General features: G+C 67.1%; 48 protein-coding genes and 1 pseudogene (1 of these 49 cut by a window edge). 36 read left to right on the forward strand and 13 right to left on the reverse strand.

Going from position 1 to position 54,977, the window contains the following annotated elements:
• The 7 genes from B2W22_RS06575 to B2W22_RS06605 all read left to right on the forward strand — a co-directional run.
• Positions 1-121 carry the end of a cytochrome b/b6 domain-containing protein gene (locus tag B2W22_RS06575; protein WP_286936704.1) on the forward strand. 599 nt of this gene lie to the left of the window's left edge, so only the last 121 of its 720 coding nucleotides appear in the window; its start codon lies beyond the left edge, outside the window; the stop codon is at positions 119-121.
• A 10-nt stretch (positions 122-131) separates the two neighbouring features.
• Positions 132-920: a molybdopterin-dependent oxidoreductase gene (locus B2W22_RS06580; protein ID WP_175185439.1), complete on the forward strand. Its 789-nt coding sequence runs from the start codon at positions 132-134 to the stop codon at positions 918-920.
• Between the two features lie 40 nt (positions 921-960).
• A complete protein-coding gene (locus B2W22_RS06585; protein ID WP_286936706.1) occupies positions 961-1,272 on the forward strand; it encodes a pentapeptide MXKDX repeat protein in 312 nt (103 codons plus the stop codon).
• 60 nt (positions 1,273-1,332) lie between these two features.
• Positions 1,333-1,842, forward strand: coding sequence for a peptide-methionine (R)-S-oxide reductase MsrB (msrB, locus tag B2W22_RS06590; RefSeq protein ID WP_175121840.1), 510 nt, complete (start codon positions 1,333-1,335; stop codon positions 1,840-1,842).
• A gap of 33 nt (positions 1,843-1,875) precedes the next feature.
• Positions 1,876-2,595 (forward strand): peptide-methionine (S)-S-oxide reductase MsrA, encoded by a 720-nt coding sequence (gene msrA, locus B2W22_RS06595; protein ID WP_175121841.1) that lies wholly within the window; start codon positions 1,876-1,878, stop codon positions 2,593-2,595.
• A 185-nt stretch (positions 2,596-2,780) separates the two neighbouring features.
• On the forward strand, positions 2,781-3,896 hold the full coding sequence (locus B2W22_RS06600) for a GGDEF domain-containing protein (RefSeq protein ID WP_286936707.1): 1,116 nt from the start codon (positions 2,781-2,783) through the stop codon (positions 3,894-3,896).
• A 12-nt stretch (positions 3,897-3,908) separates the two neighbouring features.
• Positions 3,909-4,964, forward strand: a complete 1,056-nt coding sequence (locus B2W22_RS06605) for an RNA methyltransferase (protein ID WP_286936708.1) — start codon at positions 3,909-3,911, stop codon at positions 4,962-4,964.
• Positions 4,965-5,018: 54 nt separating this feature from the next.
• On the opposite strand, the gene B2W22_RS06610 is transcribed toward B2W22_RS06605, so the two are convergent.
• Positions 5,019-5,897, reverse strand: coding sequence for a LysR substrate-binding domain-containing protein (locus B2W22_RS06610; protein ID WP_286936710.1), 879 nt, complete (start codon positions 5,895-5,897; stop codon positions 5,019-5,021).
• Positions 5,898-6,042: 145 nt separating this feature from the next.
• On the opposite strand from B2W22_RS06610, the gene B2W22_RS06615 reads away from it, so the two are divergent.
• Together B2W22_RS06615 and B2W22_RS06620 are read left to right on the forward strand one after the other, a co-directional pair.
• Positions 6,043-6,438 carry a RidA family protein gene (locus B2W22_RS06615; protein WP_175136739.1) on the forward strand — a complete coding sequence of 132 codons (396 nt, stop codon included), beginning with the start codon at positions 6,043-6,045 and terminating at the stop codon, positions 6,436-6,438.
• 1 nt (position 6,439) lies between these two features.
• Positions 6,440-7,591: an NADH:flavin oxidoreductase gene (locus B2W22_RS06620; RefSeq protein ID WP_286936712.1), complete on the forward strand. Its 1,152-nt coding sequence runs from the start codon at positions 6,440-6,442 to the stop codon at positions 7,589-7,591.
• A gap of 113 nt (positions 7,592-7,704) precedes the next feature.
• On the opposite strand, the gene B2W22_RS06625 is transcribed toward B2W22_RS06620, so the two are convergent.
• Both B2W22_RS06625 and B2W22_RS06630 read right to left on the reverse strand, forming a co-directional pair.
• Positions 7,705-9,078 carry an amidase gene (locus tag B2W22_RS06625; protein WP_175121847.1) on the reverse strand — a complete coding sequence of 458 codons (1,374 nt, stop codon included), beginning with the start codon at positions 9,076-9,078 and terminating at the stop codon, positions 7,705-7,707.
• 44 nt (positions 9,079-9,122) lie between these two features.
• A complete protein-coding gene (locus B2W22_RS06630; protein ID WP_286936713.1) occupies positions 9,123-10,076 on the reverse strand; it encodes a tripartite tricarboxylate transporter substrate binding protein in 954 nt (317 codons plus the stop codon).
• Positions 10,077-10,232: 156 nt separating this feature from the next.
• Between B2W22_RS06630 and gcvA the strand changes: the two genes are divergently transcribed.
• From gcvA to B2W22_RS06680, 10 genes are all read left to right on the forward strand, one after another.
• Entirely contained in the window at positions 10,233-11,114 is an 882-nt protein-coding gene (gene gcvA, locus B2W22_RS06635) for a transcriptional regulator GcvA (protein ID WP_286936715.1), read from the forward strand.
• Between the two features lie 153 nt (positions 11,115-11,267).
• Positions 11,268-11,768 (forward strand): hypothetical protein, encoded by a 501-nt coding sequence (locus B2W22_RS06640; RefSeq protein ID WP_175121850.1) that lies wholly within the window; start codon positions 11,268-11,270, stop codon positions 11,766-11,768.
• Positions 11,769-11,942: 174 nt separating this feature from the next.
• A complete protein-coding gene (locus B2W22_RS06645) occupies positions 11,943-12,449 on the forward strand; it encodes a sigma-70 family RNA polymerase sigma factor (RefSeq protein ID WP_286936716.1) in 507 nt (168 codons plus the stop codon).
• A gap of 47 nt (positions 12,450-12,496) precedes the next feature.
• Positions 12,497-13,531: a FecR domain-containing protein gene (locus tag B2W22_RS06650; RefSeq protein WP_286936717.1), complete on the forward strand. Its 1,035-nt coding sequence runs from the start codon at positions 12,497-12,499 to the stop codon at positions 13,529-13,531.
• Between the two features lie 135 nt (positions 13,532-13,666).
• Entirely contained in the window at positions 13,667-16,072 is a 2,406-nt protein-coding gene (locus B2W22_RS06655; protein ID WP_286936718.1) for a TonB-dependent siderophore receptor, read from the forward strand.
• A gap of 195 nt (positions 16,073-16,267) precedes the next feature.
• Positions 16,268-17,713 carry an amidase gene (locus tag B2W22_RS06660; RefSeq protein WP_286936719.1) on the forward strand — a complete coding sequence of 482 codons (1,446 nt, stop codon included), beginning with the start codon at positions 16,268-16,270 and terminating at the stop codon, positions 17,711-17,713.
• Positions 17,714-17,780: 67 nt separating this feature from the next.
• The gene (locus B2W22_RS06665; RefSeq protein WP_286936721.1) at positions 17,781-19,373 is read left to right on the forward strand and encodes an ABC transporter substrate-binding protein; all 1,593 of its coding nucleotides are present in this window, start codon (positions 17,781-17,783) and stop codon (positions 19,371-19,373) included.
• Positions 19,374-19,438: 65 nt separating this feature from the next.
• Entirely contained in the window at positions 19,439-20,380 is a 942-nt protein-coding gene (locus B2W22_RS06670) for an ABC transporter permease (RefSeq protein ID WP_175185455.1), read from the forward strand.
• A 25-nt stretch (positions 20,381-20,405) separates the two neighbouring features.
• Positions 20,406-21,296, forward strand: coding sequence for an ABC transporter permease (locus tag B2W22_RS06675; protein ID WP_286936723.1), 891 nt, complete (start codon positions 20,406-20,408; stop codon positions 21,294-21,296).
• 4 nt (positions 21,297-21,300) lie between these two features.
• A complete protein-coding gene (locus B2W22_RS06680) occupies positions 21,301-23,040 on the forward strand; it encodes an ABC transporter ATP-binding protein (protein ID WP_286936724.1) in 1,740 nt (579 codons plus the stop codon).
• Here B2W22_RS06680 and B2W22_RS06685 read toward each other — a convergent pair.
• On the reverse strand, positions 23,011-23,808 hold the full coding sequence (locus tag B2W22_RS06685) for an AraC family transcriptional regulator (RefSeq protein WP_279974099.1): 798 nt from the start codon (positions 23,806-23,808) through the stop codon (positions 23,011-23,013). The genes B2W22_RS06680 and B2W22_RS06685 overlap by 30 nt on opposite strands.
• Before the next feature lie 217 nt (positions 23,809-24,025).
• Between B2W22_RS06685 and B2W22_RS06690 the strand changes: the two genes are divergently transcribed.
• The 4 genes and pseudogenes from B2W22_RS06690 (at position 24,026) to B2W22_RS06705 (ending at position 27,120) form a co-directional block, all read left to right on the forward strand.
• Positions 24,026-24,994 carry a Bug family tripartite tricarboxylate transporter substrate binding protein gene (locus B2W22_RS06690; RefSeq protein WP_286936726.1) on the forward strand — a complete coding sequence of 323 codons (969 nt, stop codon included), beginning with the start codon at positions 24,026-24,028 and terminating at the stop codon, positions 24,992-24,994.
• Positions 24,995-25,130: 136 nt separating this feature from the next.
• A pseudogene (locus B2W22_RS06695) lies at positions 25,131-25,748 on the forward strand (aminotransferase class I/II-fold pyridoxal phosphate-dependent enzyme); the annotation flags it as partial.
• A gap of 13 nt (positions 25,749-25,761) precedes the next feature.
• Positions 25,762-26,568, forward strand: coding sequence for an amidohydrolase (locus tag B2W22_RS06700; protein ID WP_286936728.1), 807 nt, complete (start codon positions 25,762-25,764; stop codon positions 26,566-26,568).
• Positions 26,569-26,685: 117 nt separating this feature from the next.
• Entirely contained in the window at positions 26,686-27,120 is a 435-nt protein-coding gene (locus B2W22_RS06705; RefSeq protein WP_079222487.1) for a hypothetical protein, read from the forward strand.
• Positions 27,121-27,225: 105 nt separating this feature from the next.
• Here B2W22_RS06705 and B2W22_RS06710 read toward each other — a convergent pair whose 3' ends face one another.
• From B2W22_RS06710 to B2W22_RS06720, 3 genes are read right to left on the reverse strand one after another with little or no spacing between them, the layout of a single operon-like run.
• Positions 27,226-28,893: a pseudouridine synthase gene (locus B2W22_RS06710; RefSeq protein ID WP_079222486.1), complete on the reverse strand. Its 1,668-nt coding sequence runs from the start codon at positions 28,891-28,893 to the stop codon at positions 27,226-27,228.
• Entirely contained in the window at positions 28,886-29,764 is an 879-nt protein-coding gene (scpB, locus tag B2W22_RS06715) for an SMC-Scp complex subunit ScpB (RefSeq protein WP_286936732.1), read from the reverse strand. Before scpB ends, B2W22_RS06710 begins: the two co-directional genes overlap by 8 nt.
• Positions 29,765-29,777: 13 nt before the next feature.
• Positions 29,778-30,683 (reverse strand): segregation and condensation protein A, encoded by a 906-nt coding sequence (locus tag B2W22_RS06720; protein ID WP_079222484.1) that lies wholly within the window; start codon positions 30,681-30,683, stop codon positions 29,778-29,780.
• Between the two features lie 365 nt (positions 30,684-31,048).
• On the opposite strand from B2W22_RS06720, the gene B2W22_RS06725 reads away from it, so the two are divergent.
• The 10 genes from B2W22_RS06725 (at position 31,049) to B2W22_RS06770 (ending at position 44,914) form a co-directional block, all read left to right on the forward strand.
• Positions 31,049-31,354 carry a YciI family protein gene (locus tag B2W22_RS06725; protein WP_234458282.1) on the forward strand — a complete coding sequence of 102 codons (306 nt, stop codon included), beginning with the start codon at positions 31,049-31,051 and terminating at the stop codon, positions 31,352-31,354.
• A complete protein-coding gene (locus B2W22_RS06730; protein ID WP_079222483.1) occupies positions 31,351-31,626 on the forward strand; it encodes a BolA family protein in 276 nt (91 codons plus the stop codon). Before B2W22_RS06725 ends, B2W22_RS06730 begins: the two co-directional genes overlap by 4 nt.
• A gap of 163 nt (positions 31,627-31,789) precedes the next feature.
• Positions 31,790-32,812, forward strand: coding sequence for a LacI family DNA-binding transcriptional regulator (locus B2W22_RS06735; protein ID WP_286936737.1), 1,023 nt, complete (start codon positions 31,790-31,792; stop codon positions 32,810-32,812).
• Between the two features lie 76 nt (positions 32,813-32,888).
• Positions 32,889-35,948: a TonB-dependent receptor gene (locus tag B2W22_RS06740; RefSeq protein WP_079222481.1), complete on the forward strand. Its 3,060-nt coding sequence runs from the start codon at positions 32,889-32,891 to the stop codon at positions 35,946-35,948.
• A 248-nt stretch (positions 35,949-36,196) separates the two neighbouring features.
• Positions 36,197-37,801 (forward strand): glucoamylase family protein, encoded by a 1,605-nt coding sequence (locus tag B2W22_RS06745; protein ID WP_283221544.1) that lies wholly within the window; start codon positions 36,197-36,199, stop codon positions 37,799-37,801.
• 4 nt (positions 37,802-37,805) lie between these two features.
• Complete coding sequence (locus B2W22_RS06750) at positions 37,806-39,146, forward strand: sugar ABC transporter substrate-binding protein (RefSeq protein ID WP_286936740.1); 1,341 nt, start codon at positions 37,806-37,808, stop codon at positions 39,144-39,146.
• Positions 39,143-40,024, forward strand: a complete 882-nt coding sequence (locus B2W22_RS06755) for a carbohydrate ABC transporter permease (protein ID WP_108747025.1) — start codon at positions 39,143-39,145, stop codon at positions 40,022-40,024. The genes B2W22_RS06750 and B2W22_RS06755 overlap by 4 nt, the downstream gene beginning before the upstream one ends.
• Positions 40,021-40,857 (forward strand): carbohydrate ABC transporter permease, encoded by an 837-nt coding sequence (locus B2W22_RS06760; RefSeq protein WP_079222477.1) that lies wholly within the window; start codon positions 40,021-40,023, stop codon positions 40,855-40,857. The genes B2W22_RS06755 and B2W22_RS06760 overlap by 4 nt, the downstream gene beginning before the upstream one ends.
• Entirely contained in the window at positions 40,854-44,021 is a 3,168-nt protein-coding gene (locus tag B2W22_RS06765) for a discoidin domain-containing protein (RefSeq protein ID WP_286936743.1), read from the forward strand. The genes B2W22_RS06760 and B2W22_RS06765 overlap by 4 nt, the downstream gene beginning before the upstream one ends.
• A 2-nt stretch (positions 44,022-44,023) precedes the next feature.
• The gene (locus B2W22_RS06770) at positions 44,024-44,914 is read left to right on the forward strand and encodes an endonuclease/exonuclease/phosphatase family protein (protein WP_286936744.1); all 891 of its coding nucleotides are present in this window, start codon (positions 44,024-44,026) and stop codon (positions 44,912-44,914) included.
• A 238-nt stretch (positions 44,915-45,152) separates the two neighbouring features.
• Here the strand turns inward: B2W22_RS06770 and B2W22_RS06775 are convergent, their stop codons facing one another.
• Positions 45,153-48,395 (reverse strand): Rne/Rng family ribonuclease, encoded by a 3,243-nt coding sequence (locus tag B2W22_RS06775; protein WP_286936746.1) that lies wholly within the window; start codon positions 48,393-48,395, stop codon positions 45,153-45,155.
• 416 nt (positions 48,396-48,811) lie between these two features.
• On the opposite strand from B2W22_RS06775, the gene B2W22_RS06780 reads away from it, so the two are divergent.
• Positions 48,812-49,786, forward strand: a complete 975-nt coding sequence (locus B2W22_RS06780) for an RluA family pseudouridine synthase (protein WP_108758233.1) — start codon at positions 48,812-48,814, stop codon at positions 49,784-49,786.
• Between the two features lie 154 nt (positions 49,787-49,940).
• Here B2W22_RS06780 and zupT read toward each other — a convergent pair whose 3' ends face one another.
• The 3 genes from zupT to B2W22_RS06795 form a co-directional block, all read right to left on the reverse strand.
• Entirely contained in the window at positions 49,941-50,750 is an 810-nt protein-coding gene (gene zupT, locus B2W22_RS06785) for a zinc transporter ZupT (protein ID WP_079222472.1), read from the reverse strand.
• Positions 50,751-50,847: 97 nt separating this feature from the next.
• Positions 50,848-51,264, reverse strand: coding sequence for an energy transducer TonB (locus B2W22_RS06790; RefSeq protein WP_286936749.1), 417 nt, complete (start codon positions 51,262-51,264; stop codon positions 50,848-50,850).
• Positions 51,261-51,611 carry a 4a-hydroxytetrahydrobiopterin dehydratase gene (locus B2W22_RS06795; protein ID WP_079222470.1) on the reverse strand — a complete coding sequence of 117 codons (351 nt, stop codon included), beginning with the start codon at positions 51,609-51,611 and terminating at the stop codon, positions 51,261-51,263. The genes B2W22_RS06790 and B2W22_RS06795 overlap by 4 nt, the downstream gene beginning before the upstream one ends.
• 90 nt (positions 51,612-51,701) lie before the next feature.
• On the opposite strand from B2W22_RS06795, the gene B2W22_RS06800 reads away from it, so the two are divergent.
• Both B2W22_RS06800 and B2W22_RS06805 read left to right on the forward strand, forming a co-directional pair.
• Positions 51,702-52,301 (forward strand): NfuA family Fe-S biogenesis protein, encoded by a 600-nt coding sequence (locus B2W22_RS06800; protein ID WP_116864319.1) that lies wholly within the window; start codon positions 51,702-51,704, stop codon positions 52,299-52,301.
• A 10-nt stretch (positions 52,302-52,311) separates the two neighbouring features.
• Positions 52,312-54,075, forward strand: coding sequence for a hypothetical protein (locus tag B2W22_RS06805; protein WP_286936751.1), 1,764 nt, complete (start codon positions 52,312-52,314; stop codon positions 54,073-54,075).
• Between the two features lie 61 nt (positions 54,076-54,136).
• Here the strand turns inward: B2W22_RS06805 and B2W22_RS06810 are convergent, their stop codons facing one another.
• Together B2W22_RS06810 and B2W22_RS06815 are read right to left on the reverse strand one after the other, a co-directional pair.
• The gene (locus B2W22_RS06810; protein WP_079222467.1) at positions 54,137-54,550 is read right to left on the reverse strand and encodes a barstar family protein; all 414 of its coding nucleotides are present in this window, start codon (positions 54,548-54,550) and stop codon (positions 54,137-54,139) included.
• Complete coding sequence (locus B2W22_RS06815; protein WP_286936770.1) at positions 54,547-54,972, reverse strand: ribonuclease domain-containing protein; 426 nt, start codon at positions 54,970-54,972, stop codon at positions 54,547-54,549. Before B2W22_RS06815 ends, B2W22_RS06810 begins: the two co-directional genes overlap by 4 nt.
• Positions 54,973-54,977: the final 5 nt, after the last annotated feature.

Here is a 54,977-nt window from a genome sequence, read left to right on the forward strand (position 1 = left end):
TGAAGCCGCACGGCGCGTGCATTTCTTCGCGATGGCCCTGCTGGCCGGCTTCGTCGCCGTGCACCTGGCGATGGTCGCCCTGGTGCCCCGCAGCCTGCTCACCATGATCCGTGGCAAATAAGGAACCCGCCATGACCGAAAAACGCCGCCCCCTGCCGGGCCTGGACGCCCCCGCCATCCTGCGCGAAGCCGGAAAACTGCTGGACAAGCGCGTCGAGCAGCCCTCGCGCCGCGCCTTCCTGCGCCGCGGCCTGACGCTGGGCGGCCTGGCCATGCTGTCCGGGTGCTCGCTGTCCGACGACGAAAGCGTCGAACAGGCGCTCTCGGCCGTCTCCCGCTTCAACGACCGTGTGCAGGGCTGGATCTTCGACCCGGCCAAGCTCGCGCCGACCTATCCCGAATCCATGATCACCCGGCCGTTTCCCTTCAATGCCTTCTACGGCATCGACGATGTGCCGCAGGTGGACGAGGCATCGTTCCGGCTGGAGGTCACCGGCATGGTGGCCGACAAGCGCCGCTGGCGGCTGGACGAACTGCGCGCCATGGCGCAGGTGGATCAGGTCACGCGGCACATCTGCGTCGAAGGCTGGAGCGCCATCGGCAAATGGGGCGGCGTGCCGTTCTCGGCATTCTTGAATCGCGTGGGCGCCGACTTGTCGGCCAAGTACGTCGGCTTCAAGTGCGCCGACGACTACTACACCAGCATCGACATGCCCACCGCGCTGCACCCGCAGACCATCCTGGCCCTCACGTACGACGGCCGGACGCTGCCCCCCGAATACGGCTTTCCCATGAAGCTGCGCATGCCCACCAAGCTTGGCTACAAGAACCCCAAGCACATCCAGGCGATTTTCGTCACCAACACCTACCCGGGCGGTTACTGGGAGGACCAGGGCTACAACTGGTTCGGCGGCAGCTAGGTGATTTCCCGCTGTTTTTCACTGTCAAAAGGAACGCATCATGAACAAACTCACCACCGCCGCATTGTCCGTGTGCCTGGCCCTCGGCGCCACGGCCTCTTACGCTGCCGACACCATGGGCAAGGAAGGCACGAGCAAAAGCGGCATGTCCAAGGAAGCGCCGGCGCAGGACGGCATGAAGAAGGACGGCATGTCGCACGATGGGATGAAAAAGGATTCGCTGTCGCGCGATGGCATGTCCAAGGGGTCGATGTCAAAGGATTCCATGTCCCGCGATTCGATGTCCAAGGACGGCATGTCGAAAGGCGGCATGTCGAAGGACGGGATGAGCAAGGACGGCATGCAGAAGTAACGCTCGCGCCGGGGCCGCGCCCGCCGGCCCCCGGCTCGAACCATTCGCACGGAACTCGCCATGAACCTCACACGCAGACACTTCCTTGGCCTGGGCGGCGCCGCGGCAGCCGCCGTGGGCATCGCCCCGCTGCTGGTCACGCGCAGCGGCCCGGCGCAAGCCGCCGCGCCCGCAGCCAGCTTTCCCTACACCCTCACCGACGCCCAATGGCAAGAGCGCCTGACGCGCGAGCAATACCAGGTGCTGCGCCGCGACGGCACGGAACGGCCCTACTCCAGCCCGCTCAACGACGAACACCGCAACGGCACCTTCGCCTGCGCGGGCTGCGAACACCCCTTGTTCTCGTCGTCCACCAAGTTCGATAGCGGCACCGGCTGGCCCAGCTTTTGGCAGCCCCTGCCCGGCGCCGTCGGCGAGACCCGCGACCGCAGCTTCGGGATGACCCGCACCGCCGTGCATTGCGCCAACTGCGGCGGCCACCTGGGGCACGTGTTCGACGACGGCCCTCGACCCACCGGCCTGCGCTACTGCATGAACGGCGTGGCCATGACCTTCACCCCGCAAGCCTGATCCGCCACCGCATCGCTACAAGGACCCGACATCATGTCCAAGCCCCCCATCCTCCGCCGTCTCTGCGCCGCACTTGCCACAGCGGGCGGCCTGATCGTCTCGACTGCTGCGCCCGCCGCCGAACGCGCCTTCATCATTCCCCCGCCCGCTGCGGAGCAGCCCGCAAACGCTGCCACGGCACCCGCCACGCAGGAAAAAGCCGTCATCGCCGGCGGCTGCTTCTGGGGCGTGCAAGCCGTCTTCCAACACGTCAAGGGCGTCAGCAACGCCGTCTCGGGCTACGCCGGCGGCCAGGCCAACACCGCCAACTACAACGCGGTCAGCAGCGGCCGGACCGGCCATGCGGAAGCGGTGGAGATCACCTACGACCCCAAACAGGTCAGCTACGGACAGCTGCTGCAGATCTATTTCTCGGTCGCGCATGATCCCACCCAGCTCAACCGCCAGGGGCCGGATCACGGCACGCAATACCGATCCGCCGTGTTTCCCGCCAACGACAGCCAGCGAAAGGTGGCCGAGGCCTATATTGCGCAGTTGAACAAAACAGGGGTGTATCCGAAGCCGCTGGCAACCACCATCGAACCGCTGCAGGCGTTTTATCCGGCTGAGGACTATCACCAGGACTATCTGGTGCGCAATCCGAACAGCATGTACATCGTGATCAACGATGTGCCAAAGGTGGAGAACCTGGCGAAGACGTTTCCGGATGCATGGCGGGACAAGCCGGTGCTGGTGAGCGCGAAGGACAGATAGCGCTGGGGGGAAGCGCAGGCGCCCCGGGCCGGCCCTATCGTAAACTTCAGCCACTTTGGAATACGGGGGCCGGCCTGCGGTGATCGGCCCCCGGACACCGTTAACTCTCGAAATTTGGCCCGCGCGCAAGACGCGCCGCCGCTTCGCCCGAGGCCCCGATGGTAGGTTCGCAAGTCCGAGTGACGTTGTCATTGATCGCGCCAGCACTGCTGCTGATCTTCGGACTTACCTTCCTTGCCATCTGGTTCTTCTTCCAGCGCAAACGCTTCCTGCTGCACCTTGCCGCAGGCTGTATGACATTTGCCTGTGGGGCGATTTCACAAGTCCTGTACGTGCCCCGCGACACGGGTCTCAATGCGCTCGTCTCGGGTTTTCTGTACACGGCTGCAGGATGTCTGGTGGTGCAGGGCGTTCTCGAACGCGCACGCATTCGCGTGCCCTGGGCCGCATTTGGCCTGTATGCGGCGGCCATCATGGGCGCGCTCTGGTACTTCTTCTACATCGATCGCCACCTGCTTGTCCGCGTCTATGTGCTGAATGCGGGCTTCGGATTGCTGTTCTGCTTTGCCGCGTGGCGCATGCGGCGATCTTCGCGTCAGCGTCCGATCGACAAGGCGCTTTTCTTTGTGGTGTTGCTTTTCGGCCTGCATTTTCTGCCGCGCACACTGCTGAGTATGGGGACGCTGGCGCCACAAGGCGCCCTTGCCTTTGCCGACTCGCCGTTTTGGCAGATGTTGCAGCTTTCGCTTGCGGTATTCAGCGTCGCGCTGGCGCTCACGCTGCTGGTTGCGATCGCCGCCGACGCCATTGACGAGGTCCGCAAGGAAGGCGACAACGATTGGCTGACCGGCGTCTATAACCGGCGGGGCTTCGAAGCGCGCGTCCGATCGCTCATATCGAATGGCAACGCTGCGGTGGCGCTCATCGTCTGCGATGTCGACAACTTCAAACGCATCAACGACCTGCATGGCCACCAAAGCGGAGACAACGTGCTCAAGCAAGTGGCCAAGGCCCTTAACGACGCGGTGCGCAAGCACGACGTGCTCGGGCGCATTGGCGGCGAGGAATTCGGCATCTTCCTGCCAGCCACCGAGCCGCCCGAGGCCCTGCGCTGCGCGGAACGCCTGCGCGCAGCCGTTGAACAGAGCGTGCGGGATCCGAGCGAAGAAGCGCCAGTCACGATCAGCGCGGGCGTGGCGCACACGGATTGCGCCGAGTCCTGGGAAGTCATGTATCGGCGGGCTGACGCCAAACTGTATCAAGCCAAGCGGGCGGGCCGGAACCGGGTCGAGGCAGAGTAAAATCCGCCCCCCATGCGCTTTTCCGACTTCACCCATCGCCTCACCGCTCTTGGCGCCCTGCCCGTTCACCGTGGGCGGGTCGTGCGCGTCTGGCTGAACGGGCAAGCGCTCGACACCGGGACCCGGCGGCGTAGCGCCGAACACTTCCTGCCTCTGGCTCTACGTGACGCCATCCCCGAGGTGACGGCGGAACTGGACGGTCTTGCCCGGATCCGCTCCGAACACGCGGGCAGCGACGGCTCGCGATTGCTTGTCGAACTGGCCGATGGGCAGATGGTGGAAAGCGTGCTGTTGCCGCGCGATGGCCTGTGCGTTTCCACGCAGGTTGGCTGTGCGGTCGGCTGCCGCTTCTGCATGACCGGCAAGAGCGGGCTGATCCGTCAGGTCACGAGCATGGAAATTCTTGCCCAGGTCGTGCTGGCGCGGCGTCAGCGTGCGGTGAAGAAGGTTGTCTTCATGGGCATGGGCGAACCCGCGCACAACCTGGACAACGTGCTCGAAGCCATCGACCTGCTCGGCACGGAAGGCAATATCGGCCACAAGAACCTCGTGTTCTCGACCGTGGGCGATCAGCGGGTGTTCGACGCCCTGCCGAAACAACGCGTCAAACCGGCGCTGGCGCTGTCGCTGCACACGACCAAGGCCGACCTGCGTGCACACCTGCTGCCGCGCGCGCCGAAGATCGCGCCTGAAGCCCTGATTGAACTGGGCGAGCAATACGCTCGCGACACGGATTACCCGATCCAGTATCAATGGACCCTGCTCAAGGGCATCAACGACGGCGACGACGAACTCGATGCCGTCGTACGTCTGCTCAAGGGCAAGTACGGTGTGCTGAACGTCATCCCCTTCAATAGCCTCGAGGGCGATGACTACCAGCGCCCTGATGCCGAGCGCATCCGCGAGATCGTCCGCCATCTGCACGGCCGTGGCGTACTGGCCAAGGTCAGGAACAGCGCCGGGCAGGACGTAGACGGCGGCTGTGGCCAGTTGCGCGCGCGTGCAGTCGGCGCGGCGCAGGTGGTTGAACTGCGCCGCACGCCGACGTCAGTTGCCCGCGCAACATAAATCCTTGCGCGCGCCTGCGACACGCTCCACGCAAGTCAGGCCGGAAAGGGGCCTTCACACCTGCGCCCGCAACCAATCCGCCACCGCCTGCACGGCCACCGACGCGTCCCGCTCCCCAAACATCGCCAGGTGATACGTATGCCCCTCGATCTCGGGCCCGAACGGCTGCACCAGATGCCCTGCCCGCAGCTCATCGCCCACCAGCGCCAGGCTGACCAACGCAATCCCGTGCCCCGCCACCGCCGCCTGTATGGCGTGCCCTTCATCTGAAAACCGCAACTGCCCGGCCTCGGGCGGCAGCGGACGCCCGGCCACCGCAAACCAGCGCTCCCACGTCGGGTTTTCGGGTTGCGCGCGTTTCCAGTCGAAGCGGATCAACGGCACCCGCGCCAGATCGTCTGGCGAGACAACCCCCAGGCGCGGATTGGCGACCGGTCCGAATCGATCGGTGAACAACGGCTGCGTCGCCAGCCCGGGATACGGACCCCGCCCATACCGGATCGCGATATCAACCGAGGACGAGCGCAGATCGACAAGGTCGTCGCTCGCCTGCAATTGCAGGTCGATGTCGGGATGCTGGCGGCGGAAATCGGCCATGCGCGGCACCAGCCACTTCACGGTAAAGGCATTGGTGGCCGAGATGCTGACCTGCGCCCGCGTGCGCTGTTGCGTCAGCCGCGCCAAGGTCGCCTCGAACTTGTCGAAGCCGTCGCGCAGCACGGGATACAGCTGCGACCCGATTTCGGTCAACGTGACCTTGCGCACCTGGCGATCGAACAGCGCGAGACCCGTCCCGGCTTCAAGCGCGCGGATCTGATGGCTGACGGCAGTCGGGGTGACGGCAAGTTCCTGGGCGGCGGCCTTGAAGCTGCCCAGACGGGCGGCGGCTTCGAAGGCGCGCAGCGCAGACAGCGGAAGGGATCGGCGTTGCATCGGTGGTTGCCTATGGATGAGTTTTTCTCGTCTTATAGCTGACAAACGAACCTTTGTCACCGGTTCGACACCGACCTACATTGTCTTCACTCGCCGGCATCTCACTCCTCCAACCCCGCCGGCCATAGATGAAGGAATTCGCATCATGCTCAAACAAGTCATCACGCAGCCCGACAACTACGCGCCTTTCCTGCTGTCGCAAGGCATCCAGTTCGGCAATCTGCTCTTCATATCGGGTCAGGCAGGCGCCGCCGACGATGGGAAGATCGTGGACGGCGGCTTTCTGGCGCAAGGCGAGCAGGCCTTCCAGAACCTGCGCCGCGCGCTGGAAGCCGGCGGTTCCAGCTTGAAAGACGTCATCAAGGTCACGATCTTTGTCACCGATATGGGGCATTTCGACGACGTGGTGGCGCTGCGCCGCAAGTTCTTCTCGGCGCCCTACCCGGCCGACACCATTGCCGAAATCAAGGCCCTGTACGATCCGGCCGCGATGATCGAGATCGAAGCCATCGCGGCGGTCCGCCAACCGGAGGGCCAGTGACATGACCACGCTCGACAATCGTCTGCAGACCGACGCGCCGACGCTTCCCGCCATGCTGTTCACGCCGCTGCGCGTGGGCGCCCTGAACCTGCCCAACCGGCTGGCCGTCGCTCCCATGACACGCGTCAGCGCCACGGCGGACGGCCGAGCCACGGCGCAGATGGCCGACTACTACGAGGCCTTCGCCGCTGGCGGCTTTGGCCTGGTGATCACCGAAGGCATCTATACGGACAAGGCGCATGCGCAGGGCTACCTGTTCCAGCCCGGTCTGGCGGACGATGCGCAGCGTGAGGCATGGCGACCCGTGGTGGATCGTGTGCATGCGCGGGGTGGACGCATCATTGCGCAGCTGATGCATGCGGGCGCGCTGTCGCAGGGCAATCCGCATCGGTCCCGGACCAAGGGACCTTCGGCCGTGCAGCCGGCGGGACAGCAGATGACCTTCTACCGCGGCCAAGGGCCTTACCGGATGCCGGAAGCGATGACGATCGATGAGATTGCGGAGGCGGTCGACGGCTTTGCGCAGGCGGCGCGCCGGGCGCAGGCGGCGGGATTCGACGGCGTGGAGATACACGGCGCCAACGGCTATCTGCTTGATCAGTTCCTCACTGCCCACACCAACCTGCGCGAGGATCGCTACGGCGGCAGCGTGGAAAACCGCCTGCGTCTGACCTTGGACGTAATCCAGGCGGTGCGGCAGTCGACGACAGCGGACTTTGTCGTGGGCGTGCGCAGTTCGCAGGGCAAGGTCAACGACTTCACCCACAAGTGGACGGGCGGCCAGAACGAGGCCGCGCGGATCTTCAGCACGTTGGGCACGCAGCCCATCGATTACCTGCACACCACCGAGTTCGAGGCCTGGCGCCCCGCATTCGGCGAGGACGGTCCAGGCCTGGCGGCGCTGGCGCGCAAGCATGTCCCGGTGCCGGTGCTGGCCAATGGTTCGTTGCATGACGCCACGCGGGCCGAAGGCCTGATCGCCCGGCAGGAGGCGGACTTCGTTTCGCTGGGACGCGGCGCGCTCACGCATGCCGACTGGCCGGCCAGACTGCGCACCGGCCAGCCACAGCAGGAATTCGACCGGGGCCTGCTTGCGCCGATTGCCGACCTGGACAACGCGGTCCGCCATCGCGCGCAGGCTCAGCCTGCGTGATCAGCCGGCGAGATCCCGTGGACGCGATCAATCGGCGAGAGAGGTCGGCGTGATCAATCGCTCACGCCGGCCGGGTCTGTTTGCCGCGCCGACCCGGCCCCGCCGGCAGCGGCTCAGCGCGCAGGCCGCAATGACTGATGGATCCACGTCCCGATGCCGGTGATCTCGGCATCGCCATGCGCCATCCCCATCACCTGCAACCCCAGAGGCAAGCCATCGACGGCCATCAGCGGCACGTTGATCGCGGGCGCGCCCAGCAGTGACGACGCGCACGCAAAGGAAACGTCGCCCGTCGGGTATTTGCTGTCGCGGATGTCCGCCGCGATGGGCGCCGCGCCGCAGGCATTCAGACTGACGAGCGCATCGCACTGCGTGGCCAGGGCCGCCAGGCACTGGCGCGCGTGTTCACGCAGCAGCAGGCATTCGCGGTACTCGGCCAGCGTCATGCCGCGCCCGCTTTCCAGTTGCCGCACCAGGCTGGGACCCAGCGTGTTCGGATGGTTGGCGACCAGATTGGCCAATGACCAGCGCTGCTCCCACGAGATCAGCCGCAGCGACAGGGGCGCCGCTTGCGAGATGGCGCGCTCCAGTGCGTCGACCAGCAGCGAATCGCCGCGCCGGAGGATCGTCACGCCCTGCCCGGACAGCTTGTCCAGGCTGGCCTCGAACGCCGCACGGGCATTCGGTTCCGCGCGCGCCCAGCCCTCGGTTTCCAGCGCGACCAGCCGCGTGGGCTTTTGGGCTGCCGGCGGATGCAGCGGACCATACAGGCCCGGATGTCCCGGGTCGCCGCCCGCGCGCTGAGCGATTTCGGCGGCCGCCGTCCACATGTCCTCGACGGAATTGGCGTGGATGCCGATATGGGCCTGGCTCAGCCCCAGCCGCTCGCCGCGATTGAGCGCGCCGAACGTCGGCTTCAAGGCCCAGTTGCCGTTGTAGCTGGCGGGCCGCAGGACGGAGCCCACGAGCTGCGAGCCGATGGCCATGGGAACCATATTGGCGCCCACGACGGCGGCCGACCCGCTGGACGAGCCGCCCGGCGTGCGGCGGGGATCGAACGGATTGGTCGTCGGACCGGGGTCGAGAAACCCCAGCGCCGTGGTGACCGTCTTGCCCAGAATGATCGCGCCGGCATCGCGCAGCGCGCGCACGACGGCGCTGTCGTTCTTGGGGAAGTTGCCGTCAAAGGCGGCGCAGCCCATCTGCGTCGGCATGTCGCGCGTTTCGATCAGGTCCTTGATGCCGACGGGCATGCCGTCGATCGCCGAAAGCGGACGGCCGTCTCGGTAGCGCTGGGCGCTGGCGTCGGCCGCGGCGCGCGCGCCCGCTTCGTTCAGGACGACCCAGCCCTTGAGCTGGCCCTCCCGCGTGGCGATCACCTCCAGGCAGCGTTCCAGGTAGTCCCGTGGCGTGTCGCGGCGGTCGGCAAAGTTGGCGCGGGCGTCATGAAACGTCAGCGCGGTGTGGGTGCTGGGATCGTAGGTCAACGGGTGGCTCCGGTGGTCTTATTTGCGGCATGAATTCGCTGCATTTATTCGCTGCTTTTGATGCCGAGGGTCCGAATCAATGCGCTCCATCGGGCATATTCGGCGCGGAAGAACGTATCGAATTCGGCCGGCGTGCCCGGCTGCACCAGCAGATTGATGCCCTTTAAGCGCTCCTGGATCGCGGGTTCGGCCAGCACCTCGTTCAGGTCGCGGTTGATCTTCAGCTTGATGTCGTCGGGAAGGCCGGCGGGCGCGAACAATCCGTACCAGGCCTCCAGGCGCAGGCCGGGCAAGCCGGCTTCGAGGGCATCGGGCACGGCGGGCAGCGCTTCCAGACGCTGCGGCGACGCCACGGCGTAGGCGTTGAGCTTGCCGCCTTTCACATGGTTGATGACGTTGCCCGACGCGAACTGCACCAGCAGGTCGACCTCGCCACCGATAGCGGCCATCGAGGCCTCGAGCGCGCCCCGGTAAGGCACGTGCATCACGTCCACGCCGGCCTCGCGCTTGAAGATCTCGGTGAACAGCTGCAGCGACGAACCTGAACCGTTGGACGCGTAGGTGTACTTGCCCGGTTCGGCGCGGAAGCGTTTGATCAGCGTGGCCAGATCGGCATCGTCGATGCCGGGCCGGGTCAGGACCAGGACCGGCAGGCTGCCGATCTTGCCGATGCGCGCCAGGCCATTTTCGACATCCAGCTTGGCATTCGGATTCAAGGCGGGCAACGTGGCCAGTTCGTTGAAGGTCAGCATCAAGGTGTAGCCATCGGGCTTCGCGCGGGCCACGTAGTCGGCGCCGATGAGGGTGCCCGCACCCGGCTTGTTCTCCACCACGACGGCTTGGCCCCAGCGCTGCGCAAGCCGAGGGCCGATGAGGCGGGCAAGGATGTCGGCGGTGCCGCCGGGCGTGGTCGGCACCACGATGCTGACGGGCCGCTGCGGATAGTCGGCCGCCGCCGCGGTTCCGGCCAGCGCCGCCGCGCCGCAGAGGGCGGCCATTCCAATCCGTCGAACCAACGTTCTGAACATGAATTTCCCCTTGTGCTGTTCTTGGCCGCGAAGTCAGGCGGCCGTGCCATCTTGGGCGCTTGCGGGGCGGGGTTCAAACGACTTTATCTATGGCACACTTAACTTTTTGTTAACCGAACCGCCGCGATGACCGCCCTGCCTCCGCTCAATGCGCTGCGCTGTTTCGAGGTTGTCGGCCGTCTGGGCAGCATCACCAGCGCGGCCGAGGAACTCAGCGTGACGCCCGCCGCCGTCAGCCGCCAGATCCGCCTGCTGGAGGAACACCTGGGGCTCCGCCTGTTCCTGCGCCAGCACCGCCGCATCGTGCTGACCACCATGGGCGCGGGGTATCACGCCGATATCGCGCGGTTGTTCGGCGGGCTGCAGCGCGCAACGTCCGAACTGGGCGAGCGCTCGCGCCGGCGCCAGTTCGTCATCAAGGCGCCGCACAGCGTGGCCATGCGCTGGCTGCTGCCGCGCCTTTCCGGATTCCATCGCCAATATCCCGACATCGACGTCAAGCTCCACACGGCCGTGGACGCGCCGGACTTCGAGCGCGAGGAAGTGGACGCCGGCATCTGCATGGGCGATGGCCGGTGGCGTGGCCTCGTCAGCTACAAGCTGATGGTCAATGAGTTGCTGCCGGTCTGCATCCCCGACAAATGCGCCCGGCTGCGCACGCCCGCGGATCTCAAGGGCGAGATCCTGCTGCATACGCTGGCGCGGCCCGACTATTGGGAAATCTGGCTGCGGGCGGCCGGCCTGACAGAGATCGATGTGTCGCGCGGCTTGCGCTACGAGTCGTCCGCGCTGGCCTACGAGGCCGCGTTGGAAGGCTACGGCGTGGCCATTGCGCAAAAGCCCCTGGTGCAGAAGGAACTGGACGAAGGCCGCCTGGTTGCGCCGTTCGACCTGACGGTGGATCTGGGCGCACAAAGCTATTACTTCGTGCTGCCGCCGGAGGATTACCGCAGGCCCTCGCCCGAGCTCACGCAGTTTCGCGCCTGGGCCGAGTCGTGCGCGATCTAGCTGGCGCGGCATAGCCTACGGCGCAATCGCCGTGCCGCGCTGCGTGACAACCGTGCCACCCGCCCTGCCCGCGCATTAGGCTACAGTGCAGGGTCGCCCTCAAGGCCCGCGGCGTCATCGCCGCGCATCAACGAATCCAGGAGCAGTACCGCAGTGAACGACACTTCCACGCCGGACACCGATATTTCCGACGCGCCCAAGGAACAGGAAGCCAGGCTCTGGCGCGACGACGGCTGGACCGCGCGCGTCATCAAGAACGAAGACGACGACGGCTGGGCCGTCGAAATGACGCTGGACGGACAGGCCGAGCCCGCGCTGGTCGGCCCGTGGACCATGGGCCGCGACAAGAAGAACCCCAAGCCGCTCGACGCGCCGGCCTTCCACACCCTGGTCAAGACGGCCAACGAAGTCTTGCGCCGCCACGAGCAGCAATTGCACGCCACGCTGCACAAAAGCGTGAAGATCGACACCGACGAAGGTCGCCTGACCATCAAGCTGGACATCGTGCCCGACGAGGACGAGCCCTATGCCACGCTCAGCGCCTACGACGAATTCGGCGATCAGCTCGCGCAGATCCGCGTGCCGCCGACGTACAAGCTGAACGTGCAGCGGGCGTCGGAATGGGCGGCGGGCGGCTTCGCCAGGCAGAGCTGATATTCCCGGCCTGTGAAAACTCCGCCCGAGCACGAGCCACGACGTGCTCAGGCGGGCGGCTGCCGGGTAGTGAGCTGCCGCTTGTCGTCACATCGCGGCTTCTCTTAGAATGCGGATGATTCTCATTTTTCACGGTGCCGGGATTCTCCAGCCCCGCGACGCGCTGGAGGCAGAATGTCCGCGACCGAGTTTGCAGTGCCGCAACAGGGCATCGATGTCCTGTACGCGAATCACCATGGCTGGCTGAAAGGATGGCTGCGGCGGCGGCTGGGAAATTCATCCGATGCTGCCGATCTTGCGCACGACACCTTCATGCGCCTGCTGGTGCGCGGCGACACCGTCGAGGTGCGCGAGCCACGCGCGCTGCTCACCACCGTGGCCCAAGGCGTGGTGTCCAATTTCATGCGGCGCCGCAGGATCGAAGAAGCCTACCTGGCCACCCTGGCCGACCTGCCCGAGCTTGAAACGCCCAGCCCCGAAACGCGCGCCATCCTGCTTGAAACCCTGGTCGAACTGGACCGCCGCCTGGATACGTTGGCCGCTCCCGTGCGCCGGGCGTTCCTGCTGTCTCAGTTGGAAGGCATGAAGCAGGCCGACATCGCCGCCACGCTGAACGTCTCCCTGGCCACCGTGCAGCGCTATATCGCTAAGGCCGCGCACCTTTGCTTCTTCGGCGCCTGAGCATCGGCACGGCCGCAGCCGCCTGTATCAAGAACGCCCCCTTACCCATGCCCAACTCGCCCGCGGACTCAAGCCCGACGGCCTTCCCCCAGCTTGAGGGCCCGCCATTGCCCGCCAGCGTCAGTCTGCGCGCCGTGGACTGGCTGGTCGCCCTGCAGGCGCCCGACGCCAGCGACGCCACGCGCGAGGCCTGCCGGCGCTGGCGCGAGGCCGACCCCGACCACGAGCGCGCCTGGCGGCACATCGAGACCTTTGGCCAGCAGCTGCGCGGATTGAACACGCCGCTCGTACGCGGCGCGCTGACGCGCGAGGGCCGGGGCCGTCCGGCGCGGCGCCAGGCCGTCAAGGCGCTGGCGGTGGCGCTGTTTGCCGGCGGCGGCGCCTGGCTGGCGCGCGATAACCTGTGGCGCGGCTGGCAGGACTGGCAGTCCGATCACCACACTGCGGCCGGAGAACGCACGAGCATCCTGCTGGCCGACGCCAGCCGCATCGACCTGGACACGGCAAGCGCCATCGATATCCGGTTTGACGGGTCGCAGCGCCTGGTCCGCCTGCTGCACGGCCAGATCCTGATCGCCACCGCGCCCGATCCGGCGTTCCAGGCCGGGCGCCCTGCCCGTCCTTTTCTGGTGGAAACGGCACAAGGCCGCGTGCGGGCCCTGGGCACGCGCTACAGCGTGCGCCAGTTCCCTGGCCGCAGCCACGTCGCGGTGTTCGAGGGCGCCGTGGAGATCCGCCCCGAACACCAAGCGGATGCGCCGCGCGCCATTCACGCGGGCGAACAGGCGTCGTTCACCCGCGACGCCGTCGGCGCCACGCGGGTGGCGGACCCGCGCGATGCGTCATGGTCGGTGGGCATGCTGGTCGCGCAGGACATGCCGCTGTCCGACTTCATTGTGGAGCTTGCCCGGTATGTGCCCGGCCGGCTGGCCTGCGACCCCGCTGCCGGCCGCCTGAAGGTCTCGGGCATCTATCCGCTGGACGACACCGACCGGGTGCTGGACATGCTGCGCCGGACGCATCCGATCGAGGTCGACCAGGTGACGCGCTATTGGATCACCGTGCGCCTGCGTGACGCCTAGCGCCGCGCAGGCCGCCTCGACTCGCCGCGCTATTCATCGACCCCAAAAATTTTTCGCGCCAACATGAGGGGTTTCCGTTTCCCAAGTGGCAAACCTAATAGAAGCCACATTTTTTCACCGGAAACCGGACCTATCATGCCCCCCCGTCAGTCTCGGCGCGCCGCGCGCCTCATCGCACGCAATACCCTCGCGCTGGCGGCAAGCCGCGCCCTCTGGCTCACAGCATCGGGCATCGCCCTGTCGGCCGGAACGGATGCCGTACAGGCCCAGGCCAGCGCGAAAAGCTACGCGATCCCCGCCGGATCGCTGGAAAGCGCCCTGACCCGCTACGCCCTCGAAAGCGGGTTGATGTTGTCCTATTCGGCCACCGACATCGCGGGCAAGCGCAGTACCGGCTTGCAGGGCACTTTTGACGCGCCCGAGGCGCTGGCCAGGCTGCTGGCCGGCACCGGACTGGCTGCCCAGCCACAGCCGAATGGCGGCTACATCCTGCGTCCGGTGCCCGGCAGTCAGCCGGGCCAGGACGCCGCGCAGACCCTGCCCGCGGTGACGGTGACGGGCGTTGCCGAGGAATCCGCTTTCGGCCCGGTGCAAGGATTTGTGGCCCGGCGCAGCGCAACCGCCACCAAGACCGACACGGCACTGCACGAAACGCCCCAGTCCGTATCGGTGATTCCGCGCGACCAGGTTGTCGCGCAGGCGGCGGACTCGCTGGACCAGGCACTGGGCTACACCGCCAGCGTCCAGTCGCTGGAAGGCGGGGCGCTCAGGCACATCGGCACGGGTTTTACGATCCGTGGCTTCAACGTGACCGGCGCGGCTCCGTTGTACCTGAACGGCACCAAGTTCCCCATCAACTCGCTCAGTGGCGCCATCGAGCCCTACAACTTCGAACGCATCGAGCTGCTGAAGGGGCCGGCCTCGATCCTATACGGCCAGGCCGCACCCGGCGGCATCATCAACCTGGTCAGCAAGCGCCCCACGGCGGAGCCGCTGCGCGAGCTCGAATTGCAGACCGGAAGCTGGAACAAGAAGCAAATTGCGATGGACCTGGGCGGTCCGGTCACCGAGGACGGCAATGTCCGCTATCGCCTGACCGGACTGGCGCGCAACAGCGACAGCATGGTCGACTACATCAACAACGACCGCACCTCGCTGGCCGGCGCGCTGGAGTGGCAGATCAGCGATGCCACGCTGATCACGTTCCTGGCCAGCTACAGCCGCACCGATAGCCCCTACGATGTGGGCAAACCCCTGGAAGGCACCCTGCTGCCCAACCCCAACGGCCGCATTTCGCGCTCGCGCTTCGTTGGCGAACCGGACTTCGACCGCTATGTCACGAAGGGCGCCACGCTGGGCTACCTGCTCGAACACAAGCTGAACGACGACTGGAAGGTGCGCCAGAATCTGCTGACCTACAAGCAGCGGGCCGACAATCAGTACGCCGGGGTAGACACGCGCGTGGACGCATCGGACCCGGCCCTGGCCACCCGCTATGCCCTGACGCGGTACGACACCGACAAGGGTCTGGCCGTGGACAACCAGTTGCTGGGCAAGCTGCGCCACGGCAGCTTTGAACACACGCTGCTGTTCGGCATCGACTGGAGCAAGAACGAGTTCTCGCGCGCCCAGAAATCCGGCTCCATCGCGCCGCTGAACCTGTACCACCCCGTCTATGGCGCCCGGCCGGACCTCGGCCCCACCGGTTATGGCGACGACAGCACGCGCCAACTGGGCTTCTACGCGCAGGACCAGATCAAGTTCAACGAACGCTGGATCGCGCTGCTGGGCGGGCGCTACGACTCCGTGCGCACCGAGTCGACCCCGGGCACGGGCGCACAGAACTCCCACGCCTTCACGCCGCGCGTCGGCCTGATGTATCTGTTCGACAACGGCTTGGCGCCCTACTACAGCTACAGCAAGTCGTTCCAACCCGTGACGGGACTGGACTTCGCCGCCAATCCCTTCAAGCCGACCACGGGTGTGCAGCACGAGATCGGATTGAAGTACGAACCCAAGGGCGTAGATGCGTCGATCACGTTCGCGCTCTACGAAATCACCCAACGCAATGTCCTGACCAGCGACCCCAATCACGTGGGCTTCCTGGTGCAGACAGGCGAAGTCCGCTCGAAAGGCGCGGAAATCGAGGCCCGGGCCAGCCTGAACCGGCAACTGGACCTGGTGGCCGCCCTGGCAACGACGGACGCGCGCGTGGTCAAAAGCAATTTCGGCAACGAAGGAGCGCGGCCCGAATCGGTTCCTCGCAACATGGCATCGCTCTGGATGGATTACCGGTTTTCGTCCGTGCCGGGCCTGAGCGCGGGCGTGGGCGTGCGCTATGTAGGCCGCCAGGAAATCAACGAAATGCCGATACCGTCGTACACCACGTATGACGCCGCCGTGCGCTATCAACTGGACAAGTGGCAGTTCGCGCTGAACGTGAAGAACCTGGCCAACAAGACCTACGTGGCCGCGTGCCCCTACACCTGCTATTACGGCGACGAGCGCAACATCACGCTGACGGCGCGCGTCAATTGGTAGGCCGCGTTCGTGTCGCATTTGGGATAGCTGCGCTGTCGCATCCTGGTTTGGCCCTTGCGGCTGCGATCCATAGACTTGGGTTTGCCGACTGACGCGGGCAAGGGAAACACCACGCCCAGCAAGTCCGCCCCACGTCTACGGCCCCGGCTTCACCAAGAAAGCCGTGAATCGCTCAGATTGCAAAGAAGGGGAAACATGCAAACCACCGAGTACGAGCGCCTGGACGGCCTTGCTCTGGCCACATTGCTTGAACGCGGCGAAGTCACGTCCGCAGAACTCATGGATTGCGCCATCAAGTTGGCCGAGCAGCGCAATCCCGTCTTGAAGGCCATCACCTATCCGCGCTACGAGGAATCGCGCGGCATCGCCGCCGGATGGACGCCGCGCGGGCCTTTTCGCGGCATTCCCTTCCTGCTGAAGGACTCCGGCTTCGCCCACAAGCGATTCCCGTCAAGCATCGGCTCGGCGTTGTTCAACGATTCGACGTACGCCTACTCGGCAACCGTCGCCGATCGTTTCGAGGCGGCGGGCCTGATCCCGTTTGCCCGCACCACGGTTCCCGAACTGTGCATGGCGGGCACCACCGAGGCCGTGCGCAACGGCGGCGCGACCCCCAACCCCTGGGACCGGACCCGCTCCGCGGGCGGCTCCAGCGGCGGCGCGGCATCCGCCGTCGCGGCGCGCATCGTGCCGGTGGCCCACGGCAGCGACGGCGGCGGCTCCATCCGGATTCCGGCCGCATGCTGCGGGGTATTCGGATTGAAGCCCTCCCGCGGCCGCGTGCCGATGGGCCCGGCGAAAGGCGAAGGATGGGCGGGCATGGCGACGGACGGCGTATTGAGCATTTCCGTGCGCGATACGGCGGCGGCGCTGGACATGATTTCCGGCTACGAAGCCGGCGCGCCGTATGCCGCGCCGCCCAAGCCGCGCGCATTCCTGGAAGCCGTTCGCGAACCGGTCATGCGGCCGTTGCGCGTGGGCTTCCTGCGCACCGCGTGGAACGGCATCCCCATCGCCCCCGAGTGCGATGCCGCCGTCGCGCACACGGCATCGCTGCTGGAAGGCTTGGGCCATGACGTGTTCGAGGCCACGCTGCCCGACATCGACTATGACGGATTCGTGCACGCTCACGGCAGCATCCTGGCCAGCAATATCGTGGTGGCCGTCGAAGGCCGTCTGAAGGCGCTGGGCCGCGACCTGCACGCGGACGACCTGGAATCGGTCATCCTCGACGGATACCTTGTCGGCAAAGGCCTGGACGCGGCGTCCTACATCGACGCCGTGGCCCGCCTGCACGCCGTCGGCCGCGCCTTTGCCGCCGCCATGGCGGACCTGGACGTCCTGCTCACCCCGACGCTGGCTCAGCTTCCCTGCAAGCTCGATTACCTTGCGCTGAACACGTCCGACGGTCTCGGCTTTCGCGAGTACCGCGCGCGCGCCGCCACGTATTCCACCTTTCTGCCAGTCATCAACGGCGCCGGCCTGCCCGCGGCAAGTCTGCCCTTGTCCTGGACAGACGCCGGCCTGCCCGTGGCCACCCAACTGATCGGCCATTTCGGCCGCGAAGACATCCTGCTCGAACTCTCGGCGCAGCTTGAGCGCGTGGCCCCATGGGCCGCACGCAGACCGCAGTTCGGTTGACCAGACGGGCTCGTGGCCGAGCCTTGTCCCATATCGCCTGTTCCACCCTCACTCTGAAGGTACCGGTATGAAATTCACGTTCCCCGGGCTGGGTCGCCTCTGCGCGCCCGCCGTTCTTGCTCCCACCCTTGTCTGCGCCATCGGCATCGCGCCTGTCAGCGCGCTGCACGCCGAGACCACCGCCAAGATCGTCATGCAGGCGCCGCTGCGGGTCGTCGATCCCATCCTGACGAATGCCTATATCACCCGCAATCACGGCTACATGGTCTTCGACACGCTGTTCGCGCTGGATGCCGACGGCAAGCCCCAACCCGAAATGGTCGAAAGCTGGCAGGAGAGCGCGGATCGGCTCACCGTCACCCTGACCCTGCGCAAAGGCCTGATGTTCCATGACGGCACGCCCGTCACGGGGGAAGACGTCGTCGCTTCGCTCAAGCGCTGGGGCCAGCGTGACGTCCTGGGCCTGCGTCTGATGGCCGCGACGCGCAGCCTGGAAAGCCCCGACGCCGGCACGGTCGTGTTCCACCTGAACCAGCCGTTCGGCATGCTGATCGAAGCGCTGGCCAAACCGGCCTCGCCCGTACCCTTCATCATGCCCAGCCGCATCGCGGCGGTGCCGGTCTCTCAGCCGATCACCGAGGTGATTGGCTCGGGTCCGTACAAATTCGTGGCGGCGGACTTCCAGCCGGGCGTAAAGGCGACGTACGTCAAGTTCACCGATTACGTGCCGCGCAAGGAGCCCGCCAGCGGCTTTGCCGGCGGCAAGGTGGCCGTCGCCGACCGGATCGAGCTGGTCAGCATTTCGGACTCGCAGACGGCCGTGAACGCCTTGCGGCGCGGCGAGATCGACTTCGTGGAAGACGTGCCGCCGGACCTGTTGCCGCAACTCAAGGACGCCAAGAACGTCGCGCTCAAATCCTATGGCGACAGCACCAACATCTTCACGATGCGCATGAACTGGCTGCAGCCGCCCTTCGACAATCCCAAGGTACGCCGCGCTGTGCTTGCCGCCGTGTACCAGGGCGATTATTTGGCTGCGCAGATCGGCGACGAGACCATGTACCGCCTGTGCGGCGCCGTCCTGAGTTGCAACTCTCCGTACGCCTCCGAAGCCGGCGCCATCCAGACGAAAGAGCCCGATCTGGCGCACGCGAAGACCCTGCTCAAGGAAAGCGGCTACGACGGCAGCAAGGTGGTGATCCTGCACCCGACCGATCTGCCGGTGCTCTCCAGCCTGGCGTCCGTGACCGCGCAGGCGCTCAGGACGATCGGCATGAATGTCGAGATCCAGTCCATGGACTGGGCCACCCTGCTGTCCCGCTATTCGAAGAAGGATCCGGTGGCGCAAGGCGGCTGGAGCATCTTCCAGACGGGCTTCACCAGCCTGGACCTGATGAACCCGCTGACCAATCCCAACCTGGATGGACGCGGCGAGGCCGGCTACATCGGCTGGACCAAAAGCGACGAGATGGAGCGCCTGCGCGATCAGTTCGCCGAGACCGGCGATGCAGCCCGCAGGAAGGAAATCGCCCTTGCCATCCAGAAGCTCAATTACGAGCAGGTGTTCTTCATCCCGCTTGGCACGTACTCCAAGATGAAGGGATACAACCCGGCCAAACTGGGGCGCATGACGGACGCGCAGATTCCCCTCTTCTGGTAGCGCGCAACGTCTCAGCCCGGGCCGGCCGTCATCCCGACCGGCCCGGGCAACCGAAAGGCATATTCATGATTGAACTCATCATCAAACGCCTGTTGGCGGCGATTCCCGTGATGCTCATCGTCGCCACGGTGGTGTTCCTGCTGCTGCGCATGGCGCCCGGCGATCCCGCTCGGGTCATCGCCGGCGATATGGCCAGCGAGGAATCCATCGCCCAGATCCGGACGGAAATGGGCCTGGACCAATCGCTGGGCACGCAATACCTGCGCTGGATGGGCGCGCTGGTTCAGGGCGATCTGGGCCGCTCCATCCAATCGCGGCAGCCGGTGACCGCGCTGATCACGGCGCGGCTGGGCCCCACGTTCTCGTTGGCGGCGTGCGCGATCCTGCTGACCATTGCCACGGCGATTCCGCTTGGTGTGCTGGCGGCATGGCGGCACCGGGGTCTGGCGGACCGCGGGATCATGGCCGGCGCCGTGCTGGCGTTTTCGATGCCTGCGTTCGTCGTGGCGTATTTATTGATTCTGGTGTTTTCTGTCCACCTGGACTGGCTGCCGGTGCAGGGGTACTCGCCGCTCGACGATGGCATCGGCCGGTACGCCCAGCACCTGTTGCTGCCGACCGTGACGCTGGCTATGGTGTTCGTCGCGCTGATCACGCGCATCACGCGGGCGAGCCTGCTGGACGTGCTGGGCGAAGACTTCGTGCGGACCGCCAGGGCCAAGGGCGTCACCGAACGCTTCGTGCTGTTTCGCCACGCGCTGCGCAACGCCGCGATTCCCATCGTCACGATTGTCGGCGTGGCGCTAACCACCCTGATCAGCGGCGTCGTGGTGACCGAGACGATCTTCAATATCGCCGGCGTCGGCCGCCTGATCGTGGATTCGGTGCTCGCCCGGGACTACCCCGTGGTGCAGGGGACCATCCTGTTCTTCTCGTTCATCTACGTCTTCGTCAACCTGCTGATCGACATGGCGTATGTCGTCCTCGATCCCCGCATCCGCTATTGAACCGCCGACGATCCGGAGCTGACTTATGCCCCCCACTCTTCCCGCCACCCTCCTGCCCGCCGCACCGCCATCGCGGCTGCGCCAGGCCATCACTGCCCTGATCCACGATCCCGTGATGCTCGGCTCGCTGCTGCTGCTCGTGCTGCTGGTGGCGCTGACCGTCGGCGCGCCGTGGCTCACTTCCCACGACCCCGGCACGCTCGCGCCGCGCGCGCGGCTGCAGCCGTCTTCCGATGCGTATTGGCTGGGCACCGATTCCCTCGGCCGCGACCTGCTGTCCCGCGTGCTCTACGGCGGCCGCCTGTCGATCACGCTTGCAGCGCTGGTCAGCGTCATTGCCATCGCGGCAGGCCTGGTCATCGGACTGGCCGCCGGGTATGTCCGCCGGCTCGATGCGCCCGTGATGCGATTGATGGACGGCATCATGGCGATCCCCGGCCTGCTCCTGGCGGTGGCGATGGTCGCGCTGGGCGGCGCCAACATCGTGACCATGGTCATCGCGATTTCGATACCCGAGATCCCCCGCGTGGCGCGGCTGGTGCGCGGCGTCGTGCTGTCGGTGCGCGAAGAACCCTATGTCGAAGCGTCGCTGGGTTCCGGCACGCCGGCCCTGAAAGTGTTGTGGTGGCACATCCTGCCCAGCACGATCAACCCGCTGGTGGTGCAAGCCACCTTCGTCTGCGCAGCCGCCATCCTGACCGAAGCCGTGCTGGGTTTTCTGGGACTGGGCTTTCCGCCAGAGATTCCCAGCCTGGGAAGCATCATCGCCGAGGGACGTCCATTCTTCCAGCGCGCCCCCTGGATCGTGCTGTATCCGGGCGTGTTCCTTGCCCTGCTGATCCTTGCCGTGAACATGTTCGGCGACGCTTTGCGCGACCGCCTGGATCCCCGACTCTCCCGCAAATCGAAGGGCTGACGCCATGAACCCAGCATTCCCCCAGGCCCCGGCGGCCGGCGCGTCCGACTCCCCCATCCTGGACGTGCGCAACCTGAAGGTGCGCCTGCCCGGCAGCGGCGATCGTCGATATGCCGTGGACGACGTGTCGTTTACCGTTCGCGCCCGCGAAATCGTCTGCATCGTGGGCGAATCCGGCTCCGGAAAGTCCGTGACGTCCAGCGCCATCATGGGCCTGTTGCCCAAAGGGACGCTCACGCTGGAAAGCGGCCAGATTGCGCTGTCGGGCCGCGACATCACGCACGCCGGACGGGACACGCTGCAGAAGCTGCGCGGCAACCGGATGGCAATGATCTTCCAGGAGCCGATGACGGCACTCAATCCGCTCATGCGCGTCGGCGACCAGATCGCGGAGGTGTTCGAGTTCCACGCGAAGGGCCTCGGCCGCGACGCGGTGGCCAGCCGCGTCCTGACCCTGCTGTCCGATGTGCGCCTGCCCCATCCCGAAAAGCTCCAGCACGCCTACCCGCACCAGTTGTCGGGCGGTCAGCGCCAACGCGTGATGATCGCCATGGCGTTGGCGATGGAGCCGGGCTTGATCATTGCGGACGAGCCGACCACGGCGCTGGACGTGACGACGCAGGCGCAAGTGTTGCGGTTGCTTAACGACCTGCGCGGCCGCCACGACAATGGCGTCCTGTTCATCACCCACGACTTCGATGTCGTCGCGGAGATTGCTGACCGCGTCGTGGTGATGCAGGCGGGCCGCATCGTTGAGCAAGGCGAGGCCGCAGACGTGCTTGAGCGTCCCCGCCACCCCTACACGCAGCGCCTGCTGGCCGCGCGTCCTCGGGGCGATTTCCGTGCCAAGCCGCTGGCGCCGGCGGACACGCCGGCGCTGGAGGTGCGAGACCTGACCCTGCGCTTCGAGACCCGGTCCCTGTTCAAATCCCGACGCCGCCGCGTCGATGCGCTGGGCGGCGTGTCGTTGCAGTTGGCGCGGGGCGAGACACTGGGCATCGTGGGCGAGTCCGGCTCGGGAAAGACAACCCTGGGCCGCTGCCTGGCCCGCTTCGCCTCCCCGACCTCGGGCGAGATTTTCATCGATGGGCAACCGGTCGGCAGGCTGTCCGGACCGGCTGCGCGCGCTTACCGCAAGCGCGTGCAGATGGTGTTTCAGGACCCCTTCCGCTCGTTCAACCCGCGCCGCAGAATCGGCCGCACGCTGGCGGAGGGCCCGCTGAACTTTGGGGCGCAACCCGCGCAGGTCCACGCCCGCATGCTAGAGATGCTGGAGCTCGTCAGCATGGATCCGGGCGCGCTGGACCGGTTTCCGCACGAGTTCTCGGGCGGACAGCGCCAACGCCTGTCAATCGCCCGCGCACTGATGATGGAGCCGGAAATACTGATCGCCGACGAGGCGGTCTCCGCGCTGGACGTTTCTGTGCAGGCGCAGATCCTGGACCTGCTGGAATCCATCCGGGAACGGCTGGGCGTGAGCATTCTTTTCATTACGCACGACCTGCGCGTCGCGGCCCGGCTCTGTCACCGCATCGCCGTCATGCAGCGCGGCAAGGTGGTGGAGATTGGCGCGGCGCGTGACGTGTTCCTGCAGCCGTCCAGTGACTACACCCGGGAACTGATCGCTTCGATTCCTGGCCATGCGCCCGTGGCGGGCAGCGCTGGGAAGGCGTCGTTCGAATCCGGGATCCGCGCCGCCCCGCTGCCTGCCCGTTCAGGATTGCGTGGCGATGCCGGTTTCTGATGAAGGATCGACCGCGCGCAGCAGCCGGCCCAGGTGGCCGCTGCTGGAAAAACCCAGTTCGGCGCTGACCCTTGCCGCCGGTTCGCCCATCGCGAGCCGCTGGCGCGCGGCCTGCGCCAGGACCATGCGGCGCAATGAAATCGGAGACTGGCCGTAGGTCTCCATGCAGGCGCGCTGCAGCGTACGGGTGGTCGCGCCGAGCACGCTGGCCGAATCGGCTATCGCCGGCAACGGCTGCCCCGCTTCCAGCCGCTCGCGCAACAGTTCCAGCCATTGCCGCGCCAGCGGTAGCGGCGCCTGCGGCGTAATGATCTGGCCGTGGATCCGGTGCGTCGCATCCAGTTGGGTGATCAATGCCTCCACCAGCATCGGCAACGCCGACGCAGACAACGCCGGCTTCCAGAGCGCATCCAGCATGGCCTGCGCCGCGCCATCCAATTGCAGCACGCCCCCCGCCCGGCAGGCCCGGAGCAATTCCGGGGCCAGATAGAGTTCGCCATGCTGTTGCGAGATGCTCTCGGCGCGCGTGCTGTGCTCGACATGAGACGGCAGCAACAACGCCTGGCCCCGCACCAGCCGGCAGCGGCGGCGGGCGCCGGCCTCGTCCCGCCAGGCGCTGTCCAGGGCGCCGGCCCGCGGCCAAAGCAGCATGGCGCAGTCGTGCTCATGCCAATGGAAGGCATAGCGCGGCTGCCGGCTGGCCGCCAGGGCGAAACCGGTCTGGGCGATGAGGTCCTGTTTGGAGGAAAGCGGGACGGAACGCGACATGGGGAGTGCGGGCGTGTGGTGCGCTGGGCGTTGCCCGGCAGCGGCAAGATTGGGCGTTGGGCCAGTATCGGCGCGCGGCCGTTTTCATGCAAGCCCGGCGCGGGCGTGTGGTTTCCCTTGTCGCGCTTGGGATCGGCTACTGTCGCGTCGCGGTTCGCCGCCAGCTCGGCCGCTGCCTACGATCTGGGTCATTCAACAAACACACAAGGGGAAATCCATGATCCGCACACTTCCGTCGGCGTTGCTGTCCGCCGCCCTGCTTACCCTGCCGCTGGCCAGCGCCCTGGCTCAACCCGCCTGGCCGGACAAGCCGATCACGCTGATCGTCCCCTTCCCGGCCGGCGGCGGCACGGATCTGGTGGTGCGCACGCTGCAGCCGGCGTTGACGCGCGAATTGAAGCAGACCGTGATCATCCAGAACGCCGGCGGCGCGGGCGGCACCGTGGGTTCGGGCCAGGCCGCGCGCGCCAAGCCGGACGGCTACACCGCGCTGGCCGTCACGACCAGCACCACCGCGCTTGCCGCCCACCTGTACAAGAACCTGCCGTACAAGCCGGCCCAGGATTTCGATTACATCGGCTTCATCGGCACGTCGCCCTATGTGCTGGCAGTGCAGCCGGCCCTGAAGGCGGCCACACTTCCCGAAGTGGTCGGCGCGTTGAAAGCGCGCTCCGTCGGCACGTATGCGTCGGTGGGCGCAGGCACGGTGTCGCACCTGCTGGGCGAGATGTTCAAGAAGGACGAGAAACTGGATCTGACGCACGTTCCCTACCGTGGCGCGGCGCCCGCCTACACGGATCTGATCGGCGGTCAGGTCGACATCATGTTCGATAACCCCGTGGGCCTGGCGCCCTTCGTGCAGAGCGGCAAGCTGATTGCGGTGGCGACCACCAGCGCCACCCCCATCCTGCCCAACGTCCCCACCTTCGTGGCCCAGGGCATGCCCGCCTACACGCAATCGCTCTGGTACGGCCTGGCCTTTCCCAAGGGCACGCCGCCGGCCATCGTGGAAAAGATGAACCTTGCCCTGAATACGGTGCTGCGGGACCCGGCCATTGCCGCCGACCTGGCCGCCAAGGGCGTGGACGTCAAACCCGGCACGGCAGAGTCGCTGACCCAAACCGTCTCACAAGACCTCGCCTTCTGGGGCGACCTCATCACCAAGACCGGAGTCCAGTTTGACTGACCTTCACCCCAACCTCGTCCCCGCCCAGCCTCCCGCCGGCCAGGCGGCCCTGCTGCGCGTATTCGTCGATCCGTCCCAGCCCCTGCAAGGCGGAAATCCGGTGCCGTTGGTGCTTGACGCGCGCGGCATGTCGGCGGCCGACATGCAGGCGCTGGCCGACCTGCTGCGTGGCACGCAGATCTACCTGATCTCCGATGAAGTGTACGAACACATCATCTACGATGGCCGCCGCCACGAATCGGCACTGCGCTACCCCGAACTGCGCGAGCGCACCTTCGTCATCTCCAGCTTCGGCAAGACCTACCACTGCACTGGCTGGAAGATCGGCTACGCCGTGGCGCCGCCGCTGCTGACCGCTGAATTCCGCAAGGTGCACCAGTACAACACCTTCACCAGCTTCGGCCCGGCGCAGTACGGCTTCGCCGCGATGATCCGCGACGAACCGGAGCACCACCTGGAGCTGGGTGCGTTCTACCAGGCCAAGCGCGATCGTTTCCGCGAGCAGCTGGCCAGCACGCGCCTGAAGCCGCTGCCGGTGCCGGGTGGCTATTTCCAGCTGGTCGACTACTCGGCCATCAGCGATCTGCCCGACCATGAATTCGTGAAGTGGCTGACCATCGAGAAGGGCGTCACTGCCATCCCGCTGTCGCCGTTCTACGAAACCGCGCCGGTCGGCCAGCGCCTGGTGCGCCTGTGCTTTGCCAAGAACGAAGCGACCCTGGACGCGGCGATCGAACGCCTGCGTCTGCTGTGAGGAACTGACGACCATGCAGGACCTGCGCATTTCCCTCGTCCAGGGCGACACCCGCTGGCATGACCCGGCGGGTAACCGTGATTACTACGGCGCGTTGCTGGCGCCGCTGGCCGGCAGCACCGACCTGGTGATCCTGCCGGAGACCTTTACCAGTGGCTTCTCCAACGAGGCCATCGCCCAGGCCGAAGGCATGGACGGCCCGACCGTCGCCTGGGTGCGCGGGCAGGCCCGGGCGCTGGACGCGGCGGTGATCGGCAGCGTGCAGCTGCGCGATGGCGAAGGCGTCTACAACCGCCTCTTGTTCGCCACGCCCGATGGCGGGCTGCAGTACTACGACAAGCGCCACCTGTTCCGTTACGGCGGCGAGCACGAGCGCTATGCCGCCGGGCGCGACCGCCTGAGCGTGGAATGGAAGGGCTGGCGGATCAATCCGCAGGTCTGCTACGACCTGCGTTTCCCGGTGTTCTGCCGCAACCGTTACAACGTGGAGCGGGCAGGGCAGATGGATTTCGACCTGCAGATCTTCGTGGCCAACTGGCCCTCGGCGCGCGCCTATGCGTGGACGACCCTGCTGCGCGCGCGGGCGATCGAAAACCTGTGCTTCGTGGCCGCGGTCAACCGCATCGGCGTGGACGGCAACCAGCTGCACTACGCCGGCGACAGCGCAGTGATCGACTTCCTCGGCCAGCCGCAGGTGGAGATCCGCGAGCGCGAACAGGTGGTCACCACCACCATCTCGGCCGAGGCCCTGGCCGCGCACCGCGCACGCTTCCCGGCGATGCTCGATGCCGATGCGTTCCACCTGGACGAGCGCGCCTGAGCGGGCGCTCGACCGGCGGCTGAACGCTTGCCGCACCGGCGCGCGTGCCTGCATCCACCGTGCACGCGCGCGCTGCTAGATTCGCCGGCAGTCCGACCTGAAGTGGAAGTCCTGCCGATGAACAAGCCCCTTGTCCTGCTGCTGGCGCTGGCCGCAGCCTCGCTGGCCCCGGCCGCCCATGCCGGTGGCAACCTTGATTGCCAGCTGCGCTACAACCTGTCCGGCTGGTCGCTGATCTACAAGACCGCCTCGGGCAACGGCACCATCCAGTGCAGCAACGGCGCCAGCATGCCGGTGCACATCCAGCTCAAGGGCGGCGGCCTGACCGTGGGCAAGTCGAAGATCAGCAACGGCCGCGGCAGCTTCACCGGCGCGGTGGGCATCAACGAGCTGCTGGGCACCTACGCGTCGGTGGGCGCGCACGCGGGCGCGGTGAAATCCAGCAACGCGCAGGTGATGACCAAGGGCGACGTTTCGCTGGCCCTGTCCGGCACCGGCAAGGGCTGGGACCTGGGCGTGGACGGCACCGCGTTCACCATCAGCCGTCGCTGATCCCGGTCCCTCCACGCATGGCGTGGATCTACCAGGAATCTGTTCCACCCGATAAAGAAAAACCCCGGCCGGAGCCGGGGTTTTTCATTTCAGCACGGCGTGCGATCAGCCGCCGCGCGGGCCGCTGCGACGCGGGCCGCCCGGACCACGGTTGCCGCCGGGGCCGCCCGGGCCACGGTTGCCACCGGGACCACGGTTGCCACCGGGACCACCCGGGCCACGGTTGCCGCCCGGACCGCGATTGCCGCCCGGACGTGCATTGGCGTTGCCGCCCGGACGACCGTTGCCTGCCGGACGCGTGCTGCCGTACGGGCTGAAGCCCGGATTGGCGTGGTCGGACGGGAAGCTCGGGGCGTTGCCCGGATGGCCGTAGGGGTGCTTGTTGCCCTGGCCCTGCGAGCGGTTGCCCGCACCGGCCGGACGACCCTGGCCACCACCGGCGCCACCACGGCCTTCACCGCCGAAGCCGCCGCGACCCTGGCCGCCACCTGCACCGGCGCCCGGACCCTTCGGCTTGCCGTACGGACGGCCCTGGCCACCCGCGCCAGCGCCCGGACCACGGGCACCCGGGCCGCGTGCGCCCGGACCGGCGTTGCGGTGGCCGCTCGGGCCGGTGCTGACACCGTCCGGCACGTACCAGGTACGGAACGCGGCCGGGTTGCCTTCCGGCAGCGAACGGTCGTTCTTCGGCGCGCGCTGCTTGAACGGCTTCTGCGACTGCTTGGCGGCTGCTTCGCCGCTGACGGTCAGGCCGCCCTTGAAGCCGCCACCCTTGCCACCGCGACCACGGCCGCGGTCTTCGCGCACGTTGTCGAAGCGGCGCAGTTCGCGACCTTCATCGGCGGTGCTGTGGCCGTTGACGTAGGCATTGCCACGACCGCCTTCGCGCACGCGCACGGTGGTCTTGGCAGCACGACGCTGGCCGATCACCGGCTGCAGGGTCAGCGCCGACGGCGCGCCTTCTTCCAGCTTCAGCTGCGCGCGCAGGGCTTCGACCTGGGCGGTCGGCAGTTCCACCGAATGGCCACGGACCAGTTCGCGCGGCAGGCTGACCTTGCCGTAGCGGGTGCGCTTCAGGCGGCTGACCTGGCAGCCCTGCGATTCCCACAGGCGGCGCACTTCGCGGTTGCGGCCTTCCTTCACCACGACGCGGAACCAGTCGTGCGAGTCGGTGCCGCCGATGCGTTCGATCTCGTCGAACTTGGCCGGGCCGTCTTCCAGCGCGACGCCACGGGCGAGGCGGTCGACGATGGCGTCGGAGACCTTTTCCTCGCCTTCCGGGGCACGCACGCGCACCACGTACTCGCGCTCGACCTCGAACGACGGGTGCATCATGGCGTTGGCCAGTTCACCGTCGGTGGTGGCCAGCAGCAGGCCGGTGGTGTTGATGTCCAGGCGGCCGATGGCGATCCAGCGCGCGCCCTTCAGCGGCGGCAGGGATTCAAACACGGTCGGGCGGCCTTCGGGATCTTCGCGGGTGGTCACTTCGCCTTCCGGCTTGTTGTAGACCAGCACGCGCGACGGCTCGGCCAGGGCGGTGGCGACGAAGCCACGGCCATCCAGCTCGATCTTGTCGCCGCTCTTGACCGACATGCCGGTCTGCGCGACTTCGCCGTTGACCTTGACCAGGCCTTCGGCGATGCGCTGTTCCAGCGCGCGGCGCGAGCCGAGGCCGGCCTGGGCCAGCACCTTGTGCAGGCGCTCTTCCAGCTTGAACTGTTCGGAGGTGGCTTCGCGCTTCAGCGAGAGCTTGTTACGGGGGGTGTCACTCATCAGTTTTGCTCCGGCCGACGGTTTCGAGGTCGGCCTCTGGTTCGGAATCGGCTTGGTCAACAGCCACGGTCGTCGTCGCGACGGCGTTGTCTTCGCGTTCGTTCACTGGCACCGCGCGCTCGCCCGGCGCGGAATCGGGGTGCCCATCATCGAGGGGCGAAGGTGCTTGCTCATCGGTGGCCGGCGCAGCAGCTGCGTCGGCGGAATTCTCGGTGTTGCCATCGCCGCCCTGCAGGCCGGCGTCATCGTTGGCGGCCGCGTCGGGGTCGGCGCTGATGTCCGGGCCGGCGGCACCGGCAACGGCGGGACCATCACGGTCCAGCGCCAGCTGCGGCTCCAGCTCGCCCAGGTCTTTCAGTTCCGACAGCGGCGGCAGTTCGTCCAGGCGCTTCAGGCCGAAATAGTCCAGGAAGCCCTTGGTGGTGCCAAACAGCGCCGGCTTGCCAGGCACGTCGCGGTGGCCGACCACGCGGATCCATTCGCGCTCTTCCAGTGCCTGGATGATGTTGCTGCTGACCGCCACGCCGCGCACCTGCTCGATCTCGCCACGGGTGATCGGCTGCCGGTAGGCGATCAGCGCCAGGGTTTCCAGGGTGGCGCGGGTGTAGCGGGTCTTGCGTTCGGTCCACAACCGGCTGATCCAGCCGTGCACTTCGCCGGTCACCTGGTAGCGGAAGCCGGAGGCGACCTCGACCAGTTCCACGCCGCGGCCTTCGCAGCCCTCGCGCAGGCGCTCCAGCGCACGTTCGATGCTGCCCGGCGGTGCCGGTTCCTCTTCCGGGAACAGGTCTTTCAGCTGGGCCAGGGTGAGCGGCTGGCTGGAGGCCAGCAGGGCACCTTCGACAATGCGGTTGATCAGCGTCTGGTCCATCGGCAGTCAGCGCTCACTCGTTTTCATTGGCGGCGTCGTTGTCGTCGAACTCGCTGCTGAACTGCAGCGGGGCGTTGGTGTTGCCGGCGGCCAGGGACTTCACGTAGATCGGCGCCAGCGGTTCTTCCTGGACCAGGTCCAGCAGCTGCTCCTTGGCCAGTTCCAGCACGGCCAGGAACGTGACCAGCACGCCCAGCTTGCCTTCTTCGGCGGTGAACAGCCCTTCAAAGCGGTAGAACCTGCCGTCTTCAAGCCGGCCGAGCACTTCGCCCATGCGCTGCCGCACGCTCAGTGCCTCGCGCTTGATGGCGTGGCCGCTGAACAGCTCGGCGCGCTTGAGCACGTCGTGCAGGGCCAGCAGCATCTCCTTCAGGTCCACCGGCGGCGGCAGCTTCACCGTCGCCCGCTCGGGCATGAAGGCGTGCGCCACCGTGGTGTCGCGGTCCTGGCGGGGCAGGGCGTCGATATCCTCGGCAGCCTGCTTGAAACGTTCGTACTCCTGCAGCCGGCGCACCAGCTCGGCGCGCGGGTCGGCTTCGTCGCCTTCCTCGCTGACCGGGCGCGGCAGCAGCATGCGCGACTTCACCTCGGCCAGGATCGCGGCCATCACCAGGTACTCGGCGGCCAGTTCGAAGCGCAGCTCGCGCATCACGGTGATGTATTCCACGTACTGCCGGGTGATCTCGGCCACGGGAATGTCCAGCACGTCCAGGTTCTGCCGGCGGATCAGGTACAGCAGCAGGTCCAGCGGACCTTCAAAGGCATCCAGGATGACTTCCAGCGCATCCGGCGGGATGTACAGGTCCTGCGGGATCTGCAGGACCGGTTGCCCATGCACCACGGCCAGCGGCATTTCCTGCTGCTGGGGGGCGGGCGGCCGGGTTGGCGGGTTCGCGTCGAGCGCGAGTTCGGAAGTCATCTAATGGACAATAGGATTGCAACGGACCAGTCGCGGTACCGGACCTGCCGGGCCTGCGCCACGGCGCCCCAGGCACCAGTCACGCCGGGATCGGCGCGATTCCACACATATCAAACAGCAGGACGCGCCGCAGGAAACGGCGGCGACGGAACTACGGGGAGGTCGTCTACGTGGCCCGGCCGGTTGGCCCGGTTCGAAGCAGCGGTACGGTCGTCGGGGGCTGCGTTGGCCGCAAAAACCGACGGGCTGCTGCATCAAGCCACGTGCAATGGTGCCTAGGGTACGGCTTTGCCGGGCCAGTGTCCAGCCGGGCCGGTGGCGGTGGCCCATTGGCTAGAATCGACGCACCGCAACATGAACGAGGAATGCCCGTGTTCTATGTGATTGAAGGTTACGACGGCCAGGATGTCCTGGCGCAGCGGCTGCAGGCCCGGCCCGAACACCTGGCGCGGCTGCACGCGCTGCGCGACGAAGGCCGCCTGCTGCTGGCCGGGCCGTGCCCGGCGATCGACAGCGAGGATCCGGGTCCGGCCGGTTTCAGCGGATCGGTGGTGATTGCCGCGTTCGACTCGCTCGCGCAGGCCCGGGAGTGGGCCGATGCCGACCCCTATGTGGCTGCCGGCGTCTACACCCGCGTCGACGTGCGGCCGTTCCGCAAGGTGCTGCCATGAGTGCGCAGCGCATCGATCTGATCCGTGCTGCGCTGCAGCAGGCGTTGGCGCCAAGCACGCTTGAGATCGAAGACGACAGCCACCGCCATGCCGGCCACGCCGGTGCACGTGACGGGCGGGGCCATTTCAACGTGCTGGTGGTCAGCGAGCAGTTCGCCGGCATGGCCCCGCTGGCGCGCCATCGCGCGGTGTATGCCGCGCTGGGCGGACTGATGGAGACCGATATCCATGCGCTGTCCATCCGCGCATACACCCTGTCCGAGCAGGGCTGATGGCCTGTCCCGCAAAGTCCTGCCAGGTCCAGGAACAGACCTGTCCACGTCAGATTTCTGTGTCCATCCGGGGACATTCGTCTAACGGAGTGTTTACAAGCGCAGATGGAAACGCTTACATTCCGCGCCAAGCTGGTAGGTCCAAGCCGTGGAGGGCGGCTTCGTGAACAAGGCAGCCATAACAATCAAAGACGTCGCACGAGAAGCCCGGGTCTCCGTGGCCACGGTTTCCCGCGCGCTGAACGGGCATGAGAATGTCGCCGAACCGGTCCGCCAGCTTGTGCTGGAGGTCGCCGCGAGGCTGCGTTACACCCCGCACGCCGCCGCACGCAGCCTGAGCAGCCGCCGCACCAATACGGTGGGCGTGGTGCTGCCCGATCTGTACGGCGAATTCTTCTCCGAGCTGATGCGCGGCATCGACAACGTTGCCCGCAACCGTCGCCAGCACCTGCTGGTGTCCAGCTACCACGGCGACCAGGTACAGCAGGGCGCCGCCCTGCGTGCCATGCGCGGCCGCGTCGATGGCCTGCTGGTGCTCTCGCCCTATGCCGAGAGCCCCGGCTTCCTCACCGACAACCTGCCGCAGTCGCTGCCCACGGTCCTGATCAACACCTATCTGCCGGGGCAGGATCACCCGGTCCTGAGCATCGACGATCACGCCGGTGCGATGGCCATGACCCGCCACCTGCTCGATGCCGGCCACCGCCGCATCGCGTTCATTTCTGGCCCGGATCTCAACTTCGACGCGCGTGAGCGCCTGCGCGGCTTCCGTGACGCGCTGGCGGCTTTTGGCAACGGCGCCGAAGGCATCGAGTTGCCCGGTGATTTCGACGAAGCTTCCGGCCATCGCGCCGGTCAGGAGATGCTGGCAGCCGGCGCGCTGCCCGATGCCGTGTTCGCCGCCAACGACATGATGGCCCTGGGTTGCCTCTACGCATTCGCGCAGGCAGGCATCCATGTGCCCACCGATGTCGCCCTGGCGGGTTTCGATGACATTCCACTGGCGCGGTTTGTACACCCCTCGTTGACCACCATGCAGGTCAGTATCGCCGAGTTGGGCGATAGGGCGATGACGCGTCTGATGCAGTTGATGGACGGCAACACCCCCGAAGGGGCAGGTGACAAGCAGACGCTCGTTCCCCGCCTCATCGTTCGCGATTCCACCACTCCGCCATCGGGCCATTGAAGCCAGAGGCGTTCCTTCTTTCTTGATTGATCGCAGGTACCGCATCCGCGGATACCGCCACCCGGAGATTGAGTTGATGATGCATTCCACGATCCGCATGCCGGCCCGCCGGCTGCTGAGCACCGCACTGGTCAGCTGCCTGATGCTGGCCGCCGCCCCGAACGTCATGGCGCAGTCGGCCAACGCCAGCCTGCGCGGCCAGGTGGCCGGCGCCCAGGCCGGTTCGGAAGTCACCGCTACCAACGTTGCCACCGGCACCGTCCGTCGCGGCACCGTGCGCGCCGATGGCACCTATTCGCTGATGGGCCTGGACCCGGGCACCTATGACGTGGCCGCCAATGGCCAGACCCAGAAGGTCACCGTCACCGTGGCCTCGACCTCCACGCTGAACTTCAGCGAGGCCGCCGCCGGTGGTACTGCCGGTGGCAGCGCCGCGACCAACCTGGACACCGTCAACGTCGTCGCGCCGACCCTGCTGCAGGAAGTGCGTACCTCCGAAGTCGGCAAGACCGTCAGCCTGCAGCAGATCCAGACCACCCCGCAGGTGTCGCGCAACTTCCTGGAGTTCGCCGATGCCGTGCCGGGCCTGATCTTCACCCGTGATGCCAAGGGCAACACCTCGCTGCGCGGCGGTGCCACCAATTCCGACGGCACCAACGTCTACATCGACGGCGTGGGCCAGAAGAGCTACGTCAAGGGCGGCGGCGTGGCCGGCCAGTCCGGCAGCGCCGGCAACCCGTTCCCGCAGCTGGCCATCGGCGAATACAAGGTCATCAGCGGCAACTACAAGGCCGAGTACGGCCAGGTGTCGAGCGCCGCAGTGACCGCGGCCACCAAGTCCGGTACCAATGAATTCAAGGGTGAGGCGTTCTACCGCTACACCGATGAAGACATGCGCGCCAAGACCCCGGCCGAGCGCCAGGGCGGCAAGGACAAGATGGTCTCGGCCGAGAAGGAATACGGCTTCGCCCTGGGCGGCCCGATCATCCAGGACAAGGCACACTTCTTCGTGACCTACGAAGCCAAGCGCTTCGACCTGCCGGTCACCATCGCTCCGGACGGTGCCGTCACTGGTGCCGCCAGCCTGCTGCCGCCCGCGGGCGCCGCCGGCCTGGGCCCGGCCAGCCAGCCGTTCCAGCAGGACCTGATCTTCGGCAAGATCGACTTCGAGCCGACCGACAACGACCGCATCGAGCTGACCTTCCAGGACCGCGACGAAACCCAGTCGCAGTTCAGTGGCCAGACCTCGCCGGAAGCCGGCCGTGAAGTGGTCAACACCGACCGTCGTTACGCACTGCGCTGGAACCACAGCGGCGAGCGTTTCTACAACGAAATGATGGTCACCCATGAAGATTCCTTCAACAACCCGACCCCGCTGACCCTGGCCAACGGCATCACCTACACCGCACCGGACGGCACCGAAGACCGCACCGTGGTGAAGATCGGTGGCGCCTCGGCACTGGATTCGCAGGTGAAGGGCCAGAAGGGCTGGTCGATCGAAGACAACCTGACCCTGGACGGCATCCAGTGGGCCGGCGACCACACCATCAAGATGGGCGTGAAGTACAAGGCCATCGACCTGTACGCCTCCGATGCGGCGCAGATCAACCCGACCTTCACCTACAGCCTGGGCGATCCGGACTTCCCGGATTCCATCCCGTACAAGGCGCAGTTCGTCAAGCCGGTGACCGGCGTGGACGGCGTGTCGGGTGAAGTGCGTTCGAAGTCCAAGCAGTACGGCGTGTTCATCCAGGACGACTGGCAGGTCAACGACCACCTGCAGATCAACCTCGGCCTGCGCTGGGACTACGAAGTCACCCCGTCCTACCTGGACTTCGTGACCCCGCAGGCGGTGGTCGATGCGATCTACTCGCAGGATCCGCGCGCCCCCGCCGGCCAGACCTACGCCGATTCGCTGGCGCTGGGCGGCCTGGACATCAGCAACTACATCAGCAACGGCCACAACCGCAAGGCATTCAAGGATGCCTGGCAGCCGCGCCTGGGCTTCTCGTATGACATCAACGCCGACGAGCAGCACGTGATCCACGGTGGTGCCGGCCGTTCGTACGACCGCGACCTGTTCGACAACCTGCAGCTGGAAACCACCAAGCTGGCCCTGCCGCAGCCGACGATCTACTTCCGCAACCCGGCCACCGGCACCTGCATCAACGGCCAGGCCGCCTGCTATGACTGGAACCCGAACCTGCTCAACGGCATCGGCAACCTGCAGGACCTGGTCGGCGCGACCAGCAATGCCGGCCTGGAAGTCGACCTGCTCAACAATAAGCTGAAGGCGCCGTACTCGGATCAGTTCAGCCTGGGCATGAGCAACCAGATCGGTGACTGGCTGACCGACGCCACCATCGCCCGCACCCTGAGCTACGACGGCTTCGCCTTCACCCTGGGCAACCGTTACCCGACCGGCCAGTTCTTCGATGACCCGCGCCTGTGCGGTGGCACCGAGGCGGGCCTGAGCCAGGCCTGGAGCTGCAACGTGCCGGGCTTCGGCAGCCTGATCATCGGCCAGCAGGGCATCAAGACCCGTGCGACCCAGGTCCTGCTGTCGGCGCAGAAGCCGTTCACCAAGGAAAGCGGCTGGGGCACCTCGATCGCCTACACCTGGACGACCGCGCGCCACAACCGCGACATCAACGAGAAGTACGCCTTTGACCGCGGCCTGATCGGCGACTACCCGACCATCCGTTCCAACGGTGCACCGCGCCACCGCCTGGTGATGACCGGTTCGTACGCTGGCTTCTGGGGCATCACCTTCGGTGGCAAGATCACCCTGGCCACCCCGACCGCCGTCAACGACTGGTACCCGGTGCCGCAGGCCAGCGGCTTCAACCTGCCGACCCCGCAGGCTGCCGTGCCCAATGCCAATGGCAAGTTCCTGCTGGGTGGCAAGATCTTCGGCTACCGTTCGGTCGACCTGCAGGCGACGAAGACGTTCAAGATGCCGGGCGACACCGAGATGTACGCTCGTATCGACATCATCAACGTGTTCAACTTCGACAACTTCTCCACCTACAACTACGTCAAGACGAACGGCAAGCTGCAGGCCAGCTACAACGAGACCGGCGACATCATCGGTACTCCGCGCCAGGTCAAGGCCGAAGTGGGCTTCCGCTTCTAAGCAACGACGTACGCACCACCCCGTTGCCAGCGGCCCGCCGCTGGCAACGGAACCTGGCAATGGCCGGCCTGCGGGCCGGTCCATTGTCCAGCCCCATGCGGCGTCGCTGCGGCGCTGCATGGGACTGGACAATGCCTGTGTTGAATCGGCCACGAATGCGTGGTTTTTTAAGAGTCTGGTTTGTAAACGATTTCAGGCCATTGGACGTTATGCTTTCCCATCGATCAGCCCACTGGAGGAACCGCGCCATGCAGGCACGCCACCTGTTGACCGCCGCTGCGATGACCCTGGCCATCGCCGCCTGCAAACCGGCCCAGCAGGAGCCTGCAAAGCCCAAGCCGCCGGTGATCCTGCTGGAAGCAGACGCGCCGCCGCGGCCGATGAAGCCGGAACTGCCGCCGCTGTTCGATGACATCGAGCGCCGCACCTTCCAGTTCTTCTGGGACACCACCAACGAACTCAACGGCCTGACCCCGGACCGCTACCCGTCGCGCCCGTTCGCCAGCATCGCCTCGGTCGGCTTCGCGCTGACCGCCTACCCGATCGGCATCGAGAACGGCTGGGTCAGCCGCAACCAGGCAATCGACCGCACCCTGACCACGCTGAAGTTCTTCCGCGACGTGCCGATGGGCCCGCAGCGCACCGGCAAGGCCGGCTACAAGGGCTTCTACTACCACTTCCTGGACATGCAGGAAGGCCGCCGCTACGACAGCTGGGTCGAGCTGTCCTCGGTCGACACCGCGCTGCTGATGATGGGCGTGCTGTTCGCCCAGTCGTACTACGACGGCGACGACCCGCGCGAAAAGGAAATCCGGCAGATCGCCGACCAGCTGTACAAGCAGGTCGACTGGCCGTGGCTGCAGCAGCGTGCGCCGCTGATCTCGATGGGCTGGTTCCCCGAGAGCGGCTTCATCGACCACGACTGGATGGGCTACAACGAGGCGATGATGGTCTACATCCTCGCCCTCGGCTCGCCCAGCCACCCGGTGAGCCCGGATGCGTGGACGGTATGGACGCGCACCTATGACAACGACTGGGGCGTCTACCAGGGCCAGGAATACCTGTCCTTCGGCCCGCTGTTCGGCCACCAGTACAGCCACGTCTGGATCGATTTCCGCGATATCCAGGATGCCTACATGCGCGAGCGTGGCAGCACCTACTTCCTCAACAGCCGCTCGGCGGCGCTGGCGCACCGCGAGTACGCCATCGCCAACCCGATGCAGTGGAAGGACTATGGCGAGAACGTGTGGGGCCTGACCGCCAGCGACGGCCCGCAGAACACCACCCAGGAATACCGTGGCGAGCAGCGCCAGTTCCGCCATTACTCCTCGCGCGGCGCCGGCCTGCGCGAGAACTTCGATGACGGCACCATCGCCCCGACCGCAGCGATCTCCTCGATCGTGTTCGCGCCCGAGGAAGTGATCCCGGCCACGCTGGAGATGCACAAGCGCTACGGCGACTACATCTATTCCAGCTATGGCTTCCTGGATTCGTTCAACCCCAGCTTCAACTACGACATCCCGATCAAGACCGGCCGCATGGTGCCGGACCGCGGCTGGGTGGCCAGCGATTACATCGCCATCGACCAGGGCCCGATCCTGACGATGATCGCCAACTACCGCGATGACTTCGTCTGGGAAGTGATGAAGAAGAACCCGTACATCCGCAAGGGCCTGGAACGGGCCGGTTTCAGCGGTGGCTGGCTTGCCCCGGAAGGGTCGTTCCAGCCCCTGGTGCTGGAAAAGGATGAGAAGGCTGCGGCGGCACGCGCGGTCGGTATCGCAGAATCGCGCGCGGCTGCCGCGCAGGAACAGAAGAACAATGCCAACCGCAACACGGGCCAGGGGAAGTAACAAGGTGCACGATTGGATTGACCGCCTGCGACGCTGGGCCCTGCCTGCGATGGCCGCACTGGCCATGGCCGGCTGCGCGCGCACCGAGCAGGGCACCACGACGGTCCGCTTCTGGGCCATGGGCCGCGAGGCCGAAGTGGTCAGCGAACTCATCCACGAGTTCGAAGCCGAGAACCCCGGCATCAAGGTGGATGTGCAGAACATTCCCTGGACGGCCGCGCACGAGAAGCTGCTGACCGCCTTTGCGGCCGACGGCCTGCCCGATGTCTGCCAGCTCGGCAACACCTGGGTGCCCGAGTTCGCCGAACTCAATGCACTGACCCCGCTGCAGCCGTTCGTGCAGCAGTCGTCCGTGGTCGATCCGAAGGACTACTTCCAGGGCATCTGGGATACCAACGTGATCCACGGTGAGCTGGTGGGCGTGCCGTGGTACGTCGACACCCGCCTGATCTTCTACCGCAAGGACCTGCTGGCGCAGGCCGGCTTCGACCATCCGCCGCGCACCTGGGCGGAGTGGGACCAGCAGATGGCCGCGATCAAGAAGATGCAGGGCCCGAACCGCTATGCGGTGCTGATGCCGATCAACGAGTTCGAGCAGCAGCTGTCGCTGGCCCTGCAGCAGCCCGATCCGCTGCTGCGCGACGAGGACACCCGCGGCAATTTCTCCAGCCCCGGTTTCCGTCGCACCCTGGCCTTCTACGCCAACATGTTCGAGCAGGGCTGGGCGCCGAAGATGTCCGAGACGCAGATCTCCAACGTCTGGGATGAGTTCTTCCGCGGCTTCAACGTGTTCTACATCTCCGGCCCCTGGAACATCCGCGAGTTCAAGAAGCTGCAGCCCAAGGAACTGGAAGGAAAGTGGGGCACCGCCGCCCTGCCGGGCCCGGACGGCCCGGGCGCGGGCATCGCCGGTGGTACCAGCCTGGTGATCTTCCGCAAGTCGCAGCAGAAGGAAGCCTCCTGGAAGCTGATCGAATTCCTGTCGCGCCCGGAAATCCAGGCCCGGTTCCACTCGATCATCGGTGACCTGCCGCCGCGCCGCAGTACCTGGAACGCCCCGTCGCTGGCCAACGATCCGCTGGCCGCCGCGTTCCGTGACCAGCTGGAGCGCGTCAAGCCCACGCCGAAGGTGCTCGAGTGGGAGCGCATCGTGCAGGAAATGCGCATCGTCACCGAGAAGGTGGTGCGTGGCGGCATGCCGCAGGACAAGGCCGTGGAAGAGCTGGACCAGCGCGTGGACAAGGTGCTGGCCAAGCGCCGCTGGATGCATGAACAACAACGCCTGCAGCGCAGCGATGCCCCCCCGGGCTCGACCAGTGCAGTCGCGGCCGGGAGCCCGCAATGAAACGTTCGTCCCTCGCCGGCTGGATCTTCGCCGGCCCCTCGCTGATCGTGCTGGGCGTGTTCTTCGGCCTGCCGGTGGCATCGGCGCTCGCCCTGAGCGTGACCGACTTCGACCTGTACGCGCTGGCTGACGGCGGCAACCTGCGCTTCGTCGGGCTGGGCAACTACGTCGACCTGCTGCAGACGCCGATGTTCTGGAAGTCGCTGTGGAACACCACCTATTTCGTGGTGATCGGCGTGCCGTTGTCGATCGGCGTGTCGCTGGGCGCGGCCATGCTGCTCAATGCACCGGCCGCGCGCTTCAAGGCCCTGTTCCGCACCGCGCTGTTCGCCCCGGTGGTGACCACCCTGGTGGCGGTGGCGGTGATCTGGCGCTACCTGTTCCATACCAGCTACGGCCTGGTGAACTACGGCCTGGGCCATATCGGCATCAGCCCGATCGACTGGCTGGGCGACCCGAACTGGGCGATGCCCACCATCATGCTGTTCGCCGTGTGGAAGAACTTCGGCTACAACATGGTGATCTTCCTGGCCGGCCTGCAGGCCATCCCGCATGACCTGTACGAGGCCGCGCGCATCGATGGCGCCTCGCGCTGGAAGCAGTTCCTGCACATCACCCTGCCGATGCTCGGCCCGGTGCTGCTGGTGGTCGGTGTCATTACCGTGTCCGGCTACTTCCAGCTGTTCGCCGAACCGTACGTCATGACCCGCGGCGACCCACTGCAGAGCACCGTCAGCGTGCTGTATTTCATGTTCGAGGAAGGCTTCAAGTGGTGGAACCTGGGACGCGCCTCTGCCGTGGCGTTCCTGCTGTTCCTGATCATCCTGGCGGTGACCACCGTGATGCTGCGTTTCGGCCGCAAGAGGCAGTTGGTATGAGTCGTGAGATCGGCCAGTCGCGCTGGCACCCGTGGATGATCAATGGCGCGTTGCTGGTGCTGGCCCTGGTCAGCCTGGCACCGCTGTTGTGGATGCTCTCGGTGTCGTTCATGCCGCAGGGCGAGGCGACCCATTTCCCGCCGCCGCTGCTGCCTTCGCACGTCACCACCCACAACTACACCGAGCTGTTCGCGCGCACCGGCATGGGGGGCAACTTCGCCAACAGCCTGCTGGTGTCGGTGGCGATCACCTTCGGTTCGCTGCTGCTCAACACCATGGCCGGCTATGCGTTCGCCAAGCTGAACTTCGTCGGCCGCGAGCGCCTGTTCCAGGTGCTGATGGCGGCGCTGGTGATCCCGGCGCAGGTGGCGATGCTGCCGCTGTTCCTGCTGATGAAGCAGCTGGGCCTGGTCAACAGCTTCGGCGGCGTGATTGTGCCGGCGCTGGCCAGCGTGTTCGGCATCTTCCTGGTGCGCCAGTACGCCCGTTCCATCCCGGACGAGCTGCTGGAAGCGGCCCGCATCGACGGGGCAGGGGAGCTGCGCATCTTCTTCCAGATCGTGCTGCCGATGCTCAAGCCGGTGCTGGTGACCCTGGCGATCTTTACGTTCATGGGCGCGTGGAACGATTTCATGTGGCCGTTGATCGTCTTGACCGATCAGGAGCACTACACTTTGCCGGTGGCGCTGGCCACCCTCTCGCGCGAGCACATCATGGACGTGGAAATGATGATGGCCGGCGCGGTGGTCACCGTGGTTCCGGTGCTGGCCCTGTTCCTGGTGCTGCAGCGGTACTACATCCAAGGTCTGTTGCTGGGGAGCGTCAAGGGATGAAGCGAGCGATCGCCGTTGGATTGGGCCTGTTGTGGACCTCCCTGGCGATCGCCGCACCACCGGCGCTGCCGGCGCCCAAGGTGCTGGACGACTTCGATGACATCAGCGCGTGGAAGCTGGTGCTGTCCGACCAGGTCAGCGGTTCGCTGCGGCCGGTCAGCGGCGCCGGTGGCGGCCGCGCGTTGTGCCTGGACTACGACTTCCACAAGGTGTCCGGCTATGTCGGCCTGCGCCGCGCGCTGAACATCGAGTACCCGGCCAATTACCGCTTCGGCTTCCAGCTGCGCGGCGATTCCCCGCGCAACGACCTGCAGTTCAAGCTGATCGATGCCAGCGGCGACAACGTGTGGTGGGTCAACCGGCCGGGCTACAGCTTCAGCAAGGCCTGGGCGCCGGTGGAGTACCGCCGCCGCCAGATCGACAAGGCCTGGGGCCCCTCGGCCGAGAAGGAGATGGCGCGCAGCGCCGCGGTCGAGTTCACGATCTACAGCAAGGTCGGTGGCCGCGGCACCGTGTGCTTCGACAAGCTGACCCTGCAGGGGCTGCCGCCGCAGGACGAGTCCGCGCTGATGCCGTCGGTGATCGCCGACACGGCCACCGCGCTGCAGGACCGCATGATCGATGGCAAGAGCGATACGTTCTGGGTCAGTGGCGGGGTCAAGCAGCAGACCATCAGCCTGGACCTGCACAAGAGCCGCGAGATCGGCGGTGCGGTGATCGACTGGCTGCCCAACCTGGAGGCGACCCGCTACACGGTGCGCACCTCCGAGGACGGCCGCGACTGGCGGACGGTGCGCGAAGTCACCGGTGGTGGCGGCGGCCGTGACTGGCTGGCGCTGCCCGATACCGATGCGCGCTACGTGCGCTTCGATCTGCAGGACGGGCCGAACTGGCGCTACGGCATCCGCGATATCGCGCTGAAGCCGCTGGCCTTCGCGGCCACGCCCAATGCCTTCCTGTCCTCGGTGGCCGCCGACCTGCCGCGCGGTGCATTGCCGCGTGCCTACGTGGGCGAGCAGCCGTACTGGACCCTGCTGGGCCTCGACGGTGGCCAGGAGCAGGCGCTGATCAGCGAGGATGGCGCACTGGAGCCGGCCAAGGGCAGCTTCAGCATCGAGCCGTTCATCCGCATGGACGGCAAGCTGCTGGACTGGTCCAGTGTGGCCACCACGCAGTCGCTGCAGGACCGTTACCTGCCCATCGCCACGGTCGACTGGGTGCATGAGAAGGCCGGCCTGTCGGTGACCAGTTTCGTGCAGGGCACGCCCGAGCGCGCCCAGCTGATCGGCCGCTACCGCCTGAGCAACCCGGACAAGGTCGCCCACGAATACACCTTGGCGCTGGCAATCCGACCCTGGCAGGTCAATCCGCCGACCCAGTTCCTCAACACCACTGGTGGCTTCAGCCGCATCGAAGCGCTGGACGTGGGCGAGCAGCTGGTGCGGGTAAACGGCGAACCGCGCATCTACCCGCTGCAGGTCCCGGACGCGCGCTTTGCCACGACCTTCGACGGCAAGCTCGATGCGATGCACCTGGCGTCGGGCAACTTCCCGGCGACCACGGCGGTGAAGGACAGCACGGGCCTGGCCTCCGGCGCGATGCTGTACACCATCAAGCTGGAGCCGGGGCAGAGCCGCGAGGTGGCCGTGGTGCTGCCGCAGACCGGCGGCTGGAAGCCGCAGGCGCTGGACGTGGCCAAGGCGCAGCAGCAGGTGGCGGCGATGTGGCGCGACAAGCTGGGCGTGGTCAACCTGCAGGTACCGGCGGCCGGCCAGCCACTGGTTGAAACCCTGCGTACCGCCGTGGCGCACATGCTGATCTCGCGCGTGGGCCCGCGCCTGCAGCCGGGCACGCGTTCGTATGCACGCAGCTGGATCCGCGATGGCGCGATGATTTCCGAAGGCCTGCTGCGCATGGGTCGCAGCGACGCCGTGCGTGATTACGTGACCTGGTATGCGCCGTTCCAGTTCGAGAATGGCAAGGTGCCGTGCTGTGTCGATGCCCGCGGCAGCGACCCGGTGCCCGAGAACGACAGCCACGGCGAGCTGATCTACAACATCGCCGAGTACTGGCGCTACACCGGCGACGGCACGTTCCTGGAACTGATGTGGCCGCACGTGCAGGGCGCCTACAGCTACATGGAGCAGCTGCGCGCCAGCGAGCGCACCGAGGAGAACCGCGCACGCAACCCTGCCTTCTACGGGATGATGCCGGCCTCGATCAGCCATGAAGGCTATTCGGCCAAGCCGATGCACTCGTACTGGGACAACTTCTGGGCGCTGCGCGGCTACAAGGATGCTGCGCAGGTGGCGGCACAGCTGGGCAAGGTGGAGGCGATGCAGATCAGCGAGTCGCGCGACCAGTTCCGCGACGACCTGCAGGCTTCGCTGCTGGCCGCCATGCAGCAGCACAGGATCGATTACCTGCCCGGTTCGGCCGAGCTGGGTGACTTCGATGCCACCTCCACCACCATCGCGCTGGCGCCGGGTGGCGAGCAGGGCCGGCTGCCGCAGGAGGCGCTGGAGGCGACCTTCGAGCGCTACTGGAACGAGTTCGTCGCGCGCCGCGATGGCAAGCGCGAGTGGAAGGACTACACGCCCTACGAATGGCGCAACGTGGCGGCCTTCGTGCGCCTGGGCTGGCGCGACCGCGCCTGGCAGGCCACCCAGTTCTTCTTCAAGGACCGTGCGCCGCAGCCCTGGAACCAGTGGGCCGAAGTGGTCTCGCGCACGCCGCGCAAGCCGTTCTTCGTCGGGGACCTGCCGCATGCCTGGGTGGCGTCTGACTTCGTGCGCTCGGCCCTGGACATGTTCGCCTACAACCGCGACGCCGATGAGGCGCTGGTGCTGGCAGCAGGCATTCCAACCGCCTGGTTCCAGGGGGAGGGCATCGCCGTGCAGGGCCTGCGCACGCCGCAGGGCCAGTTGAACTACCGCCTGCAGCGCAGCGACAAGCAGCTGGTGCTCGACCTGCAAGCGGGCCTGGTGCCGCCGCCCGGTGGCGTGGTGCTGCCGTGGCCGTACAGCGGCGACCCCGGTGAGGCCACCATCAATGGCGAGCCGGCCGTATGGAACAACCGCGAACTGCGCGTGCACCAGTTGCCCGCGCGGATCGAGATCGACGTGCCCAGCGCGGTGCGCCGCGCAGAACGCAAGGGACAGTGAGCATGGCGTTGAAGCAGGGGAGGGCGCGCGTGGCATTGCGCGGCCTGGGGCTGGCAATCGCACTGGCCCTGCCGGGGCTGGCATCGGCACAGCAGGCGGCAGAGGCCGCGCCGGCCCCGGCCGAGGTGTCCACTGCGCCCGGCATGGGGATGGTGACCTTCAACCTGCACCACGACCGCGAGGATTGGCCGACCCGTCGGCGCACGATCCTGGCCGAGCTCAAGCGCCTGCAACCCGATGCCATCGCGCTGCAGGAAGTGATCCAGCGCCGCAACGTACGCAACCAGGCGCAGTGGCTGGCCAGCCAGCTCGGCTACAAGTACGTGTTCGTCTCGACCGATCCGGTGGGGGCGCCCAAGCGCTACGGCAACGCGCTGCTGACCCGGCGCCCGATCCTGGCCCATGGCGAGCACCTGCTGCAGCCGCTGGATGACTACCGCACCGTGGCCCACCTGCGCATCGACGTGGACGGACAGCCGGTGAACGTCTATGCCACGCATCTGAACGAACGCAGCGACGAGCGTGGCCAAGGCATCCGCCGCAGCCAGGTGGAAGACCTGCTGAGCTACATCACCGGGACCTCGGCGGGCGCGCCCGTGGTGATCGCCGGTGATTTCAACGCGCTGGTGGACGCGGGCGACCTGAGCGAGCTGCGCAGCCATTACGGCGACAGCTATGGCAGCGTGCACGTGAATACCGACCTGGCCGGTGTGAGCACGTTGAACCGCCACTATTACCAGGCGCCCTCGCGTATCGACCACATCTTCTTCCAGCAGGACCGGATGGTCGCGCGCGAAGCGAAGATCCTGTTCGATCAGCCCGACGACAGCGGCCGCTTTGCCTCGGACCATTACGGCGTCTGGACCCGGTTGCAGTTCGCCCCGGCGCGCTGACGCCGCGGGATTTCATGCTCTGGCAGGTGCCAACCTCGGTTGGCACGGGCGCGTCCGCGTGCGTTCAATCGTCGGCGCTCTGGTAGGTGCCAACCTTGGTCGGCACGGGCGCGTCCGCGTGCGTTGAATCAACGGCGCCAACCACGGTTGGCATCCACCCATGCAGTGCCGGACGAACAAACAAAAACGGCGGGGATCATCGATCCCCGCCGTTCCGTTTCAAGCGATCAAAGAACGATCAGTTCGCCGGCGGCGTGCGCTTGGCAGCTTCTTCGTCTTCGTCCGATGCCTGGGCATCGGCGGCCTGGCTGGCCGAATCGGCATGGCCATCGGCCACCGGGTCGATGGACGGCGTCACCACGGCTTCGGCCACCGGTGCGGCAGCTTCAACCGGCGCGGCTTCGACAGCCACCGGCGCGGCCGGCTGCTCGACGACCGGTGCGGTTTCGACCACCGGGGCGGACTCGACGACCGGCTTTGCTTCCACCACCGGAGCGGCTTCAACGACCGGAGCGACCTCGGCCACGACCGGTGCGGCTTCAACCACCGGAGCGGCTTCGACGACCACCGGTGCCGGCGCGGCCACCACAGCGGCCTCCTCGACAACGGGCTTGGCCTCGGCCACCACAGCCACCGGCGCTGCCGGCTGGGCCGGGGTTGCGGCGTCGATCTCGTCCAGCATGCTGGTCTGCACCGGCTGCGGCTTCGGCTCGGCCTTGGCGGCAGATTCCTGGGCGGCAGCATCCTGCGGGGCCACCGCGTCGACCACGGCGCTGCTCACGGCAACCACCGGGGCGGCAGCGGCAACAGCCACCGGCGCACGGGCCGGCTTCCCGGCTTCCACGGCCACCGGCTCGACTTCGTCATCGAAATCGAATTCCGGCTGCGAACGGGTCGCCTGCGCGGCAGCGACCGGGGCGGCCTGCGCAGCGTGGTCGGCGACCTGTTCGGTGCTGTCGTTGTCGTTGTCATCGCTTTCGTCACCGTCGTCCTGGTCATCGCCCAGGGCATCGGTACCGGCGGCATTCTCGGCGCCACCGCGACGACGACGACGGCCACCGCGACGGCCACGACGGCGGCGGGTCGCGCCTTCGCCTGCCTGCTCGCCCGAGGCGTCGGTTGCTGCGTCTTCACCGGACACGGCCGTCGCGTCGGCGTCAGCGCCCGCGTTGGCGGCGGCATCGGCGACCGGTGCGGCATCAGCCACCAGCACGTCGGCGGCCGGTGCGACCGGTGCGATCGGTGCGGCGGGCGCAGTGCCTTCCTGCGCGGTCACCGCATTGGCGGCGACGGCGGTGGCGGCTACAGCGGCAGCTGCCGTTGCGGTATCGACCGGTGCTTCGGCGGCGGTGCGCTGCGGCTTCTCGGCCGGCTTGTCGCCGTCCTGCTGCGGGCGCGGCTGCTTGGGCTGCTTCAGCTTCGGCTGCTGCTGCGGGTTCTGGCCCTGCTGCTCGTTGCGCGGCGGCTTCTGCTGCTGCGGCTGCTGCTGGCCATCCTTCTGCTGGGCGTCCTTCTGCTTGCCCTGCTGCGGCTGCTGCTGGGCGTTGCCGTTGTTGTTGCCGCCCTGGCGGCCGTCCTTGCGCTGCTCACCGCGGTCCTTGCGGTTGCCGCCGTCCTTCTGCTGCTGGGCGTTGGCGTTGCCGCCGTTGCCACGGCTGTCGTCGCGACGGTCCCTGCGGTCCTTGTTGCGATCCTTGTTGCGGTCCTTGCGGCCGCCATCCTGCTGCGGCTGGCGGGCAGCCGGGGCCGGAGCGGGGGCCGGAGCCGGTTCGCCACCGAAGATGCGCTTCAGCCAGCCGACCACGCCGCCACTGGCGGCCGGTGCCGGTGCTGCGGCGACCGGTGCCGGGGCCGGAGCGGCCACCGGTTCGGCTTCGGCACGCACCGGGGCCGGCGCGGTGTGCTTGACCTGGGTCACCGCCGGCGGCGGGATGTTCAGCTGGCCCTTGGTCAGCGCGTGCACCGGCAGCTTGCGCGGGGTGCCACGCTGGTAGCTCGGCTTGTTGCTCTCTTCACCCAGCTCGTTCTCGCGCAGGCGGGTCACGGTGTAATGCGGGGTGTGCAGCTGCTCGTCGGCGACGATCACGATCGGCGCCTCGTGGCGCTTCTCGATCTCGCGCAGGGCGCTGCGCTTCTCGTTCAGCAGGTAATTGGCGATCTCCACCGGGGCCTGGACCAGCACCTGCCCGGTGTTCTCCTTCATCGCATGCTCTTCGGCGACGCGGATGATCGACAGCGACAGCGACTCGACGCTGCGCATGCGGCCGTGGCCGTCACAACGCGGGCAGACGATCTGGCTGGATTCACCCAGGCTCGGGCGCAGGCGCTGGCGGCTCATTTCGAGCAGGCCGAAGCGCGAGATGCGGCCGACCTGGACGCGCGCGCGGTCGTACTTCAGCGCGTTGGCCAGGCGGTTCTCGACCTCACGCTGGTGCTTGTTGGAGGCCATGTCGATGAAGTCGATGACCACCAGGCCGCCCAGGTCGCGCAGGCGCAGCTGGCGGGCCACTTCCTCGGCCGCTTCCAGGTTGGTCTGGAAGGCGGTGTCCTCGATGTCGCTGCCCTTGGTGGCGCGCGAGGAGTTGACGTCGACGGCGGTCAGCGCTTCGGTCTGGTCGACCACGATCGAGCCGCCCGACGGCAGGCGCACGTTGCGCTCGTAGGCGCCTTCGATCTGCGATTCGATCTGGAAGCGGTTGAACAGCGGGATGTCGTCCTTGTAATGCTTGAGCTTGCGCAGGGTCTGCGGCATCACCTGCTGCATGAACTCGCGGGCGTGCTCGTACATCTCCTCGGTGTCCACCAGGATCTCGCCGATGTCGGCGCGCAGGTAGTCACGCAGGGCGCGCACGATCAGACGCGATTCCTGGTAGATCAGGAACGGTGCCGGCTTGCTCAGGGCCGCCTCGGCGATCGCGCGCCAGACGTTCAGCAGGTAGTCCAGATCCCACTGCAGTTCTTCGGCATCGCGGCCGACGCCGGCGGTGCGGATGATCACGCCCATGTCGTCGGGGATGTTCAGCTTGTCCAAGGCGTCCTTCAGGGCAGCCCGGTCTTCGCCTTCGATGCGACGGGAGACACCGCCCGCGCTCGGCGAGTTCGGCATCAGCACCATGTAACGGCCGGCCAGGGAGATGAACGTGGTCAGGGCGGCGCCCTTGTTGCCGCGCTCTTCCTTGTCCACCTGGACGACGATTTCCTGGCCTTCCTTCAGCAGCTCGCGGATGCCGGCCTTGTTGTGGTCGACGCCGGCCTGGAAGTAGTCGCGGGAAATTTCCTTCAGCGGCAGGAAGCCATGGCGGCCACCACCGTATTCGACGAAGGCCGCTTCCAGCGAGGGCTCGATGCGGAAGATCCGGCCCTTGTAGATGTTGGACTTCTTCTGTTCCTTCGCCGGCTGCTCGATATCGATGTCATACAACGATTGGCCATCGACGATGGCAACACGCAGCTCTTCGGCCTGCGTGGCGTTGATCAGCATTCGCTTCATTGTTGCGTTCCTCGCAAGCGGCTACCGCGCGGAACGCCATGGGGTTTCGCCTCTGGACACGGTTCGCCGCCCATTCGCGCATGCGCGGGGAGGGCGGCTTGGGTTTCCAGCGCTACGACACCACGGCAGGCCGCGGGAGCGCTTCACTTTTCTGGTTTTGGGGTGTTGCAGGGCCGGAGGCAGCTGTCAGCCAGGCTGGAGCGCCACACGGGACATGTTCAGCACGGTTGCGTGTCAGGCATCCGGCGATGGCCGGGAAGGCCGGTGAGCCGCTAACATGGCCGCCCCGCGGGCGGTGGTCGCGCACTGTGCCGGATTCGTCGGAAGCTGGGCTTCTGGCCCTGAGTAACTTCCAACAAAATCAATCCCTTATCTCGCCCCCCGAGTGTAACAGAATAAACAGCCAGATGACTGCCTCAGACCCCACCAAGCCCGCTGGCGACAAGCCTTCCGTGCGCATGATCACCGTTCCCGAGGACCGTGCAGGCCAGCGCCTGGACAATTTCCTGCTGGGCCAGCTCAAGGGCGCCCCGCGCAGCCTGGTCTACAAGCTGGTGCGCAGCGGCCAGGTCCGCGTGAATGGCGGCCGCGCCAAGGCCGAACGCAAGCTGGAGGCGGGCGACGAGGTGCGTGTGCCGCCGGTTCGTCTCACCGAGGAAGGAGACAAGGCGGGTCCGCCCGAGTCCTTCATGCGCCGGCTGGAGCAGGCCATCGTCTTCGAAGATGCGCGCCTGCTGGCCCTGAACAAGCCGACCGGCGTGGCCAGCCACGGCGGCAGCGGCATCAGCTTCGGCGCCATCGAGACCCTGCGTGCCCTGCGCCCGGGGCAGACCCTGGAGCTGGTCCACCGGTTGGATCGCGACACCTCGGGCCTGCTGATCGTGGCCAAGAAGCGTTCGGCGCTGAGCGAGCTGCAGGCGCTGCTGCGTGAAGACCACGGTGCCGGCATCCGCAAGCGCTACCTGACCCTGCTGGCCGGGCGCATGCCCGACGGCGTGATGACGGTCGACGCGCCGCTGCACGTCGGCCTGCGCCAGGGCGGCGAGCGCCACGTGCAGGTCAACGCGATCGGCAAGGAATCGATCAGCCACTTCCGGGTGCTGGAGCGCAAGGGCGGCCATTCGTATTGCGAAGTGCGCATCGAGACCGGCCGTACCCACCAGATCCGCGTGCATGCCCAGCATCTGGGTCATCCGGTGGCTGGTGACGACAAGTACGGCGATCCGGCAGTCAACAAGCGGCTTCGTGAGCAGATCGGGCTGAAGCGCCTGTTCCTGCACGCGGCCTCGCTGGAGTTCGCGCTGGACGCCGGCAAGACCCCGTACGTGCTGAACGCACCGCTGGCCGACGAGCTGGTGGAAGCGCTCGACCGCCTGAAGTAAGCGACCCATGTAGAGTCGAGCCGTGCTCGACTGCTCTTCGGCCGGGCGCGGCGGAAAGCCAGTCGAGCAAGCTCGACTCTACGGGGCGAGATGGCGCGGAAAGCGGAAAGCCAGTCGAGCACGGCTCGACTCTACAGGGCGGCGCGCAAGTCCCTCACCACTTGAACAGCACCAGGCTGATCGCCAGCGTGCCCATGCCCGCCACCAGCCCGTACACGGTCTCGTGGCCCTTGGCATAACGCTTGGCCGCCGGCAGCAGCTCATCCAGCGCCAGGAACACCATCACGCCGGCAATCAGCCCGAACACCCAGCCGAACGTGGCGTGCGACAGCGAACCCTTCAGCAGGAAGTAGCCGAGCACCGCGCCCACCGGCTCGGCCAGGCCCGACAGCAGGCTGGCCAGGAAGGCATGCAGCTTGCTCTGGGTGGCGAAGTACACCGGCACCGCGATGGCGATGCCTTCGGGAATGTTGTGGATGGCGATGGCGAAGGCGAGCGGCATGCCCACTGACGGGCTTTCCACGGTCGCGAAGAAGGTCGCCAGGCCCTCGGGAAAGTTGTGCGCGGTGATCGCCACGGCGGTCAGCAGGCCGACGCGCTTGATGTAGGCCTTGTTGTTGTCGAGGAACGCCGGTTCCTTCGAATCCAGCGTCTCGTGCGGGTTCGGGATCAGGTGATCGATCGCCACGATGGCCAGCACGCCCAGCAGGAAGGCGATGGTGCCGTAGGTGAAACCGCTGCGCTCGCCATAGGCCAGTGCGAACGATGCGATGGACTTGTTCAGGATTTCCGACAGCGAGACATACACCATCGCGCCGCCGGCAAAGGCCAGGCCGAACGCCAGCAGGCGGGGGCTGGGCCGGCGCGAGAACAGCACCAGCAGGCTGCCGATGGCTGTCGCCAGGCCGGCAGCAAGGGTGACCGCAAGCGCGATCCAGAAATTTTCCGGGGAGATCTGCAGCATTTACCGACGCGTTCCTGGTCATTCAGCAACCGCCCCGGGCAGGCCGGGGCGGCGGGGGCGAGGCGGGCGTCGGCTGGCCTCGTCGCTACGCCGGCCTTCAGCCGCCGCGGCGCATCCGCTCTTCGATGGCGAAGCACTGGTCCGGCTTCGGCTGCGGCGGGTTGAAGCTGACCGGCACCTGGATGGTGGCGGGCACGGCCTGGCCGTTGCGGGTGGCGGCCTTGAACTCCCAGGCCTGCACGGCGGTCCTGGCCAGGTCGTCCAGCTGCGCGTTGACGGCGCCGGTCAGCAGCAGGACCTCGCTGGGACGGCCATCGGTGCCGATGGTGACCTTGAAGGTGCTGGTGCCGCCCACGCCGGTGCAGGCCAGTTCCATCGGGTACTGCGGCGGCGGGGTTTTCACTGCCGCCACCTCGGTGGGCGGGGCGGCCGGCGGCGCCGGCGGCTCGGACGAACCACAGCCGGCCAGGCCGTTGGCGGCGAGCAGGGACAGGCTCAGCAGTCGAACATTCATTTCACGTGCTCCGTCAGGGCCGAGGTCTTGGCTGCGCAGATGAAGTCGTTCTCGCTCAGCCCGCCCACGTCATGGGTGGAGTAGCGCACGACGGCGCGGTCGTAATGCACGCCCAGGTCCGGGTGGTGGTCCTCGTGGTGGGCGATCCAGGCCAGCGCGTTCACGAAGGCCATGGTGGCGTAGTAATCCTTGAAGCGGAACGTGCGCACCAGCGCCTGGCCGGCCTCGGCCAGTTCCCAGCCCGGCACCTGCGGCAGCAGTTCGGCCAGGCGGGCCTCGCCCAGCTTGTGATCGCTGCCCTTGCGCGGCACGCAACGCGCCTGCGCCAGCGGAATCAGGTCGGACATGGGTTCCTCCACCTCGTGTTGACTGAACAATGCGCCGGGCGGTGTATAAACCGTATGAGCGACCGGCGCTGACTTGGCTAGAATAGCCTGATGATCCAGATCTCCGACACTGCCCAGACCCACTTCCGCAAGCTGATCGAACGCGAGGGCGTGCCCGGCATGGGCGTGCGCCTGAGCGCCGTCGACCCCGGCACCCCGCGCGCAGACGCCCGCCTGGAGTTCGCCGAACCCAGCGACCTGCTGGGTGACGAGTGGGCCGTGGACTGCGATGGCTTCACCCTCTATGTCGACGCGCTCAGCGTGGGCTGGCTCGACGGTGCCGAGATCGACATCGTTCCCGGCACCGCCGGCACCCAGCAGCTGACCATCAAGGCCCCGCGCATCAAGGGCGAAGCGCCCGGCGAGGCCGCCTCGCTGGTCGAGCGCGTGCACTGGGTGGTGGAAAACGAAGTCAACCCGCAGCTCGCTTCGCATGGCGGCAAGGTCGCCGTGCAGGAAGTCTCGGCCGATGGCGTGGTGCTGCTGCGCTTCGGCGGCGGCTGCCAGGGTTGTGGCATGGCCGACGTCACGCTCAAGCAGGGCATCGAGAAGACCCTGATGGGCCGCGTGCCGGGCGTCACCGCCGTGCGCGACGCGACCGACCATGACAGCGGCCACGCGCCGTACATCCCCCGCGGCAACGCCGCCTGATCGCCAACGCGTGCCTCTGCCCAGAGCCGAGCAACTGATCGATCTGCTGCTGGCGCGCCAGCAGCACCCCCTCATCCTCGAAAAGCGCACGCGCCTGCCGTATGGCTGGGCGATCTGGCTGCGCTCGCTGAAGCCGATCGCGCGGCCGTTCCACGCCAGCGACGTGATCGCGCTGCTGCTGCCACGGCCCCTGCCCGGACGCCCCGGGCTGCTGCCGGCCTTGGGCCCGTGGGGCGCGGCGCGGCGCCTGCTGTGGCAGGGGTGGGAACCGGCCCCGCGTGACCAGCGCTGGATGCGCTGGACCTCGGCGGTGGTCAGCGCGCTGCTGCACCTGCTGTTCTTCCTGTTGCTGCTGTGGGTGGCGGTGATCCGCACCACAGCGCCGGACGACGCCGGTGCCGAAGGCGAGCGCGTGCAGATTGAGTTTGTCGGCCGCGGCGCGCAGGAAGGCGGCGGCGACCAGCCCGGCGCCGAGGCGGCCGCTGCTGCCGAAGCCGGTGCGGTGGCCAGTGGCCAGCCGGCGGGCGAGGCCAGCGCGCCGCGTCCGCAACCGGCCGCGCCTGCTGCAGCCGCACCTGCCCCGGCGAGCAGTGCCGCAGTGACGCCGCCACCGCCGGCGCAGAGCGAGCCCGCACCGCAGGCTGCGCCTCCGCCGACACCGGTGCAGGCCACTGCGGTGGCCGAGGCGACCACCGATTTCGTGGTGCCCCCGGTCAGCGTGCCGCGCACCGAAGTGAACATCGTGCCGCGTGACACCACGCCCGCCGTGCGCGAGCGCAGCGTGCAGACCGTGCAGGCGCCAGCCGTACCGATGCAGGTGCGGCAGGTGCCGCTGGCCGTGCCTGCCCCGGCGGTCCGCGAGGTGCAGGTGCAGGAGCGTGAGGTCGCCACGCTGGAAGCTCCGGTGGCGCCGCAGCCGGTGCGCAGCGCCGACGTGCAGGTACGCCTGCCGCAGCAGCGCGAGGTGCAGGTGCGCGAGCGCGAAGTGCAGGCGGTGGTCGACCCGCAGGTGCGCATGGCGGCCGTGCCTGGCCGCGAACCCAGCGTGCGTGCGCCGACCGGTCGTGAGGTGCAGGTGCGCGAACGCAGCGTGGCCAACGCGCCGGTCGCTGCGTCGTCGCCTTCCAGTGGCGCCAGCACTGCACCGACGCCGGCCCCGGCCGGCAGTGCGGCCCGCCAATCCAGTACGGCATCGGCGCGACCGGCCGCCAGTTCGGCGACCCCCGCGCAGGCCGGTGCGCGTCCTGCGCCGGACCCGGGCAACTGGGCAACGCCGGCAAAGGGCGATGATTGGGGTGCCTCGGACCGCAACCATGACGGCGCGCGCAGCGGTGCAGCGCAGGCCAGCACGCAGGGTGCGGGGCAGGGGCTGTTCAATGCCGATGGCAGCGTCAAGGTGCCGGGCGGGGAAGGCAAGGGTGAGGCCGAGCGTGGTGCCCCGGGTGGGGCCAACGATGGCTGGACCAAGGAGCGCATCGCCGAGTCGGGCCGATGGCTGAAGCGGCCGCCGTACGACTACACGCCCACCTCGTTCGACAAGTACTGGGTGCCGCAGGAATCGCTGCTGGCCGAATGGGTGCGCAAGGGCGTCAAGGCGATGGAGATCCCGTTGCCGGGTACCAGCACGAAGATCTCCTGCGTGATCTCGATCCTGCAGGCCGGTGGTGGCTGCGGCCTGACCGACCCGAACATGCAGGACCAGCCGGCGGTGGCAAGGCCGCCACCGGACATCCCGTTCAAGAAAGAACTCCAGGAAGACAACGGCAGCCGGTAACGGCGGACTGTACGCCGCATGCCGCGCTGCGCGCTCGCCGGGCGTGGCCCGGCGCTACCGCTCACTCGCTCTGCGAGAGGAACACCCAGAACGGCACGTCACGCCCGACCCAGTCGCGGCTGGCCTCATCCATCACGTCCAGCAGCGTGTCGAAATCCTTCGCCGCGCCAGCGCGCAGCGCATCGACGTCGGCCAGGAACAGTGCATAGCCCGGTGCGGGCAGCCACTGCAGGTCGCGCAGGTTGTCGGCCAGCGCATCCCAGTTGCCGCCGAAGCCTGCCGGGAAATCGAGCTGTGCGGCCAGCCGCGCCAGCAGGGTGCGCTTGTCGGCTACACCGTGCAGGTCGATGCGGATCACCTTCAGCGAAGCATCGCGCATGGCCGCAGCCAGGTCGCTGATGTCGCCGGTGTCGATGGCGTAGACGCCGGCGTTGTTGATGTCATGCAGGCCGAGGCCGAAATCGTCGTGGCTCATGGGCGTTCTCCCGGGGCCGGTACGGTGAAGCTGCGGAACGAATCGTAGTGATCGTCGGTGTAGTACCACGCCTGCGGCGGATCGCCGCCGGTGATGATGCGGCGCGTGCCGCGGTTGGAGGCACCGGGGGTGTCGACCGTGTACTCGCGGTAGTAACCGCGCGGCCGCTGCGGCAGGCGCTGCTCGCGGTTGCCGAAGGTGGTGCCGTCCTGGCGGTGCGGGTAGGGGCCGCCGCGCTGGATGAGGGCGATGGTCTGGCGCGCTTCGGCCGGCAGGAAGCCGGGCAGGCCGTCGTTGCGGTCGCCGCCGCCGCCATGCACAGCCGGTGCGCTGCGGTTGGCCGCGCCCTGCAGGTCCTGTGCGAACTGCGGTGCCGGTGGCCGCTGCAGGAAATGGTTGGCGACCAGGCCGAGCAGCAGCAGGGCGA

Source organism: Achromobacter sp. UBA4530 (genome assembly GCF_002388205.1).
Classification (GTDB): domain Bacteria; phylum Pseudomonadota; class Gammaproteobacteria; order Burkholderiales; family Burkholderiaceae_B; genus Achromobacter; species Achromobacter animicus.

What these genes read in the sequence shown, in the direction of transcription:
- B2W22_RS06580 (WP_175185439.1), top strand. Translation starts at nt 132, where the DNA reads ATGACCGAAAAACGCCGCCCCCTGCCGGGCCTGGACGCCCCCGCCATC.
- B2W22_RS06585 (WP_286936706.1), top strand. Translation starts at nt 961, where the DNA reads ATGAACAAACTCACCACCGCCGCATTGTCCGTGTGCCTGGCCCTCGGC.
- msrB (WP_175121840.1), top strand. Translation starts at nt 1,333, where the DNA reads ATGAACCTCACACGCAGACACTTCCTTGGCCTGGGCGGCGCCGCGGCA.
- msrA (WP_175121841.1), top strand. Translation starts at nt 1,876, where the DNA reads ATGTCCAAGCCCCCCATCCTCCGCCGTCTCTGCGCCGCACTTGCCACA.
- B2W22_RS06605 (WP_286936708.1), top strand. Translation starts at nt 3,909, where the DNA reads ATGCGCTTTTCCGACTTCACCCATCGCCTCACCGCTCTTGGCGCCCTG.
- B2W22_RS06610 (WP_286936710.1), bottom strand. Translation starts at nt 5,897, where the DNA reads ATGCAACGCCGATCCCTTCCGCTGTCTGCGCTGCGCGCCTTCGAAGCC.
- B2W22_RS06615 (WP_175136739.1), top strand. Translation starts at nt 6,043, where the DNA reads ATGCTCAAACAAGTCATCACGCAGCCCGACAACTACGCGCCTTTCCTG.
- B2W22_RS06620 (WP_286936712.1), top strand. Translation starts at nt 6,440, where the DNA reads ATGACCACGCTCGACAATCGTCTGCAGACCGACGCGCCGACGCTTCCC.
- B2W22_RS06630 (WP_286936713.1), bottom strand. Translation starts at nt 10,076, where the DNA reads ATGGCCGCCCTCTGCGGCGCGGCGGCGCTGGCCGGAACCGCGGCGGCG.
- gcvA (WP_286936715.1), top strand. Translation starts at nt 10,233, where the DNA reads ATGACCGCCCTGCCTCCGCTCAATGCGCTGCGCTGTTTCGAGGTTGTC.
- B2W22_RS06645 (WP_286936716.1), top strand. Translation starts at nt 11,943, where the DNA reads ATGTCCGCGACCGAGTTTGCAGTGCCGCAACAGGGCATCGATGTCCTG.
- B2W22_RS06650 (WP_286936717.1), top strand. Translation starts at nt 12,497, where the DNA reads ATGCCCAACTCGCCCGCGGACTCAAGCCCGACGGCCTTCCCCCAGCTT.
- B2W22_RS06655 (WP_286936718.1), top strand. Translation starts at nt 13,667, where the DNA reads ATGCCCCCCCGTCAGTCTCGGCGCGCCGCGCGCCTCATCGCACGCAAT.
- B2W22_RS06660 (WP_286936719.1), top strand. Translation starts at nt 16,268, where the DNA reads ATGCAAACCACCGAGTACGAGCGCCTGGACGGCCTTGCTCTGGCCACA.
- B2W22_RS06665 (WP_286936721.1), top strand. Translation starts at nt 17,781, where the DNA reads ATGAAATTCACGTTCCCCGGGCTGGGTCGCCTCTGCGCGCCCGCCGTT.
- B2W22_RS06670 (WP_175185455.1), top strand. Translation starts at nt 19,439, where the DNA reads ATGATTGAACTCATCATCAAACGCCTGTTGGCGGCGATTCCCGTGATG.
- B2W22_RS06675 (WP_286936723.1), top strand. Translation starts at nt 20,406, where the DNA reads ATGCCCCCCACTCTTCCCGCCACCCTCCTGCCCGCCGCACCGCCATCG.
- B2W22_RS06680 (WP_286936724.1), top strand. Translation starts at nt 21,301, where the DNA reads ATGAACCCAGCATTCCCCCAGGCCCCGGCGGCCGGCGCGTCCGACTCC.
- B2W22_RS06685 (WP_279974099.1), bottom strand. Translation starts at nt 23,808, where the DNA reads ATGTCGCGTTCCGTCCCGCTTTCCTCCAAACAGGACCTCATCGCCCAG.
- B2W22_RS06690 (WP_286936726.1), top strand. Translation starts at nt 24,026, where the DNA reads ATGATCCGCACACTTCCGTCGGCGTTGCTGTCCGCCGCCCTGCTTACC.
- B2W22_RS06700 (WP_286936728.1), top strand. Translation starts at nt 25,762, where the DNA reads ATGCAGGACCTGCGCATTTCCCTCGTCCAGGGCGACACCCGCTGGCAT.
- B2W22_RS06705 (WP_079222487.1), top strand. Translation starts at nt 26,686, where the DNA reads ATGAACAAGCCCCTTGTCCTGCTGCTGGCGCTGGCCGCAGCCTCGCTG.
- B2W22_RS06710 (WP_079222486.1), bottom strand. Translation starts at nt 28,893, where the DNA reads ATGAGTGACACCCCCCGTAACAAGCTCTCGCTGAAGCGCGAAGCCACC.
- scpB (WP_286936732.1), bottom strand. Translation starts at nt 29,764, where the DNA reads ATGGACCAGACGCTGATCAACCGCATTGTCGAAGGTGCCCTGCTGGCC.
- B2W22_RS06720 (WP_079222484.1), bottom strand. Translation starts at nt 30,683, where the DNA reads ATGACTTCCGAACTCGCGCTCGACGCGAACCCGCCAACCCGGCCGCCC.
- B2W22_RS06725 (WP_234458282.1), top strand. Translation starts at nt 31,049, where the DNA reads ATGCCCGTGTTCTATGTGATTGAAGGTTACGACGGCCAGGATGTCCTG.
- B2W22_RS06730 (WP_079222483.1), top strand. Translation starts at nt 31,351, where the DNA reads ATGAGTGCGCAGCGCATCGATCTGATCCGTGCTGCGCTGCAGCAGGCG.
- B2W22_RS06740 (WP_079222481.1), top strand. Translation starts at nt 32,889, where the DNA reads ATGATGCATTCCACGATCCGCATGCCGGCCCGCCGGCTGCTGAGCACC.
- B2W22_RS06745 (WP_283221544.1), top strand. Translation starts at nt 36,197, where the DNA reads ATGCAGGCACGCCACCTGTTGACCGCCGCTGCGATGACCCTGGCCATC.
- B2W22_RS06755 (WP_108747025.1), top strand. Translation starts at nt 39,143, where the DNA reads ATGAAACGTTCGTCCCTCGCCGGCTGGATCTTCGCCGGCCCCTCGCTG.
- B2W22_RS06760 (WP_079222477.1), top strand. Translation starts at nt 40,021, where the DNA reads ATGAGTCGTGAGATCGGCCAGTCGCGCTGGCACCCGTGGATGATCAAT.
- B2W22_RS06765 (WP_286936743.1), top strand. Translation starts at nt 40,854, where the DNA reads ATGAAGCGAGCGATCGCCGTTGGATTGGGCCTGTTGTGGACCTCCCTG.
- B2W22_RS06770 (WP_286936744.1), top strand. Translation starts at nt 44,024, where the DNA reads ATGGCGTTGAAGCAGGGGAGGGCGCGCGTGGCATTGCGCGGCCTGGGG.
- B2W22_RS06775 (WP_286936746.1), bottom strand. Translation starts at nt 48,395, where the DNA reads ATGCTGATCAACGCCACGCAGGCCGAAGAGCTGCGTGTTGCCATCGTC.
- B2W22_RS06780 (WP_108758233.1), top strand. Translation starts at nt 48,812, where the DNA reads ATGACTGCCTCAGACCCCACCAAGCCCGCTGGCGACAAGCCTTCCGTG.
- zupT (WP_079222472.1), bottom strand. Translation starts at nt 50,750, where the DNA reads ATGCTGCAGATCTCCCCGGAAAATTTCTGGATCGCGCTTGCGGTCACC.
- B2W22_RS06790 (WP_286936749.1), bottom strand. Translation starts at nt 51,264, where the DNA reads ATGAATGTTCGACTGCTGAGCCTGTCCCTGCTCGCCGCCAACGGCCTG.
- B2W22_RS06795 (WP_079222470.1), bottom strand. Translation starts at nt 51,611, where the DNA reads ATGTCCGACCTGATTCCGCTGGCGCAGGCGCGTTGCGTGCCGCGCAAG.
- B2W22_RS06800 (WP_116864319.1), top strand. Translation starts at nt 51,702, where the DNA reads ATGATCCAGATCTCCGACACTGCCCAGACCCACTTCCGCAAGCTGATC.
- B2W22_RS06810 (WP_079222467.1), bottom strand. Translation starts at nt 54,550, where the DNA reads ATGAGCCACGACGATTTCGGCCTCGGCCTGCATGACATCAACAACGCC.